Origin of the sequence: Pseudomonas sp. PGPR40 (assembly GCF_022014505.1) — a bacterium.
In the GTDB taxonomy this organism is placed as follows: Bacteria; Pseudomonadota; Gammaproteobacteria; order Pseudomonadales; family Pseudomonadaceae; genus Aquipseudomonas.
Map to the genome: position 1 here is coordinate 57,672 of NZ_JAKLSP010000011.1, position 56,998 is coordinate 114,669.

Sequence of the window (56,998 nt, forward strand, 5' to 3'; positions counted from 1 at the left end):
ACCTTCCTGGCTCGCATGCGCGAACAGCGCGAGGCGGTGGTCAAGTTGCTGATGTGGGAGATCGGCAAGAACCTCAAGGACTCGGAGAAAGAGTTCGACCGCACCTGCGATTACATCGTCGACACCATCAATGCCCTCAAGGAACTCGACCGTCGCTCCAGCCGCTTCGAACTGGAACAGGACACCCTCGGCCAGATCCGTCGCGTTCCGTTGGGCGTGGCGTTGTGCATGGGTCCTTACAATTACCCGCTGAACGAAACCTTCACCACACTGATTCCGGCGCTGATCATGGGCAACACCGTGGTGTTCAAGCCGGCCAAGCTTGGCGTGCTGTTGATTCGCCCGCTGCTCGAAGCGTTCCGCGACAGTTTTCCGGCCGGGGTGATCAATGTCATTTACGGCAGCGGCCGCGAAACCGTCAGTGCCCTGATGGCCAGCGGCAAGATCGACATCTTTGCGTTTATCGGCACCAACAAGGCCGCCAGTGACCTGAAAAAACTCCACCCAAGGCCTCATCGCTTGCGCGCGGCGCTGGGCCTTGATGCGAAGAACCCCGGTATTGTTTTGCCTGAGGTGGATCTGGACAACGCGGTCAGCGAAGCCGTCACTGGCTCCCTATCGTTTAACGGTCAGCGCTGCACCGCGCTGAAAATCCTCTTCGTCCACGAAGACGTGGTCGAGGCGTTCATCGAGAAATTCAACGCCAAACTCGCCGGCCTCAAACCCGGCATGCCGTGGGATAGCGGCGTGGCCCTGACGCCATTGCCGGAATCAGGCAAGGTCGATTACCTGCACACGCTGGTGGCAGATGCTGTCAGCAAAGGTGCGGCCGTGGTCAATCCCAATGGCGGTGAGTCTCGCGCATCATTCTTCTACCCGGCCGTGTTGTACCCGGTGACCCCGCAGATGCGCGTCTACCAGGAAGAACAGTTCGGCCCGGTCGTGCCGATCGTGCCTTACCGTCATCTGGACACCGTGATCGACTACGTCCTGGAATCCGACTTCGGCCAGCAACTGAGCATCTTCGGCACCAACCCGGTGGCAGTTGGCAGGCTGGTGGACACCTTCGCCAACCAGGTCGGCCGGATCAACCTCAACGCCCAATGCCAGCGCGGTCCGGACACGTATCCGTTCAATGGCCGCAAGAACTCCGCCGAGGGCACGTTGTCGGTGCACGATGCGCTGCGGGTGTTTTCGATTCGGACGTTGGTGGCGACCAAGTTCCAGGAAAGCAGCAAGGAGCTCCTCAGCGAAATCATCAGCGGACGAAACTCGAGCTTCCTGACCACCGACTATATTTTCTGAGGCCTTTACTGCGCCGCCACCCGCCGAAGCTTCAGGCCCCAACCCTGCTGCATCCCGGCGGCGGCCAACAGAATCGCGGCGACACCGATCCATTGCAGCGGCTCCAGGCGATGGCCGAAGGCGAACCAGTCAACGAAAATCGCCGCAATCGGGTAGATGAACGACAGCGCACCGGTGAGCGCTGTCGGCAGCTTTTGAATCGCGCCGTAGAGCAACACATACATCAGACCGGTATGCACGATGCCCAGGGTCACCAGGCTGGCCCAGGCACTGGGGGTTTGCGGTATCGCCGAGAAATGCGCAAAGGGCGCGAGCAACAGCACGCCGGTGCAGACCTGGATCAACGCGATCAGATGCGGTGGCGTGCCGGTCAGGCGCTTGATGATCAACGCGGCAATCGCATACAGAAAGGCAGCCCCCAACGCCAGACCAATCCCCATCAGGTAATCGTTGCCACCCTCACCCTGCTCACCATGTGCGCTGACAATCGCCAGCATCCCGAGAAACGAAATGCCCAGCCAGAACAGTTTCTGCAGGGTGATTTTCTCGTTGAGGAACAACGCGGCTAACCCCACCAGCATGAACGGCTGAACGTTATAGACCGCCGTACCAATGGCTATCGAAGCGCGGGAGTAAGAAGCAAACAACAGCACCCAGTTACCGACAATCGCCACACCGCTCAGCACGGCCAGCAAGAAGGTGGTGGTCGTCAAAATGCCAGGGCGCAGAAAACCGAACGCCGCACAAATCAACAATAAGGTGGCGGCACCGAATACGCAGCGCCAGAACACCACGTCCAGCACCGGTTGCCCGGACACCAGCACGAACCAGCCAATGGTCCCGGAAATCAGCATGGCGGCGGTCATTTCGTATGAGCCGCGACGTAGTGTTTTGTCCATCATCAACCTCCTGTGTTTGAGCCCAAAGTATGCTAATCCGTCGGGGGGTTCTCCAGCGCAAAAAGCAGGCTAAACTCGGCTTCTGCCTTTTTTATCAAGGCTTATTCAGCCGATTGCCTAACAGGGGATTCGCCATGACCGACGACATCGACCAAGTGCTGATCAGCGCATTGATGGAAGACTCACGCCGCTCGCTCAAAGCCTTGGCACAGATCAGCGGCTTGTCCTCGCCCAGCATCGCCGAGCGCCTGCGCCGCCTCGAAGAACGTGGCGTGCTCAAGGGTTACACCGTCGAGATCGACCCCAAATGCTTCGGCTATCAACTCCAGGCCATCGTCCGCATTCGCCCATTGCCCGGCCAGTTGCAGGAAGTGGAGCGACAGATTCAGGCCATCCCCGAATTTACCGAGTGCGACAAAGTCACCGGCGACGACTGCTTCATCGCCCGCCTGCATGTGCGCTCGATGGAACAACTGGACACCCTCCTCGACTGCCTCAACAGCCACGCCGAAACCAACACCGCCATCGTCAAGAAGACCCCGGTCAAGCGCCGGCTACCACCGATGGCGTGAGTGCTGTTTTGTTCGCAAAGGGGTAGATTGTTTTTTTCCGGCGAAGGATTGACGGCATGAAAACTCAAGTCATGTTACTGGCGGCGCTGATACTCACCGGTTGCGGAACGTTTCAGACGGTGGTGCGCAGTGACGAGGCAGCGGCAAAAAGTCTCAAGGAACAGAAAACCTACTGCGGTGCGGTTCCACGGATCTATAGCGGCGTGACTTATGACTTTTGCAGTCTGCATGCGCCCCCAGGCCCGGGCATCGATGAGTATCAATACAATAATGGCACGCCCTTTGTGTTGATCGACGTAGTCATTTCCGGCGTTCTCGACACCATGCTGTTGCCCTACACCATTTATCGGCAGCAGGCTGATGGCAGCATCATTGTGGCCGAATAAGGAACAGATGAATGTTGTCCCACTTTTTTATCGGCATCACCGACTTCGATCGGGCATTGGCGTTCTACCAACCGATCATGGATGCACTGAAGCTGCAGATGAAATTCTGCGATCCGGGCAAACCCTGGGCGGCGTGGATGAGCAAGGATGCACCACGTCCGCTGTTCGTCATCGGCACGGCGTTCGACGAACAGCCGGCCACACCGGGGAATGGGCAGATGATCGCCCTGCTTGCGCCAAGTCGCGAGATCGTCAACTGCTGTCATGCACTGGCCATGGCTCATGGTGGCTCCTGCGAGGGACCACCCGGCCTGCGTCCGCACTACCATCCCGACTACTTCGGCGCCTACATGCGCGACCCGGACGGCAACAAACTCTGCGTGTGTTGCCACGAACCTGGTTGAAACCAACGAGCTGAGCCAAATCACAGACAATAAAAAACCCGCCGAAGCGGGTTTTTTATTCAAGGCTGGCGATCAATCATCGCGGCTCATGATGCCAAACAGTTGCAGCAAGCTGACGAACAGGTTGTAGATCGATACATACAGGCTGATGGTCGCCATGATGTAGTTGCGCTCGCCGCCGTGAATGATGGCGCTGGTCTGGAACAGAATGCACACCGACGAGAACAGCACGAAACCTGCGCTGATCGCCAGTTGCAGACCGCTGATCTGGAAGAACAAGCTCGCCAGGGTCGCGCCCAGCAGCACAAAGAAACCGGCCGTGATGAAACCGCCGAGGAAGCTCATGTCCTTGCGAGTGATCAGCACATAAGCCGACAGGCCGCCGAACACCAGCGCGGTCATCGCGAAAGCCGAACTGACCACTTCCGCGCCGCCCTGCATGCCCAGGTAACGATTGAGGATCGGGCCGAGCAGGAAACCCATGAAACCGGTCAATGCGAATGCAGAAACCAGGCCCCACGCCGAGTCACGGAGTTTGTTGGTGAGAAAGAAAAGACCGTAGAAGCCGATCAGCACCACGAAGATGTTCGGGTAGCCGACACGCATCTGCTGCGCGACAAACGCCATCACGCCGCTGAATGCGAGGGTGAGAGCGAGTAAGCCGTAAGTGTTGCGCAGGACGCGGCTAACCTCTAGCTGCTCAGCCTGCACGCTGTTATTAACTGCGTAATCCTGTTCGCGCATGGCGACACTCCTGGTTGGTTTGAAACGTTCAGTCGCAAAGATCATAACAGACGCTCTGTAACAAGCCATGCAGAGAGTTTGACAGTGTGTTTCATTCAGGTATTATGGCGCCCGCAACACAAACGGAGGTGTGGCCGAGTGGTTTAAGGCAACGGTCTTGAAAACCGTCGACTGTAACAGGTCCATGAGTTCGAATCCCATCGCCTCCGCCATCTTTATACGACAAAGCCCTGATTTTTCAGGGCTTTGTCGTTTCTGGCTTTTGGAAAAATTTCCCAGCCCACACTTCAACTCATTCCCGGCCGACTGCGAGGCCGAACGAAGCCGAACGAAGCCGCATCCTTTCGCCGGCTGAACTGTTGGAACTGCATAACAGCTTCCAAAAAATGACCGCCGATTACAACGCTCTCCCCGCCGGGCAAAAGTACGAAGGCATTCGGCCGAAACTTTTTCCAGCGTACGCCGCCACTGGATCCCTGCTGCCTCAATCAGCTAGGCAGGTTTCTCGAAAGTATCAACGGAAAGCGGATGGAGGAACCTCAAGACCGTCAGCTCCCCTAGGAACCTTTTTTGTGGTGCGCCAGAGATTCGGCTTCCTCTGATTCAGGCCAGTTGCAGGGCCGTCCCTTGAGAAGTCCCTCCATCCCTGTAAATACTGCTTGAGGTACAAACGTAGCAGCTTTGACAGGGATGAGAGCTGGACGCGTACAACCGCGTCCAGCTAACCGACAAACGCCGCACAGTTTCTATGGACCATTTGAAAAAAAGCGCATCCGTGCTAAAACCAATGTATTCAATATTATATATTTTTGGATGCAATAATGCGCACGACTCAAGTAATCGGGTGGCGCAAACGGTCGCGAGGTGCCAGGCACTGGCTCATGGGCGCTATGCTCTTTTGCTCGCCATGTGTCAGACATTCACTAACGTGACCAATGCGCCAATTTCAGGAATGATAGCGAGCTTATATGCCCTCCAAAAAATCATCTTTAAGAATGAGCGGGCCTGGAGAAATTAGTACAAGCCCATTGCGTAGGTTCCCGGAGGTAGTTGACGCGATAGGAGGTTCCTCGCGAACCGTTTTCAAAGACGCTGGTATCAGCCTTGAGCAATTTGCAAATGAAGACAACCATCCCGCCTACGTGGATGTTGCCCGTCTGTTCAACACGGCATTCAAACACACTCAGTGCCTCCGGCAAATTCAATGTACGGCGAATCCACGCTTACACCATCTGCTTAAACTGGCTATTTCGACCGCCACGTCACCTTTGACGATTTCAGAACAAATAAAGAGTCAGGCATACGCTCTATTATTGAAAGGCCAGGCAAACTCCAAGCACATCGCCAGTCAATTTTCATTGAATGAAAGAACGTTGCGACGCCGGCTGGATGCGGAAGGTTCTCACCTTAAAGAACTGATCACCGACTCCAGAAGCAACTTCGCGCGGCGGCTCTTGAAAGATACGGATTTGCCGATATCCGCAATCTCTCAAACCCTTCAATACCAGGATCCAAACGCCTTCTCCCGTGCATTCAAAACGTGGACAAATACGTCGCCACAGCATTGGAGAAATGGTCTGGGGTAGCCCTCCATTGGGGGTTGATACAACAATTTCCATACCCCCGCGATACCGCGCGCACTGTCCGAAAATGCAAGGTGCCTTTCTGATGATTGCCGTACAGTGAACGCAACAACAGGCTGGTTGCATAGCTGATCTTCGGTTTTTTTGTGCTGTTCATGAGGCTGGCGATTAGTTGCACCTGCGGTTGGAGCTTCGGGCAGACACTCAAGAAAGCCGCACGAGTAAAAGACACGGCCCTGGCCTTGGGGCGATGCAAGCGACATAGATCTGATAGAGAGGGATTTCATGCTATTAAATAAAAGGGTGTTGTCGATTACGGTTCTTGGTGCGCTGACACTCTTGACCAGTGGCCGCAGTGTTGCCGGTGGCCTGATGTTGTACGAAATCGCCACCGACAACGTTGGACTGGCCAATGCCGGTGCAGCGGCCCGGGCACAAGGCCCTTCGACCATCGCCAGCAACCCCGCAGGCTTGAGTTACCTCAGCGGAACACAGATCTCCGCTGGTGCTCAGGTTCTTTTTGGTGACTTATCGTTCGATCGGGACAGTGAAACCAATACGCCGGGCACTGGCAGCGGTAACGCGCTCGATCCCATACCGGGTGGCAGTTTCTTCATCAGCCATCAACTGGATGATCGGTGGTCCGTCGGTTTCGGCTCTTATGGCGATTTCGGCCTCGCTGAAAACTACGACAATGACTGGTCCGGCCGTTATTTCGTGCAGAACGCGAGCATTGCGGGACTGTCACTGGTACCCAGTGTCGCCTATCGCTTCAACGATCAATGGTCCGTCGGCGTCGGACTCAAAGCCATGTACGGGATGCTGAAGAGCGAAGCCGCCATCGATCAGGCGCCGCTTGGACTGACACAACGGGGTGACGGCCAATACAAATACCGGGACAGCACATGGGGTTACGGCGCCAACGCAGGCGTGATCTATGCCCCAAAGCCCGGTACCCGGATTGGCCTGGCTTATACCAGTCAGGTTGACCTCGACTTCGAGGATCGCCTGGATGTGCAGAGCAGTGCTCCGTTGGTGAGCCGCCTCAACAGCCTCAACACCAAAATCGACCTGAAAGTGCCGCAAACGGCGACCCTCAGCCTGTACCAGCAACTGGATCCGCAATGGGCTTTTCTGGCTACAGTCAATTGGCAGGATTGGTCGAAATTCGGCGACATCGGCATTGACGTAGACACTTCCAGAACCGGTTCACGGTCCGCCTCAATCGATGCGCATTACAAAGACACGTATCAATTGGCGCTTGGCGCTCAATACCAGATGAACCAGGACTGGATCTGGGATTTCGGTATCGCCTATGACACGTCCGCGGTGTCCGACGGTAATCGTACGTTCACCGTGCCCATGGGCGCCGCCTGGCGCTTCGCCACAGGGTTTACTTATTCGCTGAATAAAGAGACAGACGTGAATTTCAGTTGGGTCACGGTGTGGATGGGGGACATGTCAGTCGATCAGCAAAAAACGCTGTCTGGCAATCGTGTATCAGGCGAGTTCGACAACGCCTGGATTCAAGCCCTGACCGCCAACATGACTTGGCGCTACTGAGAAAAATCCAAGAGTACTTCGAGTGTCATGCCTGGTATTTAACCTTGGACATGAACACTCACGACGCCAGCTTGCACAAAACCAACGAGGTGAAAATGAACAGGAAGTCTAACAGGGGCTGGACAATGGCTGCGGCGGTCGTCGTCGTGGGTTCAACGCTTTTCGCGGGGTGTGCGGGCAAGAACGATCCGATCGCGCAGGCAGACAAGGCGGATGTGGCCAAGGGTATTTCCGCGCCGAGTCTGGAGCAGACCAAGGCGATCGCCGAGGAAGGCTTTATCTACGGCTTGCCGCTGGTCATGAACTACGCCGTGATGAATGAATTCGCGGTGGACTCCAGGTCCAGCCAGTTCAAGGCCCCCTTCAACCAACTGTACAACGAGCATCGGGTTTCTACTCCCGCTGACACGGCCGTCATTACGCCCAACAGCGACACCCCATACTCGATACTCTGGGCCGACCTGCGCGCCGAGCCGCTGGTGATCACCGTGCCGGGGGTCTCCAAAAAACGTTACTACTCGGTGCAACTGATCGACGGCAACACCTATAACTACGGCTACATCGGCAGCCGGGCCACGGCCAGCGCGGCCGGGAGCTATCTGATTGCAGGCCCCGACTGGAAGGGTGCGACACCTCCAGGCATCGACAAGGTGTTCAGCTCCACGACGCCCTTTGCACTGACGCTGATCCGCACCCAGTTGTTCAATCCGGCCGACATGCCGAATGTCGAGAAGGTGCAGGCGGCTTACAAGGTCCAGCCGCTGTCCGCCTTCCTCCATCAACCCGCGCCGCCCGCTGCGCCGAAGATCGCTTTCGTGCCGGCCACCACGGAGGGCATCAAGGCCAACTTCTTCGAGTACCTGTCGGCCGCGTTGGAGTATGTACCAGCATCGGCTGAGGACAAGGCGATCCGGGCGAAGCTGGCCAGCATCGGCGTAGGCCCCGGTGGCAGCTTCGAATTCAAAGACCTCTCGCTCGAGCACAAGGCCGCGATCCTGCTCGGGATGAAGGCCGGCGACGAGAAGGTCGACAAGTTCCTCGCGAGCGGAATGAAGAACATCAACGGCTGGAACGTCGGCGCGTTCTTCGGCGACCAGGCGTTCTACAAAGGCGATTGGCTGATGCGGGCTGGCGCCGCGAAGGGCGGTCTGTACGGCAACGACGCCACCGAGGCGACGTACCCCTACACGCGCACCGACGGCACCGGCCAGACGCTCGATACCAGCAAGCGCAACTACACGCTGACCTTCCCGGCCGGCAAACTGCCGCCCGTCAATGCCTTCTGGTCGGTGACCATGTACGACGGCAAGAGCCAGCTGCTGATCAAGAACCCGCTCAACCGTTACCTGATCAATTCGCCGATGCTGTCGGCGATGAAGAAGAACGCGGATGGCTCGCTGACCCTGTACATCCAGAAGGATTCGCCGGGCAAGGCCAAGGAGGCCAATTGGTTGCCGGCGCCTGACGACACGGTCTATCTGGTGATGCGCCTCTATTGGCCGAAAACCACGGCGCCTTCGATTCTTCCCGCAGGCAGCGGCAGCTGGCAGCCGCCGGCAGTGGTGGCATCGAAGTAACGCGACACTGCGACTGCTTGCAGTTGGCAAGCAGTCGTTCGATTGCTCAGGCAGAGATCCAGCGGGCCTTATTGCCGAAAGGGCTGAGGCCACAGGGTCTGGCCTTGAATAAAAGACATTCAGGAACATATCCCTCAAGGAGTACCGCTATATGAACGTCTCGCACAAATGGATAACGGGTGCCGCACTGAGCAGCTTGTTATTAACCGGTTGCGTATCGAAAGTTACCGAGCAACAACAGTACTCCGGCTTTTTGAAGAGTTATGGCGGCCTGCAGGAAACTACCTCGCCAAGTGGCGTGGAAGTGCTGCGCTGGGTGGCGCCAGGATTCAAGCCTGCGGATTATTCCACGGTGGTTTTCGAGCGTTTGGAACTGTATCCGGCGCCCAAGCCGGATGAACGCGTGGACCTGAAAACATTACAGGAATTGCAGGCCTACACCACTGAAAGCGCCAAGCAGGCATTGTCCCAAAATTACCTGGTCGTTCCAGACTCCAGAGATGTTCGCAAAGGCGAGCGAGCGCTGATCCTGCAGGCGGCAATCACTGGCGTGACAGCCACCAACGAAGGCATGAAATGGTACGAAGTGGTGCCGGTCGCGGCAGTCATAGGTGCAACTCAGGCCGCCACGGGTCATCGCGACCAGAATACCGAGCTGTATATCGAGGCGGACTTGATCGACGCCAAAACTGGTGCACCGGTCGCAAAAGCCGTGCGTAAAGTGTTTGGCGAGAACCTGAAGAACGCCAGCCAGAAAATCACCGCGAATGACTTCAAAGCGGCCATCAAGGGAATGACCGGCGACATGCAGACGTTACTCAAGTAATCGTCACGGCAGCGGTAAAGTTTTACGACTCCTCGTGCCCGGTCTCGATAAGACTTGGTTACGGGGGGAAGTTGAACTTGAGAAGTCAGTAACCTCAGCATGAAGCAGGCATACCCACAACCGATCGGGTGCCTTTATCGTTTTTCGCTGAACTCGAGGTGCTCGAGCAGTTTCTGCCTATCGTTAGCGGGCGCTCCTTGATAGTCGAGGAGCCCGTGGCGATCCGCATTCAAGGATTTCAACATGTACAAGCGCATTGAACGGCTTTTGCTCTCACTTTCGGTTTTCGGTGTATCCGTTTCCAGTCAGGCTGACGAGCAGGCGGAACTGGCTAAACAGTCATTGAATCCAGTCGCGGCACTGTACAGCTTGCCCATCCAATACAACTGGAATCAGAAAATGGGGCCTTCCGGTGATGGAATCCAGAGCGTCACCAATATCCAGCCGGTTCTACCCTTCTCACTCAATGACGATTGGAATCTGATCTCTCGCACGATCCTCCCGGTCATTGATCAGCATGGACTGGCACCGAGGGGCATTGCCGATAAAAGCGGAGTGGGCGACACCACGCAAAGCTTCTTTTTCTCTCCCAAAAAGCCCACCGAGGACGGCTGGATCTGGGGCGCAGGTCCCGCGCTGCTGTTACCGACCGGTAGTGATGAGCTACTGAGTAGCGAACAATGGGGGATTGGACCGACAGCGGTGGCGTTGAAGCAGGCCAACGGTTGGACGACCGGTATTCTGGCGAACCACATCTGGTCGCTGGACAACAACCCGGCCAATGACAAGGAGAAGGTCAATCAGACGTATCTGCAACCCTTTCTGGTCTATACCACAGCGTCGTACACCAGTTTTGGCATTAATACAGAATCCACTTACGACTGGGAAGCCAGGGAATGGAATGTGCCGATCAACCTCTTCGTGACGCAATTATTCAAAGTCGGCAAGCAGCCCATGAGCCTTCAGGTGGGGCCGCGATACTGGGCGGACAGTCCTGAGGATGGTGCACACGGTTGGGGCTTTCGGGTGGCGTACACGCTACTCTTTCCCAAGTGAAACGATCTGTGAGATGTGCGTTTAGCGCTCGAATGATTAATCGCCTGCGATTCGGTGAGATTCGAGAAGTTGTGTCCTGGATGGACACAGATATGCATCAAGATCGTCAGGGGTTCCTGCCTTTGGGGAATATCGCCTGATTAGCAGTCAGCTGCCCCCCCGTCTAACACGAAAAATGGAGTTTCAGGTTCATGATAACCACATTACCGAGAACATTTGGCTGTGCAATGATATTGCTCGCGTCCTTTGGATTTACGCACGCCCAGGCCGCGGACATCACTCCCGCCGAGACGAAAGCCATCGCCGAGGAAGGCTACATCTACGGTCTCCCCATCGTGATGAACTACGCAACCCTGTACGACTATGCCGTGGACAATAACTCCGGCCAATACAAGGCGCCGTTCAACCACATTCACAGCATGCACAATGTCTTTAGCTACAAGGACACGGCCATCGTCTCGCCGAACAGCGATACGCCGTATTCCTTGATGTTCATGGACCTGCGTAGCGAGCCGGTCGTGCTATCGGTACCGACGGTGGAGAAACCGCGGTATTACTCGGTGCAGTTGATCGATAACAACACCAACAACTTCGGTTACATCGGCAGCCGAACCACCGGCAGCGAAGCCGGCGATTACCTGCTGGTCGGCCCAGACTGGAAGGGCGTGACCCCGCCGGGCATCAAGAAGGTGTTTCGTTCCGACACGCAACTCCTCTTCGTGATTTTTCGCACCCAGCTCTTCAATCCGGCGGACATGCCAAACGTCGAAAAGATCCAGTCCGGTTATGCGACCCAGCCGTTATCGGCTTATCTCAAGCAGCCCGCGCCGCCTGCCGCGCCTGCGATCAACTTTCCGAAGTTCGACAAGGCCCTGGCCAAGACCGACTTCTTCAAGTATCTGGGCTTTGCCTTGCAGTTTGCCCCGGCCACACCGGATGAAGTGGCGATCCGCGCGAAGCTGGCCCGTATGGGCATTGGCGCCGGCAAGGACTTCAACTTCCAGGATCTCTCCGCCGAGCAAAAGGCCGCTGTGGTCGAGGGCATGCAGGCCGGGCATGCGAAGGTCCAGAATGCAGTCAATCATCTCGGCACGCAGGTCAATGGCTGGAACATCGTGAGTTCCGGCGGTAATGCCGCGTTCTACAAGGGTGATTGGCTAAAGCGCGCCGCCATCGCACAAGCAGGCATCTATGCCAACGACGCCGAAGAGGCCACGTATCCGATGGCCAAGATCCTGTCCGACGGTACGCCGCTTGACGGCAGCAAACACAACTACAGCCTCACCTTTCCCGCTGGACAGCTCCCGCCGGTCAATGCCTTCTGGTCGGTGACGATGTACGACGGCAAGAGCCAACTGCTGATCAAGAATCCGATCAATCGCTACCTCATCAACTCGCCGATGCTACCTGACATGAAGAAAAATGCAGACGGCTCGCTGACGCTCTACATCCAGAAGGATTCGCCCGGCGCGGACAAGGAAAGCAACTGGCTGCCCGCACCGAATGATCTGATCTACATGGTGATGCGCCTGTATTGGCCGAAGACGGAAAACCCTTCCGTCCTGCCGCCTGGCAAAGGCACGTGGAGTCCGCCCGCGATCGTCAAGATCAATTGAGCACTTTGTTCTGGATAAGCAGGCTGTTCCCCAATAGCTATCCGGCATGACTCAAGCTGCTTGGCACTACCAAAAGGAAGGCCGCAAATGGCATGTTCGATTAATTTATCGGTGGTTATTGGTCTCAGTTGCCTCCTTCTAGGCGGCTGTGTGTCAAGGACGACCGATAAAGAACAGTATTCAGGTTATTTGGATCGATACGATGTACTTGAATCGACCCTTTCGCCAAGCGGCGCCCCCACCTTGCGGTGGGTTTCGCCAGCGTTCAGATCTAAAAATTACGACATGGTAATTTTTGACCCCCTCATCCTGTACCCAGCGCCGAAGGCTAACGACCGTGTCGACATGCAAACCTTTGAACGGTTGCGAAGGGCTGCCGACACGCGTGCTTATGAAGTGTTGTCCAAACGATATCGAGTAATTGGATCGCAGGATCCCATCCCATTCGCCTCAAGATATTTAGTGCTGCATACGGCGATCACTGGCGTCAGTGCATCTAATGAGGAGATGAGGTGGTATGAGCTGATTCCGGTAGCTGCGGTTATCGGTGGTGTCAATGTCGCTATTGGGCAGCGGGATCAGAACTCAGAGCTTTATGTCGAGGCCTTGCTGGTCAACGCCGCGAATGAGCCAATGATCAGGGTCGCACGCAAGGTGTTGGGCAAGACTTTGGACAATAATAAGATTCCGATCACCGCAGACGACTTCACTGAGGCGATCGAGACGCTTGTTGCTGATATGGGTGAACTTCTAAAGTAAAAGTTATGCGTGCGCGACTTCTTGTTCGGGGACGAGGCGTCGATTAGCTGCACCGAGTAGTAGCGTGTTGGAGACGGCCGACACCGGGATCACGAGCGGTTCGCTCCTGACCTCGCCGGATACTCTGTCAGGTAGATAAGGTCACTTCTTCCTGGGGTCATCCGCAGGATTGAGAAAATTGATACCCCACGGGCCGGTCCCATGGATCTGCACGACAGTTTCTTCTTGGGTGAATACATACATCGGCATACCGACAGGCATGATCGTGATACCGCCTGGCGTGTAGGCCCTGGCTTTGGCGGGATCAAATTTGTCGCCGACTCCCAAGTGAAAAGTGCCGGAGATTACCGTGACACGTTCCACTACCGGGTGAGTATGGACACCTATCTTAGAGTTGGCAGGTAGCTTGAGTCGAAAGGTAAATGGATCTGCAGTTTTCAGGTCGCCTTCAATAACTACTATTTGGGCGCCAGGCGCGACCGATGGCGCATCAGACCATTTCAGATCAGAGGGTAGAACTGATATGTGGCCCGCCATCGGTTGCTCAGCGCTCGACACGGGTAGCGTCATCAGTGCGGCGAGTGTGAACGCGCTTGACGCAATAAAGACTCTTAATCTGTACATTTTCTGCTCCTTTCGAACGGAACAAATGTTGCCCAAGGCTATCAACCTTTATTAAAGCTACCCCGGGGCCATAAGCAAGGTGGCCTATTGTTAAAGCCGGGGCCGGGCTATAGAAATCGGCGAGGTAATGACGCGGGTCGTTCAGATCGAGACACTGATCAATGCGAGCCGGCGACGCTTGGTAGTGCATATGGCGATTGGACTGACCGCTTCCGAAGCCCAATAAATAATCCGAAACACCAACACCCAAATTACTCGCTCACCTCTAAACGGACACTGAACTCCCCTTCCATCGCTGCAAGCTGCTCGATCCCTGAAATAAAACGGCCCAGGTGAACCAGATCTCGGGAGCTCTGAAAGCTTCGGTAGTACACCACCAAATTGCCCCATGGCGCATAGAGCGCAAAATCTCCCACGGATGGCTTTAGTCCGAACGGCGCCGCATCGGTTGAGACCTTACGAGGCGGATAAGCGATCTTCTCGACATTGTTGTGGTCACTGAACTTCAACGTGAGCGGCAACATGGACACAAGATCGCGGGTGGCCGGGTTGTCATTCAGCTCCACCACCGCCTCATGGCCTTCAAATTCGAGTCTGACCTTGGTCAGCGAGGTTGATCGGTTTGGTATGATAGGCACCTCTTTGCTCGTACCTTTCTGATCAGGGCTTTCGTGCAGCGATGAGCGCTCGGCCATGGCAGCAGGGCTTATCGATGCACAGATTAAAATCGTAGAGAGGCTCAGCCACACAGTGGATCGAGCGTTATTTTTTCTCATGTCCACCTCATGCGCTGAGCGTTTTCTGATCTCGTCAGGCTGTCGCGTTCGACTCGGGGAGATGAACTTCAGTGGCACTGCGACCAGCTAGCCAAGCGAGCACAGACGCGGCGACCAACACGGTTGCGCTCAGCTCGAACGTGGCTTTATAACCGCTCAGATCAAATGCCAGGCCGCCGATGACTGCCCCTCCTGCGATAGCCAGTTGGACAATAGCCACGAGCAAGCCTCCTCCGGCTTCAGCATCATCAGGGAGAGTTTGAGCCAGCCATGTCCACCATCCAACGGGCGCAGCAGTAGCGACCAGCCCCCATAGTCCGAGCAGCACTGCAGTCAGCAAAGGCGATGCGCCGAAGTCCACTAGAGCCAGCGCTATGACAGCCATTATCAGAGGTATAACCGTCAGCGTGCGGTAGAGCCAATTGCCAATGAATCTTTCGATCAGAAAGGTCCCGATGAAACCTGCAAGTCCCAGACCCAGCAACATGAAAGACAATGTTGAAACGCTGACGCCGGTGACGACCTCAAGAAATGGACGCAGGTACGTGAACAGCATGAACTGCCCCATAAAAAATACGCTGACGGCTACCATCCCCAATGCTACTGGCAACTGCTTCATCAGCCGCAGGGCGTTGCCGCTTCCTACGTGGCGCTCAGCCTTGAAGGATGGAAGACTTATCAGCAGCCACACGGCCGCCAGCGCTGCGACAGGAACAACACAGAAGAATGCGCCGCGCCACCCTATTAGCGAGCCAAGAAAGCTGCCCGCCGGAGCTGCGATTACCGTAGCGAGAGCGTTACCACCATTGACAATGGCCAGCGCTCGGGAAACTTGATCAGGCGGTACCAGACGCATTGCGGTCGCCGCCGACAATGACCAGAAACCGCCGATAGCTATGCCAATCAAGGCACGCCCAAGCATAAATGAGGGGTAGCCCGGCGCGAGCGCGACGACCGTACCTGACACGATCATCAGCAAGGTCAGACACAGGAGCAGCTTCTTGCGTTCGACGCGAGCGGCGATCGCTGCAATGACCAGGCTTGTGACCAGTGCGAATGCACCGGACACGGAAATACTCTGGCCTGCCTGGCCTTCCGTGATGTGCAGATCTGCCGCAATGGGAGTCAGCAGGCTGACGGGCATGAATTCTGAAGCGACCAAGGCGAATGCGGCCAACGACATGGCCAGCACGGCGCTCCAGCCGCGTTTTTCTGTAGAGCGAGAAGTCATTGGATCTACCTGTGGTGCGAAAAGCGTGTTGGTGTGATGCGCAGGCATTCAAGCAGTTTGTCGCCCGCATGCGCACTACCCCTGTAACAGTTCGACACATTCTCCCGGTCGATCCGCCTCTGCCCTAGTGCATTCCTCTTGAATGCTTGCCTGATCCTATGAGGATGCAGGGTGGTGGATAGGAAACGCCTGTTCAGCGGATTAGAGTTCGGTCAACAGGAGCGACCCGACATGATCAATACCACCCTGCGCCGTGAGTCACCTTTGGCGTTGAACATTGACCCGCGCGTGAGCGTACCGGGTGACTTCGCCACATCCATACCCGGCCTGTCGCTGTTTCGTCGCGACCAGCCGGCGCCCCCCGCCGTGTGCATGATTGAGCCGAGCCTGATTCTGGTGGGCCGTGGGGAAAAGCGGTTGTGGGTCGGTGGTGAGGGTTACAGCTACGATCATTCGCGGTTTCTGGTCACGTCACTGGATCTGCCAGCCAACTCCGAAGTGATTCTTGCCAGTCCCGAACAGCCCTGCGTCGGGCTGGTGCTGAAACTGGATGTCAGCATGCTCGCCGAGGTAATCACCAAGGGTGGCTTGCCTGCGAAGCGACATCAATCCATGGGTACAGGCGCCGGCATTGGCAACATGTCGTCCGCCCTGGAAGGCGCGCTCGATCGCCTGCTGGCATTACTCGATGAACCCGAGGCGATCCCGGTGCTGGCGCCGCTGATTCTGCGGGAAATCCACTATCGACTGCTCAATACCGATCAAGGGGCACGGCTGCGGCAGATCACTGCCGTCGATGGCCAGGGTTATCGCATCGCGAAAGCCATCGACTGGCTCAAGGTCAACTACACGGCTGCGCTGCGCATCGACGAGCTGGCGGCGCGGGTGCAGATGAGCGCACCTACCTTCCACCATCATTTTCGCCAGCTCACCGGCATGAGCCCGCTGCAGTACCAGAAGTGGCTGCGTTTGAACGAGGCCCGTCGGTTGATGTTGATGGAGCGTCTGGACGTCTCGCGGGCGGCGTTCGCCGTCGGGTATGAAAGTCCCTCGCAGTTCAGCCGCGAATATGGCCGCCTGTTCGGTACCGCGCCCAGTCGTGACATTGCGCTGCTGCGTGGACAGCCATTCGAGGCAGAAGCGCTCGGCAACGCGGCAAGTTGAGTGAAAGACAAGCTTTACCGGTGATGCGCCTCGCTGTGTGTCACAGCTTATAACAATGCACGTCAACCGATGATCAAGCGGGTGAGCCATGGAACTACGAATCAACCAGAAGACCTATCAGGTCGATGCCGACGCCGATACGCCCTTGCTGTGGGTGATCCGCGATGATCTGGGCATGACCGGTACCAAGTACGGCTGCGGACTGGCGCAGTGCGGCGCCTGCTCCGTGCTGGTGGACGGCAATGTGGTGCGCTCGTGCGTCACGCCGGTGGCCGGTGTGGTCGGCCGGGAGGTCACCACCATCGAGGCCATCGAGGCCGATGAAGTGGGCAAACGGGTCGTCTCGACCTGGGTCGATCTTCAGGTCGCCCAGTGCGGCTACTGCCAGTCCGGGCAGGTTATGGCAGCCACGGCGCTGCTCAAACAAAACCCCGAACCGAGTGACGCGCAGATCGAGGCCGCGATGGTCAATCTGTGCCGCTGCGGCACTTACAACGCCATTCATGCCGCCGTGCATGAGCTTGCCGGCAAGAGGGACGTGTGATGAACGTACGTATCGACCCTTCCCGGGAGGCATCAGCGCTTGCTCTGCACGATCCGGTCAATTTGTCGCGCAGACGTTTTCTGACCGGCACCGCCGTGGGCGCACTGGTGCTCGGCTTCGGCCTGCCGCTCGGTTCGACACGCGTGCAAGCTGCGGCTGCTGCGACCGCCGAGCGTGGCACGCAGGTCCCGGCGTTTCTGGAAATTCGCCCGGACAACCGCGTGCGTCTGCTGTGCCCGTTCATGGAAGGTGGGCAAGGTACGTTCACCGCGATGGCGCAGATCGTCGGTGAAGAACTGGATGCCGACCCGGCGACCTTCCTGGTCGAAGCCGCGCCGCCCGGCGAGGCCTATGTGGTCATGGACAACGGCATGCGCATCACCGGCGGCAGCATGTCGGTGCGCATGAGTTACCCGGTCATGCGCCGCCTCGGCGCGCTTGCCCGCGCCATGCTGCTGCAGGCGGGCGCAGAGAAGCTTGGGGTGCCGGTGGGCGAATTGACCACCGAACCTGGCAAAGTGGTGCATGCCGCGTCGGGCCGCTCGTTGGCGTACGGTGAATTGGCCGAGCGTGCGATGGATCTGCCGGTTCCCGATTCTGCCACCGTGCAACTGCGGGATCCGAGCCAGTTCCGCTGGATCGGCAAACCCGTTAAACGCGTCGATGCCTATGACAAGTCCACGGGCAAGGCGCTCTACAGCATCGATCTGAAGGTCGACGGCATGCTGCATGCCGCCGTTCAGCATGCCCCTCGCTTGGGTATGACGGTGGGCAACCTGCGCAACGAAGAGCAGGTCAAGGCTATGAAAGGCGTTCATTCCGTGCATCGTCTGCCTGGTGCCGTGGCGGTGGTCGCCGAGCGCTGGTGGCACGCAAAACGTGCCGTGGAGGCGATTCAGGTCGACTGGCAGGAGCCAACGCTCGACAGTAAAGTGCGGCCGATGCCCGCAGACTTTTCCAGCGATGACTGGCTCAAGCGACTCGCTAACGAAAAGGGGCCAGCCAGGGATGACCAAAACCAAGGGGACGTTGCTTCGATTCTTACTGATGCCAAGACCCGGATCGACGCCACTTACCACAACCAATACCTGAACCACGGGCAGTTGGAACCACCTTCTGCGCTGGCCAGATTTAATCCGGACGGTTCGCTGGAGGTCTGGCTGCCTAATCAGGCGCCGGACATGTTCCGTGCGGACATAGCCAAACGCACGGGTCTGGATCCGTCTCGCATCACATTGCATTCGCCACTGCTGGGTGGATTCTTCGGTCGGCATTTCCTCTACGACTCAGCCAGTCCCTATCCCCAGGCGATCGAGTTGTCCAAGGCGGTTGGCCGCCCGGTCAAACTGATCTGGAGTCGAGAGGAAGAGTTCCTGCGTGACGTGCTCCGTCCCGTTGCAGCGGTCAATTTCCGCGCCGCACTGGATAACGACGGCTGGCCACTGGCAATCGAAGCGATCAGTGCCACTGAAGGTCCTACTGAGGCCATCGCGGGCAAGCAGGGTGAAAAGCTCGACCCCACGGCGCTTGAAGGGTTGTCGGGCAAGTCCTACGCCATCCCCAACAAGCGGATCGCGCAGATCTACGTCAAAGGCCCGGCCATGTTGGGTTACTGGCGCTCGGTGGGCAATTCCCTCAACGACTTCTTCTATGAATCGTTCCTTGACGAACTGGCCGACAAGGGCGGCAAGGATCCGTTCGAACTGCGCCTGCATTTGCTTCGTGACAACAAGCGGCTGACCACACTGCTGCAGGCGGTGGGTGAGCTGTCGGGAGGCTGGAAACGCGGGCCGTTTACCGCCGAGGACGGCACCAGACGGGCGCGAGGCGTGGCGATGGCTTCGCCGTTCGGTACACAGACGGCCGTGATCGCCGAGGTGTCCATCGAGAACGGACAGGTCAAGGTGCACGATATCTGGCAGGCGATTGACCCCGGCAGCATCGTCAACCCGGCGATTGTCGAAGCTCAGGTCAATGGCGCCGTGGCGCTGGGGCTGTCTCAGACGCTGGTGGAGGAGTCGGTGTGGGTTGATGGCAAACCCCGGGCTCGCAACTACGACTTGTACCCGATCCTGCCGCCTGCGCGGATGGCACGGGTACACGTTCGTGTCGTCGAGAGCGGGGAAAAAATGGGCGGCATCGGTGAACCGCCGTTGCCCGCCGTCGCGCCAGCCGTCGCGAACGCGGTGGCTACGCTGACGGGGCAGCGGGTTCGAAGCCTGCCCATGAGCCGACACACCTTCACCTGATCAGCGCCGGAGCGTCCATGAATAACAGCCTGGCAGCGTGTCGTGGCTGCCGGTATGCATCATCCTGCACATGCGCTAGAGGAGAGCTTGATGGAAAGCATCGACTTGCTGGTACTGCGCACCGCGCGAGACTGGCTCGCCGCCGGAGAGCGTGTGCTGCTCGCCACGGTGGCGCGCACATGGGGCTCTTCACCGCGCCCGACAGGGTCGATGATGGCCTTGCGTAACGACGGTCGGATAGTGGGCAGCGTGTCCGGCGGCTGCATCGAGGACGACCTGATCCATCGCTATACCACGGCCCATGGTGGGAGTGGCTTGAGGGACAGCGCACCGGAAGTGGTGCGCTATGGCGTCAGCGCTGATGATGCGCATCGATTCGGCTTGCCCTGCGGCGGCACGCTTGAACTGATCCTCGAGTTCAGCCCGTCCTGGCATTTGCTGGATGAACTGCTGGTCCAGTTGGATGCCGGGCGGCTTGTTCGTCGCTGCTTGGCATTGGCGTCCAGTCAGGTCACGCTCGAACCCACTGCGACACCGGAGCAATTCAGTTTCGACGGCCAGCAGATGCTCAACACCCTGGGGCCAGGGTATCGGATGCTCATGATCGGTGCCGGCGCGCTGGCCGAGTATCTGGCCACCATGGCGTTGTTCAACGGTTTCAAGGTAGCGGTTTGCGATCCACGTCCGGAATACATCGAGACTTGGGCGGTGAATGGCGTGGAGCGAATCGTCGGCATGCCCGATGACGTGGTCCGCGACTTCGCGGTCGATCTGAGAACCTGCATCGTCGCCTTGAGTCATGATCCCAAACTCGACGATCTCGCACTGCTCGAAGCCCTCCACGGCCCGGCGTTTTACATCGGCGCCATCGGCTCGCGGCGCAACAGCCAGCTACGCCGCGAACGCCTGATTGAGCATTTTGGTGAGACCCAGGCGTCACTTGAGCGTCTGCACGGGCCGATCGGCATCTACATTGGCAGCAAGACGCCTGCGGAAATAGCCGTCAGCGTGATGGCCGAGATACTTGCAGCCAAGAACGGCGCCAGCTTGCCGAGTGAGTTCAGTGTCGCCCAAGCTAAACATTCCATTGAATCTGTAGCCTCATCATCGTAGGCCTGCGCCCGATCAATTGCCCTTCCTGTAACACCCGTCGAAATTGTCGTGCAGTTGCTCGATCTACTGACACCGATCAGGTTTACAGACCACTCAGCGTGAAGCCGAGCGTTGCCTTGCGGGTTAGATAACCTGATAGATCGCCCTGAAACTATTGTCTAAGCTCAAGGTTCAGCATGAGGACTCAGCCATGTGCGGACGACTTTCGCAGTATCGAGGTGTTCACGAGTTCGTGGCGGCGCTGAGCATGCCCAACGCCCTGATCAACAATGCTGGCGATCAGCCGTTAGCCCTCTACAACGCCGCGCCGTCCACTCAGCTCGCCCTCCTCCACGAGGAAAGCGGCGTGCTGCACGTGGACAGGGTTCGTTGGGGCTGGCGACCGCGCTGGGCCAGGGATCACGCGACTCCGATCAACGCCAGGGTTGAGAAAGTCGCCCATGACCCATTCTTCAAGTCGATATGGCCGCACCGGGCAATTATCGCCATCGACAACTGGTTTGAATGGGTTTACGAGGGCGGTCCGAAGAAACAGCCGTACCTGATTCGTCGCAAGGATCGGGCGCCGATCCTGTGCGCCGCGATTGGTCAGTATCCAAGGTACGAAAATGAACCGGACGAGCATGACGGCTTCGTGATCATCACTGCGGACAGCGAGGGCGGCATGGTGGACATTCACGACCGTCGGCCAGTGACGTTCAATCCTGAACTGGCGCGGGAATGGCTTGATCCGTACACACCCAAGGAGCGTGCCGAACAGATGCTCCTGCAGCAAGGCGAACCTTGCGATGCCTTCGAATGGTTCAAAGTGGACCTGGCTGTGGGCAATGTGAAGAACCAGGGCTCAGAACTGATAGAGCCTGTCGAGGACCCGCGCACATGCCCACCCAGTCCACCACGATAAAACAATCTGAACCCGCACTTCCCCTCCCAGTCGAAAAAATTGGCAGCCCTTAATCACTGAAGCATCACTTTAAAAGGAGTCTTTTCATGAAGATTTCGGAAGTCATGACGAAAGATGTTTTAACCGCCAAGCCAAACCAGACGATCCAGGAGGCCGCGAACATGATGGCCAGGATCGATAGCGGCGCCATTATGGTTGAGGAGCAAGAGCGTCTGATTGGCATGATCACGGACCGGGATATAGCCATTAGAGCCGTAGCCGAAGGACTCCCCGGCAAAACCCCTATCAGTAAAATAATGACCGGCGGCATCCGCTATTGCTTCGAGGATGAAGACATAGAGCATGTGGCTAAAAACATGGCGGACGTGCAACTGCGTCGCCTGCCCGTGCTCAATCGAGACAAGCGTCTGGTTGGCGTTGTGTCACTGGGAAACATTGCCAGCACTCGGTCTCAATCCGCCGCTGCTACTGTTTTGCGCGGAGTGGCGCAGGCCCATTGAACGGCTGTTTAAACGCTCCTCAGGAGTAGAGTCCCCATGGATCCGGCACGCTCGCCTGGCCTGGAATCCCGTTCGACACCAGGCTTTCGGGGTCAGGCGAGTCCTTCTGCACACATCAGTCCGGCTCGATGAGCAGGTCTTTGTCATCCGGACCGAGTGCCGGCTCCTGATCCTCCAACTTGCCGGTTTCACGCTTCTTTTTAAGCCGGGTTCGGGCACGCTCAGTGTCATAGGTCTTTCCTTCGGCCAAGGCGTTCAGGGTTGATGAAATCCGATAGAAACCACCACACGGCTCACAATGAATACGCAAGCCGCCCCCAAACGAAAGATCTTCCAGCGCACTGGTGTTTCCACACAGCGGACAGTTCATAGGCACCTCCTGACCATTCAGCTATGGCCGCTTTCAGCCCGCCAATACGCTGACAACCTGGATAGGTATGAGTGACGAATAGCGGGGACATGTTGATATCGACATGGACTATCCATGGAGGTTGCTTGTTTTTCGGTAGGAGCTGGCTTGCCGGCGAAAGCGGCCTCACGTCATGCACCGCCTATGAACACGCCTTCGCCGGCAAGCCGGCTCCTACGGGGGCTACGATCTTTTGATCTTATTTCAGCTTCGCCAACAACGCCTTGGCGGTTGCTTCAGACGAGGCCGGGTTCTGACCGGTCAACAACAAACCGTCCTCGATTACGTAACTCGCCCAATCATCGGCCTTGGAGTAAATCCCACCGCTGGCCTTGAGCATGTCCTCCACCAAGAATGGCACTACGTCCGTCAGCTGCACAGCGGCTTCTTCGGAATTGGCGAAGCCCGTCACGCGCTTGCCTTTGACCAAGGGCTGGCCATCCTCATCCTTGACGTGGCGCAACACCCCCGGCGCATGACAGACCGCCGCCACTGGTTTGCCCGCCTTGTAAAACGCTTCGATCAGCGCAATTGAAAAGGGGTCTTCAGTGAGATCCCACAGGGGGCCATGCCCGCCTGGATAGAAAACAGCGTCGTAGTCTTCAGACCTCACGGTGCTCAACAACCCGGTAGACGCTAATGCAGACTGGGCAGCGGAATCTTTTCGAAAGCGATCGGTAGCGGCGGTTTGCGCGTCTGGCTCATCGCTTTTAGGGTCCAAAGGTGGCTGGCCGCCCTTGGGTGAAACCAGGGTCAACTGCGCGCCAGCGTCCTTGAAGGTGTAATACGGTGCGGCGAATTCTTCGAGCCAGAAGCCGGTTTTCTTACCGGTGTTACCCAATTGATCGTGGGACGTTAAAACCATCAGGATTTTCATGTCGTTCTCCACTCGATTTCAGGATTGTTCAGTGACCTCGGCGCTGGATTTGACCTTCGGGTAGCGCTGTTCGTTGCGATGATTGCTCATGGCCTTGATGCGCAAGAAATTGCTCAGTCGCTCATCCCAAAAGCCCCCGCAACCAGGTTTAACAAGACCTCCCGCCGAGTACGCAAGAAGTTGCGCGGTGGTGCGCAGCTTCTTGCGCTCTTTTTCAGGTGTTCCTTGCCGAAAACCCTCTCGGCGCTTTAAAAAACGCTTCAACCATCTGATTTATATAGCTTTCAGTATTTCTGGCACGGTCCTTGAGAACAGTCAGGCACCCACCGGGCAATACTGCCTCCCGGGCACCTAACTTTCAGCAAGGAGCGCATCCATGGCTACACCAGCGTATATGTCCATTACTGGCGAGAAACAAGGCCTGATCACTGCCGGCGCGTTCACCGCCGACTCCATCGGCAACGCCTATCAGGAGGGTCATGAAGACCAGGTCATGGTTCAGGCTTTCAGCCACGACGTGATCATCCCGCGCGACCCACAGTCCGGCCAACCGACCGGTCAGCGCATACACATGCCAGTCGTGATCACCAAGGTCTATGACAAGTCTTCGCCATTGCTGCAAGCGGCGTTGACCTCCGGCGAGCGCATGAGCGAAATCGTTATCCAGTGGTATCGCACCTCGGCTCAAGGCACCCAGGAGCACTACTACACCACCAAACTGGAAGACGCGATCATCGTCGCCATCAACAACAAAATGCACAACTGCCAGGATCCGTCGAACTCGCACTTCACGCATCTGGAAGAAGTGCAGTTCACCTACCGCAAAATCACCTGGACCCACGAAGTATCCGGTACTTCGGGTTCCGATGACTGGCGCGTTCCGGTCGCCTGATCCAGGCCGACCGTCTCAAGCATCGGCCAGCTCTGCTGGTCGATGTTGTTTGGGTCACTCAAGAAGCATCTCAAATTGAAAATGGACTCAGGGCACAAACGCCATCACGGAAACAGGAGAACCGGATCCCTCTTTCAGTCGAAGCACGCCAATGACCAATGTCGTGCCTTTCGCGGGTAATTGATCGAGGTTAGTCAGGCACTCCAGGACAATGCCCTCTCTCGCCAGAATCTGGCTGTTGGTGGCGTAAGTCGTGTTCTGCCCTGGATCAGCTCCGTGCGTATCGATACCGACACCGGCTATCCGGCGTTCTTCAAGCAGAAACTTTGTCGTCGCGGCCCCCACACCGGGGAAGTGTGGCCCGCTTGCATCTTCATTGATAAAACGCTTGGGATTGTCCCACAAGGCTTGCCATCCCGTATAAAACAGCACAACAGAACCTTGGTCGATGCGCCCATGAGTCTGTTCCCATTGCTCGATGTCCTGGATGCCAATCACATAGTCCGGGTTGTTCCGGGACTGGGTTCGAATATCAATCACGACGGCCAGCCGCACCAGCGATTCTGGCTTATAGGCATCAATCCCAATGGCAGTGGGGTGAAAACTATTAGGCGCGTTCATATGGGTTGCACTGTGCTCACCCATGCTGAAACGCCGCAGGTAATAACCGTCTTTTTCCTGTGAGGCCACCACATCGAATGTCACCGGCGGGTCGTCAGGCCAAAGTGGAATGGACGGGCTGATGATATGGCTAAGGTCGATGACCTTTCGAAACTGAATACTCTGCATTCCTTTGACGTCCTTATTCTCTGCGAAACTTTTAGCGACGCCGACCGTTAGCAAAGCGGCCAGCAGCCTATGGATACCCGCTTAAGACAGCTCTGTTTTGCTTTGATATCGGAGAGTATCAATATTGATCGCTTCAATGCATCACCGTAACCGTCCGGGATCCAGACCGCGATCATCCATCGCTTTAAACCTATCCAATAAAAATGGGCGACCTCAAGGTCGCCCATTTTTATATCCGAAACTTTAAACATCACCTCCCGGAGAAGGTGTTCGCCCAGTGTAATGGCCTGGCAATCCATGCACCGGTAAAGAGCCCTGACACCGGGCGAACGGGAAAGATTTTAATGGAATTTGGCCGATATGTCCTAGTGTATAAACATGAAATTTATGCACATATTATTTCGTAAGATTTTGCTTACATAACCCATACAACCCTCTTAAAACTCACGAGCCAGGCCATTAAAACTGATTGTTCTTATACAACAATCTGCCCAAGAACAATCAATTCGTACAAGTAATGATCAGCTTGGGTGCTGAGTGGTCACTTTCAGCACATCGGTATAGGTCACTACCACGCTCTGCCCTACTTTCAGATCTTTCAATTTCGCTTGGACTTCAGGCCTTTCGACGTTGACGGTTTTGGTTTGGCCGGCCGGGTTCTGGAAGGTCACCTGGTTTTTCTTCAGGTCGATGTGAGTGATTTTCAGTTGGACCTGTACCTGACGGTAGGCTTCGCCGCCGGGGTTGGGATTGTCTTTGGTGGCGCGGATTTCGCCAGTGCGTTCGATGGAACCTGGCAGGCCTTTGTCGACGTCGGTGTCGAGGTAGGCCGCGACGGAGCGAATCACTTCGACGTTGACCTGATCGCCGACTTTCAGTTTGCCGAGGTTTTTGGCCTTGTCGCTGAGTTGTATATGAACCTGCCGACCTTCGGCACCTTCAAGGACGACCTGGTGTTTGGCGGCGTCGACTGCCAGGACTTTGGTGACGACCTGATCGGCTTCCACGGCGGCGGACAGCGGGATGTCGGCGGCGACGGCGCTGAGGCTGGCGGTGGACAGGAGCGTGGCGAGGGCGATGGCTTTGGTCAGTGCGTTGAGCTTCATAAGCGGTACATTCCCTGTGATGGATGGCAGCAGACGGCTTTAAAATCCGGGTTCGGCGCGTCCGTGCCGATGAGCATAGACGCTGTTCAGGGAGTGTTCGCAGTTTCTTGCGCGGTGGACTCTCCGCTGTCTGTGCCCTTACCGCTTTCCTTGCGCCGGGTCGGGTCGGTGGGGCGCAGGGCGTCGTTGTCGCGCTCGACTTCGCCTGGTGGCCGGGGTTCGTCGGGGTTTTCCGAGGGGGTGGTCGGTTTGCGATTCATGGGGTTTTCCTCAGGCTTCGGGATCATTGACTTCGTGGGCGACGTTCACGGCCGGCGAGTCTTTGTGGGATTGATCGGCCTTGGCTTTGAGGATCTGCCATTGATCGAGGTCGATGGCGCCCTGCCCCAGCAGATCGTCGGCGATGCGCAACAATTCGCTGTAATGCACGTCGGGAGATTGCTGCCAGTAGGCCTTGTCTTCGAACAGCCGCTGCCAGGTGGCAAGGGTGGGCGGTTTGAGGTCGTCGCTCATGGCGGGCTCCCGTGAAATGGGCTTCATTACGTAGGAAAACGGCGTGGCGCCGAGAGTTCCGGGTCAATACCCGGTCATTTCCAGATACCCCTGCCCGCCATGGCTGCCGCTGAGCCGCACCGGCCCTTCCCAATAGGGAATGCGCAAGTCCATCCAGGCCTTGGGGTTGAGGGCATCGATCGTGATATCGAGTTGCCTGGCGGGAATGTTGATCGACCAGCGTACAGGCATCGGACGCCCTGCCACGTTGGCGGTGTCTTGCGGTGTGAGGCGAATGTCATCGGCCTGCAACAACTGCGTCTGCCCTTGGGCATCGATCCAGGTGCCAGTGAGGTACGGCGCGCCGTCCTTTTGCCGCATGCGGTAGAGCATGACCTGTTCGCCGCTGTCCAGGTGCAGGGAGAACCAGTCCCAACCGGTTTGATTGGCGGTCAGGGGTTGGCTGCTCCATTCGCGGTCGAGCCAGGCCGGGCCGCTGACCGTGTAAGTTTTGCCGTCGATTTCCAACGTGCCGCTGGCCTGGAAAAACGGCTGGCTGTAATAGTACGACGCCTGTCCTTGTTCGGATTTCTGGCTGAAGCCTTTGTCGCCCTGAAGCACCAGTGGACGTGTGGAAGTCAGTCGCAATTGGTAGCCGAAGGACTTGTCGCGCGCGCTGAGTTGCAGGTCCGCCAGAGGATCTTCAGCGGTGGCCTGACTGCTGAAATGCCAATCATCGATCCATGCCTTGAACGGCGCCAGGCTCACGCCGGCCTGACCGACGCCGCCTCGGGCGTAGCGTTCGGCGGCATGGTGCACCGTGGCGGAAGTCACCGCCGCATGGCCCAGCCAGATAGTCTGATTGCTCCAGCCGGATTGTTCGGGAGTCGCTTTCAAGGCGCTGCGAAACAGCGTCCATTGCGCGCCGAATTCCTGGCCCTGATCGTCCTTGAGATTGGCCGTGACATACCACCATTCGATGCGAAAGCCATCGTGGGGGCCGTGGTCCGCCGGGAAATTGAACACTCGCCCAGGCACCACCGGGGTAAATGCCTCGGCCTGATGGCCGAGGCCGGCGAAGCCTTTTTCCGGCGCGGGCGTGTTGTCGCACCCACTCAGCAGCGCCATTAACAACACGCTGACCTTAATCTTCATGAGCAAACGTCCTCAGCAGATCCGCCGGTTGCGTGCGATACAGCGAGTACAACGGCCATGCTGAAGCGAGCAATGTTGCGAGCAACGCCAGGCCCATCAACTGCAACAATTGCAACGGAAACACCCGCAATGGCAAGCGCCAGCCGAAGGCCTGAACGTTGATTACCGTGTCCAGGCACCATGCCAATGCAATGCCCAACGGCAATGCCAGCACCAGCGTCAACACCGCCAGCAACCAGGTTTGCCCCAGGTTCAGCAGCATCAACTGGCGTCGCGTCACGCCCAGAGCCCATAGCGGTGCGAGTTGTCCGAGGCGGCTCTGGCTTTGGGTCAGCAGGCTGATAAACAACGCCACACCCGCGACGCAAAGCGTCAGGCTGTTGAGCGCGGCGGTGGCGGCGAAAGTGCGTTCGAACACTTGCGTGGACCAGCCCTTGAGCCGGGCCTGATCGACGATGCGGCTGTCGTCCAGGGCGAAGCGGGTTTGCAACGCGGTCAGGAATCCAGGAATCGATGCCGGGTCGATGCGCAGGTTGAATCGGTTGGGCGTCAATTGTGGCCAGCCGCGCAACAGATGATTGATGTTGACCAGCAAGTGCCCCTTGGGATTGCCATAGTCGGCATAAATCCCGACGATCCGTGGCGACCATGGGCCATTCGGTGTGGGGATCGTCAGGTGATCACCAAGGCGTACCTTCAGCCGCCGGGCCAGTTGCTCGCTGAGCATCAGTGCGTCGTCCTTGGCCAGTCGATCCCAAGGGTTGTCGCCCAAGGCTTCCAGCAGTGGCCAATGCTGACGATACGTCGGGTGATCGATCACGCCAAAGATGTCTGCCGGCCAACCCTGCAACTGGATCGACACTTGCCAGTTCGGCAGCACCGCGGTGACTTGGGGTTGTTGTTTGAGCCAGGTGTGCAGTTCTCGAGCCTGGGCGGGATTTTGCGGATTGAGGTACAACTCGGCGGTCAGGCGTTGTTCGAGCCAGTTGCTGAACGTCTGACGGAAACCGGCGGTCATGCTGCCGGCGCCGATGTTCGCCGCCAGCGCCAACAACAGCGCCATCAAGGCCAGGCTCAGGGCCGGCAGTTGTTGACGGCAGTCGGCGAGAAACCATTGGCCGAGCACCGAACGACTGCGCCCGAGCACCCAGTCGAGCACGCTGTTCAACACCACCGGCAAGGCCAGTGCGGCGCCGATCAACAAGGCGGCCATCAGCACGAAACCGCTGCTCAGGCTGTCGCCGAAGATCAACGCCAATAACGCGATCACCGCGGCCATCGCGGCGACCCAACCCTGGCGCCGCAACCAGCGCGCGTGAGCCTGATGCCAGGCCTGCGGCTCGGCCAACGCCAGCAACGGCAAACGCGCCGCCCGCAGCAAACTGTTGGCGCCGGCCAGCAAGGCGCCGAACAGGCTCAGGCCGATACCGCTGAGCCACCACAACGCACTGAGGTTCAACCGCCCCGGCACTTCGGCGCCGTACAAGCCGCGCAGGCTGGCGGCGACATCTGGCAACAACACACCCGCCAACAGGTAACCGCTGACGACGCCGGCGATACCACCGATCAGCGCCAGGCCACCCAGTTCGACGGCAAGGCAGGCAATCAGCATGCGGGCGCTGACCCCACAGGCGCGCAGAGTTCTGAGCAAGCTTCGGCGTTGCTCCAGCGCCAACCCGATCGCCGCGTGAACGATAAACAGGCCGACCACAAACGACAGAAAGCCCAAGGCATCGAGGTTCAGGTGAAAGCTCTCGGTCAGGCGCGCGAGATTGTTTTCTTCGCCGCTGCTTTTGAACTGAAGCTGACCCTTGAACTGATCAGGCAGGGTCGCGGTGAAGTCCTTGGGCAGCAGCAGCCGTGACAATTGATCCGGCAATTGCAGAATCTGCTGGGCGAAGCCGATGTCCACCAGCAACACGCCGGGCGCCATGTCGGTCTGGGCACGCAGCGGCGGCAAGGTGACTCCGCTCTGGGCCACCGGGGTTTGACCTTCATGCAAGCCCAACACCTGCAAAGTCTGCGGTGAAATCCAGGTGCTGCCCGGCGGGGTGAAAAACTCGACAACCTGTTCGATCGGCAACGACTGCCCGGCCACTGCGGAACCGGCCGGCAGCGACACCGGTTCAATCCCCATCAACTGCAAGCGCTGGTCTTCATGGCCCTTGAGCGTCACCCGGCCTTGCAACACAGGCGATACCGGCCAACCCCCACGACGCAGGTCGACAAACACTTGCTGGGAAAACACCCCACCGCCGAGTGCAGTGAGACTGGCTTGCGGTGCGCCGCCGATCAGCTGACTGGCCCTGGCGTAGCTTTCTCGCGCCTGGCTGTTCAGCGCTTGCACGCCAGTCAGCAGACTGGTGGCGAGCCAGAGCCCGGTCAGCACGCTGAAAAATTGCACCGGATGCTGCCGCCAATGACTGAGCAGTGCCCGCAACGTTTCGCGGAAAACCCGCACCTCAGCGCTCGTCCGCGCCAGCCAGACGGCCACCGTGCAGCACCACTTTGTCTGCCAACCGTGCGGCAACCCGTGGGCTGTGAGTGACCATCAACAACGTCGTCGGGCTGTCATCGAGCAGTTCCAGCAACAACTTCAACACCTCATCGCTGGTGGTTTCATCGAGGCTACCGGTGGGCTCGTCGGCCAACAGCAGTTTCGGTTGCGATGCCAAGGCGCGACCCAGAGCGACGCGCTGCTGTTGCCCGCCGGACAGTTGCTCCGGATAGCGCCGCAGCAAATCCTGCAACCCAAGACGTTGCACCAGATGCGCTTGCCAACGCGGATCGTGGCGCCCGGCCAGACGCGCCTGAAACGCCAGATTGTCTTCGACGCGCAAACTGCCGATCAGGTTGAACTGCTGGAACACCAGACCGATTTCGGTCCGCCGCCAGTTGGCCAGTTGGCTTTCGGTCATCTGCTCCAGCCGATGCTCGCCGCTGCGGATGCTGCCACGGTCGACCTTGTCCAGTCCGGCGATCAGGTGCAGCAAGGTGCTCTTGCCACTGCCCGACTCGCCCATCAGTGCCAGGCTGCTGCCGGGTTTCAACGTGAGGTCGACGCCTTGCAGCACGGGTAATGGGCCTTGGGGGGTAGCGTAGCTTTTGAAGACGCCCTGGACGTGAAGCATGAAGGGAAACTCTTTTGATGAGTGGGGGCAAGGGTAGAGAGTACACCCGATAATCTCGGGTTGAATGGTCTGACGTCTTCGCGGGCAAGCCTCGCTCCTACAGGTATGCGTCAGTGCAGGATATTGCGATCCGTAGGAGCGAGGCTTGCCCGCGAAGAGGCCCGCTCAATCGCTCAAAATCTCACTGCCCCACCGCCACGCTCGGCACCACCCGCCCCGGCGTCACGATGCTTTTCAGATCAATGTATTTCCACGCTGGCATTGCCCCCAACCGCGCATTGAACCGATAGTTAAACGTGAAATCGTCCGCCGTCGGCACACTCAACGGTTTGCCATACACCGCCTCGATCCCCGCCAGGTCATAGCCCATCAGCTGCAGCAAGGTCGGGAAGATGTTGTAGTGACTGGAGCGATCCTTGTTGGCCGGCAACTGCGCCTGCCAATCCAGGGTCTTCAAACCGCTGCCCGAAATCACCACCAACGGCACCAACCCCTCCTCTTCCACCGGATCATCACCGCAGTGCGTATTGAGCCCCGGGTTACCGCGCTCATGCAGATCCTGCCCATGATCCGAGGTGTAGATCAGCAGCGCATGACTCAAATCCGCTTGGGCAAAAACCCGTGCGAAGAACTCGCCGACATTCCACAACACGGTATTTTTGTAGGCATTGCGGTACAGCGACCAATCATCTGGCTGACCGTCGAAACCATCGCGTGTGCCCGTGTCCGCCACTTCGACAAACCGTCCACGGGGCAAGGTCGGGCGGTAAGCCATGAACGCGTCCGGGTACTTGTCATGCACCGGAAAATGCGCGCCGACCTTGTTGATCACCACCAGCTCAGGCTTACCGTCGTTGAGCAGTTCGATCAGCTTGGCCGCGGCTGCCATGTCGCGGTCGCGCACGCTGCTCCGGTCGAATTGCACGAACTCGTCGATGTCGTTCTTTTCGGCAGCGTTCATCAGGTTCTGCAGGTTGCCACCGGTGCGCTGGGAGTCGATGTAAACGGTGCGCAGCCCGGCCTTTTTTGCGTACTGCCAGATGGAAGGTAATGTGCTGTTGATCCGCATGTAGTCGCCGCGGGTGCCACCGTAGCGCAGGGTGACATTGGTGTCGGCGCTGCAATTGGCGATGGACGCCGCATAGCCGTAATTGAAAATGTCCACGCCTGGGTGCGGTTCCTTGAGGTTGCTGTGCACACCGAACGGCGTGTTGATATCCAGGTAATTGCCGGAAATGCTCTCGTCGATGATCAGCACGATGTCGTGCTCCACCGGCTGATCGATGCGCGTCAGGCTCACTGGTTCACGCGGGCCGACGGTGTTGTGCAGTGCTTCATAGGTGAACAGGTTCAAATAGGCCAACGGTGTGTACATGATCGGTAAGCCACGGGCGCCCTCGCCGGCCCGCACGAACAGTACGACGCTGAGCAGTAACACCCCGAGCACCGGTGCAGCCACCAACAGCGCACCCGGTAATGGCGCCCGTCGACGCGGCTTGAGCCCGATACCGAACAGCAACAACAACCCACTGACCGTCCCGCTGATGATTGCATCGCGGTACTGGTAAGCCGCTTCCTGGATGAACCCACCGGAATACACCAGTGACACAAAACTGCTGTAAGTCATGTAGCCGGCAGTCACTTGCGTATAGACATCAAAGAACACCGCCGAGCCAAACATCGCCAATGCGAACAGATGGCGGATCAGCGTCTGACGGATGTACGCAGTCATGAACAGCGCCACTGCCAGCACGACGAACATTGCGCCATATAGCAGCATCGGAAAACCAATGCCCAGCGCGTCAAGACGATCGAGGTAGTAGTCGTAATTCTTGAGCAGATACAGACCCAGCAGCAGTTCTTTGAAGTAACGGATCATGGTGTTTACAGCGCCTCCATGACCAATGGATTGTCGGCCACTTTCTGACACTAGCACCGAGCCATCGAAGCGCAAGAAATGCCGGTTTTTTGCCGAAAGCGTCAAAAAAATGTTGAATCAAATCTGACACAGCAAAATGCCTGTAACCCTTGTATTACAGGCCTTTCGACCGTTTATCGCATTCTTGAAAACCTTAAAAACAGCTCAAAACCGCGGTAAATCCAGCAGTGGCAAGCACTTGATGGCAAAGAGCCCGTGAAATCAGGGTTTCCTGCCCCGGTAACCCGTCATTTTGCTGACACGCTTTCCCACGGCTGGGCTATACCCCTTTTGACAGTCTCACTTCAGTTACATCCACCGTTTTACGAGGCACGCCAATTATGGACGTGAGCGTATTTGGTACGGGCTATGTCGGTCTGATTCAAGCTGCAGCATTGGCCGATGTCGGACATCGTGTGCTGTGCGTCGATATCGATCTCGACAAGATCAAGCAACTGCAGCTGGCCGTGCCTCCGATCAGCGAACCGGGACTGTCCAGCACACTGGAAGACAACATCAAGGCCGGTCGCCTGCTCTTCTCCACTCAGGCCAGTGACGCGGTCGAACACGCCGAGCTGATTTTCATCGCGGTGGGTACACCCGCCGATGAAGACGGTTCCGCCGACCTCAGCCATGTGCTGAATGTCGCTCGGCAGATCGCCAGTTTCATGGAGTCCGACCGCACCCTGATCATCAAGTCCACCGTGCCGGTAGGCACCGCGGACCAAGTGGCGAGCACCGCCAGCGAAGAGCTGCAACGCCGTGGCAAACAGGCGTTGAACGTGCGGGTGGTGTCCAACCCGGAATTTCTCAAGGAAGGCAGCGCCCTGGCCGATTGCATGCGCCCGGATCGAATCATCGTCGGCACCAATGACGATCAAGCGCGCAACCAATTGAGTGAACTCTACGCGCCGTTCTGCCGCAACCGCGAAAAGCTCATGTTCATGGACAACCGCAGCGCCGAGCTGACCAAGTACGCCGCTAACGCAATGCTCGCCACCCGCATCAGTTTCATGAACGAACTGGCCAACCTCACCGAGTTGCTGGGGGCCGACATCGAAGCGGTGCGCAAAGGCATCGGCTCGGACCCACGCATCGGTTACCACTTCATCTACCCCGGCTGTGGCTTCGGCGGCTCGTGCTTTCCCAAAGACCTGCGCGCCCTGCTGCATACCGCCGAACACCACGGCATGCCATTGCGTCTGCTGCGCAGCGTCACCGAGGTGAACGACAGCCAGCGGCACATTCTGTTCAGCAAACTGCAGGCGCTGTTTCCCGATGGCCTGGTGGGCAAATCCATCGCGATTTGGGGCCTGGCCTTCAAGCCCAATACCGATGACATGCGCGAAGCTCCCAGCCGTTATCTGATGGAGGCGCTGTGGACCGAAGGTGCGAGCGTGCAGGCTTACGATCCGGAAGCCATGTCCGAGTGCCGGCGCATCTACGGCTACCGCAATGACCTGCACCTGTGCGCTACCCGCGACGACACTCTGGAAGATGCCGACGCGCTGGTGATCTGCACCGAGTGGAAGAATTTCCGTGTGGTCAATTTCGACCTGCTGGCGAGCAAACTGCGCGCGCGGGTGATCGTCGACGGGCGCAACCTCTACAACCCGGAACAGGTGGCGGCGGCTGGTTTGCACTACAGCGGCATCGGGCTTCGGCACATCGTTCCCGAGGTGCCACGGCCATGAACATACTCGTCACCGGCGCGGCCGGTTTCATTGGCGCCCATTGCGTGTTGCGGTTGATACGTGACGGGCATCAGGTGTGCGGGCTGGATAATTTCAACGATTTCTACGACCCGCAACTCAAACACGACCGCGTGGATTGGGTACGTGGGCACGTCGGTGATTTCCCGCTGGCGACCATCGATCTGGCCGACGCCACGGCCCTCGACGCCTTGTTTGTGTGTGAACAACCGGAGGTGGTGATTCACCTCGCGGCCCAGGCCGGGGTGCGTTATTCCCTGGAAAATCCGCGGGCTTACGTCGACAGCAATCTGAGCGGGTTCCTGAACATCCTCGAAAGCTGCCGCCACCACCCGGTCAAGCACTTGATCTACGCCTCGTCCAGTTCGGTGTACGGCGCCAACCAGCACACGCCTTACTCGGTCAAGGACGGCGTCGACCATCCGTTGTCACTGTACGCCGCAACCAAAAAAGCCAATGAGCTGATGGCCCACTGCTACAGCCATCTGTTCGGCATTCCCTGCACCGGTTTGCGTTTTTTCACCGTGTACGGGCCTTGGGGCCGGCCAGACATGTCGCCGATCCAGTTCGCCCGGGCGATTGCCGAAGGCCAGCCGCTGAAGCTGTTCAACTACGGCCAGCACCAGCGGGATTTCACCTACATCGACGACATCATCGAGAGCATCGCTCGTTTGCTCGACCGCGCGCCCCAAGCGGCACCGCACTGGAACCGCGAACAACCGGACCCGGCCAGCAGCATGGCGCCGTGGCGCATTTACAACATTGGTGGACAACAACCGGTGGAGCTCAAGGACTACCTGGCGCTGCTGGAAAAACACCTCGGACAAAAAGCCCTCGTCGAGTTGCTGCCCCTGCAACCGGGCGATGTGCTCAACACCTGCGCCGATGCCAGCGATCTGGCGCAGGCCACCGGTTTCCAGCCACGGATCGAGCTGGATGAAGGACTCGGACGATTCATCGTTTGGTTCCGTGACTACTACCCACTGCGCATCGCCCACTCGCCGCTCGCGTCCGGGCTTCAGCGGAGGCCCCTATGACTGGACAAGAAAAAGGCATGTTGCTCAATCACATGCAGCGTGACAAACGCCTGGATCCCGAACACCGAATGCGCCTGGACACGGCGATCCACATGCAGGGGCGCGGCTGGTTGACTGGCCGCTACGGTGGTCGCCCCTGGACCCTGTCGCGAACCAACCGGGTGGTCGCATGCCTCGGCGCGCTGGTGATTTTGTTGCTGATCTCCCCTGTGCTGCTAGGCCTGGCGCTAGTGATCAAGTTCAGCAGCCCGGGACCGGTGATGTTCGTGCAGAAGCGCACTGGCTACCGCGGCCGCCTGTTCGGCATGTACAAGTTTCGCACCATGGTGAGCAACGCCGAGGAGCTCAAGGAGTCTTTGCGGCACCTGAACAAGCACGGTGCCGACGCCATCGATTTCAAGATCGACAACGACCCACGGATCACCCTTATCGGCGGCTTCCTGCGGCGCAGCAGCCTCGATGAACTGCCGAATCTGATCAATGTGGTCAGCGGCGACATGCGTTTGGTCGGTCCGCGACCGACTTCATTCAACGCCTATCGCTACAAGGACAGTCACCTTGCACGCCTGAGCATCTACCCCGGCATGACCGGCCTGTGGCAGATCTCCGGGCGCAGCAATATCAACTTCGACCAGCGCGTTGAGTTGGATCTCAACTACATCGCCGAGCAGAGCCTCTTGCTTGATCTGAAGATCCTGTTGAAAACCCCCTTCAAAGTATTCAGCGGCCACGGAGCGAGTTAAATGGACGGTTCATCGAACAAAAGCCTGACCATCGCCAGCCCGAGCGAGTCCAACCTGACCTCGACCGTGCTCGACCTGGATCTGCGGATCCTCTTCCTGACCGCTGCCAATGCAGGCACCGGCACCACCACCAGCGCCCTGGCGCTGGCCAGTCAACTGGCGTCAATGAGCAGCGGCCAAGTGCTGCTGGTCGACGCCAGCCAGTCGGAGGGCAACCTCACGCAGCAACTGGGGCTGACCAAAGAACGCGGCTTTCGCGACCTGCTGTTCAACGACTCCCCGCCGCTGCTGCAGGACTGCCTGGTGAACGTCTCCAGCCTGCCCTTTCACATCCTGCCGAACGGGCGGCACACCCGCGGCGCCGAGCACCTGACGACCGAGCAATTAGCCCCGTTGCTCGATCAACTGGGCGATCGGTATCGCTTCGTGGTGATCGACGGCGACGCGGTGTATTCGGCCGCAGACACGCTGGTCATCAGCACCCTGGTGGACGGCGTGATCATGGTGGTGCGCGCCGAAGACACGCGTTGGGAAGTGGCCCAGGCCGCGGTCCAGCGCCTGACCCAGGCCGGCGCAAAACTGGTGGGCAGCGTCTTCAACCGGCGCAAGTACTACATGCCCAAATGGCTTTACAAAAACCTGTAAGCAACCGCAGAAAGGATGACGCCATGAACGCCAAAATGCTTGTCCTGCTGTTGCTGCCGCTTGCAGGTTGCTCCAGCACAAGTGAAACCCAGAACATGCCGGTGCAGATCCTCACGGCCGAGCCGGCCAATGCCCAGGCCACCGACATGCCCAGGGTCGAACAGACCTTGCGGCCCAAGGATGTGCTGGATGTGATCTATCACATCAGCACCAGTAGCTCGGGTGCTTACCGCATTCAGCCCGGTGATCAGGTCGCCCTGAACTTCACCGCCGCCAGTCAGCTCAACGGCACTCAGCTGGTGCTGCCCGACGGCACCATCGAACTGCCGGGGGCTAACACCGCGGTGAAAATCGGCGGGCTGACGGCCGTCGAAGCGCGGCAGGAGATCCAGCGCGCCTATGAGCGCAAATCCCTGTTTCAGCCCAATCGCAATCAGGTGACGGTGCTGGTCACCAGCCCGCTGAGCAACGAGCTAAACCTCAAGAGCAACCTGAGCCAGCCCGGTAGCGGTATGACCCGGGAGATCACCGTGGGCAACGACGGCTATGCGAGCTTTCCGGAAATCGGCTCCGTACCGCTGCAAGGCATGACGGTCAACCAACTGGAAACCTTCCTCAATCAGCGCTACGCACAATTGCCGGGGCGGATGAAGGTCGACGTCATGCTCAAGTCCACCTCGGGCAACGAAATCTATGTGCTCGGTGAAGTCGCGCAACCGGGTTCCTACCCGATTCGCCGGCCGGTCTCGGTCCTTGAAGCGCTGACCCTGGCCCGGGGCACCAACGTCAAGGCGCGGCTCGATTCGGTGGTGATCATGCGCCGCACCGGCAACCATGTGCAGGCCGTGCATTACGACGTGGAAAAAGCCTTGTCCGGTGACGCGTCGCAGATTGCTTACCTGCAACCGGACGACATGCTCTACGTGCCCAAGACCAAACTGGCCAGCGCCGGTGAGCTCGCGCGGCAACTGGCGGACGTGGTGTTGTTCCAGGGGGTGGGCTTCGGTTTCGCCTACCGCGTCGATAACAAAGACAGCGACAACTAACGCTCAGGTGACCGACCATGAACCCAAAGGAAAACTACCTGCATGAGTTCTTCAGGATTTTCTTCGCCAACAAGCAGTTGGTGAAACGCGTCTTCCTGATCTTTGCAGTGATCGCCCTGATCTTGCCGCTGATGCTCAAACAGAGCTTCGACATTACCGCGCAGGTGATCGTGCAGTCCAAAAAACTCTCCCAGGGAGACGCCACCACGTCCCTGACCCAAAGTGACGCCTCATTCATTCCGCCGTCACTGGCAGACATGGAAACCGAGAGCAATATCCTGCGTTCGCCGGCCCTGATCCGTCAGACCATCAGCGACCTGCGGGACAAAGGCGAGTACGCGCCCAACCCCGGGATCTTCAGCAGACTGGTGACCGAACCGATCACACGTTTTGTGACCACCCCCTTGCGTGAATACATGGTCAATCCGGTGCGCGATGCATTCGGGCTTGAAATCGATCCGGTTCGGGACACCGCCCTGGATACCTACACCCAAGAGGCCGTCGATAACCTGAAAATCGAAACCCTGCCGGGTTCCAACGTGATCTCGATTGTCTACAGCTTTGGCGATCCCGCCCAAGGCACCCGGTTTGTCGCCGCGCTGCTGCAAAACTACCTGGCTAGCCGCCAGGAGCTGCAATCGATCGACCTGCCGCAGAGCTTCTACGAAACCAAGAAGAAGCAATATCAGGTGCGTCTCGATGGCCTTGAAGGTACGCGACTGGCGTTGCTCGAAGGCGTGGCTTCATCCGATCCGAAGGAAGAAATCACCTTCCGCCTCAATGCCATCAACACCGAGGAACAGGCCCTGAACCTGTATCAGGATCGGCTGTTGCAAAGCCAGCGCTGGCTCGACTACCTGAAAACCGCCCTGACGTCAGCCACCAATACGTCCCGGCTCAGCGATTACACCTTCCCCTTCACCTTCACCACCACGGTGGACAACATCGCGTTCGAAGACCGGGAGATCAGGCAGCTCGGTGAACAACTGACCACTCAGGTCAGCCGCTACATGAACGACCTGGCGGTCTTCCAGCCGGGCAGTGAACCGATGCTGTTGACCCGCGAGCAGATTTCCCGCACCCGTCAACAGTTCCTGAAAATCGTCAGCAACCGGATTCAGGAGCGGACCAACGACCTGGCGATTGTCACCTCGGTGATCAAGCAGAAAACCGCGCGCATCGCCCAGTTCAAGGACCGCATCCATCAGTTGCAAGTGGCTCAAAGCAAGTTGCAGCAGATGGACACCGAGATCAATGCCTTGCACGCGGCGTTCTCCACCTACGCCCAACGCTTTGCCGAAAGCAGTTCCGCCGGTTTGCTGGACAACGATATGTCCAACGCCCGGGTACTCAGCCCGCCGTACGAACCAACCGAAGCAGCGTTTCCCAAACCGCTGCTGATCATTCCGTTCGGGATGCTGACCGGTCTGCTGCTGGCGATTGCCTTCGTCTACGTGCGTGAGTTCTTCGATCATCGCTTCAAGCATCCAGCGCAAATCACCCATGAACTGGGCTTGCCGGTGCTGTTGGTGATCAACGAGCAAGACGTCATGCCGAACAATCCGCACAAAAACTGGACCGTGGATAGCTTCGTGCATTGGGTGCGCCATTGAACGGGCCGCTCAGCGCCAGCGCTCTGCCGATCATGCATTTGATCAGCAGCGGCGGCTTCTATGGCGCTGAGCGGATGTTGCTGGACCATTGCCTGGCGACGCCGGGGCAGCACCAGGTGCTGTTTCTCGATGCGCCGCCCGTGCTGATCGCGCGATTTCGCGAGGCAGGGGTCGACTGCCGCAGCTTTACGGGTTTGAGGGAATTGCTGCGTCATCTACGTCAGCGGCGAGCTGAACAGCCACTGATCAATACGCACAATTTCAAGGGTTTGTTATTTGGCTGGGTGAGTGCGACGTTGCTGGGCTTGCCGTTGGTGATTACCCAACATGGTTTCACCCCGCGCAGTCGCAAGCAACGCCTCTACGGCTGGCTGAGTTTGCAACTGTGCCGCACGGCGTCGGTGCATCGCGTGGTTTGCGTGGCTGAAAGCATCGCCGTACTGCACCGCAAGGCCAGTGTCCGGACGGAGAAACTGCAAGTGATTCCCAATGGTCTGCCAACAGCCAGCAACCTGCTGTCCAACAACGTCAAACACCCGCGCTGGCTGGCGGGTTACGTCGGCCGGTTGAGCAATGAAAAAGGCCCGGACCTGTTTCTCGATGCCCTAATTCCGCTGTGCCGGCAACACCAGCAACTGGACGCGGTGATGCTCGGCGACGGCCCGGAACAGCAAACCTTACTGGCGCGGATTGCCGCCGCCGGTTTGCACAAACGCATCACCTTGCCGGGTTATCAGACCGACATGAACCGGTGGTGGCCGCAACTCGATGCGCTGGTGATCAGCTCGCGCACCGAGGGCACGCCGATGATTTTGCTGGAGGCGATGCAGGCCGGAGTGCCGGTGGTGGCGTTCAGCGTCGGCGGGATTCCCGATGTGCTGGAGGATCGGCACAACGGCTTGCTGGCGACACCCACCGACAGCACCGCCCTCGCCCTGCAGATCGATACGCTGCTGAACGAGCCGGCACTGGTTCGCGAACTGATCGATAACGCAAGACGTACGCAATTGGACCGTTACGACCTGAAGGCTTTGGCCGAACGCTGGTCGCAGCTTTATATCCGTACTGCACGGGAGGCACGCGCGTGATCTTTCCGCTCTCGATCGTCAGTCTGCTCGCCCTGGTCTGCCTTGGTTTGCTGGCCAGTCCTTATCCCTATCTGGCACCAGGCGCAGTCCTCGGTCTGGTCGCCATCGCGGTGCTGTACCGCAAACCCGCCTGGGGTTTATTGGGCATCGCGGCGCTGGTCCCATTCGAAGGTTTCTTCAAGGGCAATGCGCTGTCGGGCACCAAATTCATCGGTGCTTCGCTGGCGCTGATCGTGATGTTGCAACTGGCTATCCACCAGATTCCGTCCGAGCGCCTGCGCAGCAACATCTGGCGCTACCTGATCTGGTTCATGGTGTTGTACCTGTTGAGCATGATCAATACCGACAACCTGGACATGTCCCAGAGTCATCTGCGGGATCTGAGCGTCGGCCTGGTGCTGTTTGTGATCACCTTGCTGATCGGCCGTGATTTGAACCTCGATCTGTTCGCCCGGCTGGTGACCCTCAGCGTCAGCGCGACCTGCGCACTGGCCATGTTCTCGGTCAAGTATCAGGATCAGGGCCGCGCCGCCGGACTGCTGGAAGACCCGAACTCGTTTGCCCTGCTGATCGCCTTCGCCGTGCCATTGGCTCTGCTACTGGTGATTCGCAGCCCTAACCTGTTGCACCGATTGTTCTGGGGCGCCTGCTGCATTTTGCTGCTGGGCGGCATGACCAGGACCGATTCCCGTTCCGGGCTGGTGGTACTGTTCCTCAGCTTGATGATGGGCGCATGGCACTACCGCGCTCAACTGCCACGCATCCGTCCACGCCATCTGGGCTTTGCCATGCTCGGCCTTGCGATTGTGATTCCGCTGGCGATTTATTCGATGCCAGCCGGTTACATCGCGCGCATCCAGTCCTTGAGCATCTTGAAGGCCGGTGCCAAGAGCCAGGACGAATCCCTCGGCCGCCGGACGTCGTACATCCTGGTCGGCAGCCAGATCATTCGCGAGCATCCACTACTCGGTTCCGGCCCCGGCACTTTCCCGCTGCATTACGCCACCACCGGTTACTCCAAGATATTTTCTGCTAATCGCAAACCCGGCGACCTGTACCGCCGCGCTCACAACACTTACCTGGAAATCTTCAGCGAAGTGGGGATTCCCGCCGGGCTATTGTTCATCGGCATGCTCGGCCTTGGGATGTACAACCTGGTCCGCGCCCGTCATGCCTGGTTGTTGCGAAGGGATTGGGAACAGGCCGACCTGATCACGCACCTGGGCATGAGCTACTTGTCGTTGATGCTGTTTTTGATGTTCCTCAGTGCACCGAATCATAAATACCTGTGGATCATGCTCGCCTTGACTTGCGTGTTGCGCCTCAAGGCTGAAGAACAGCCGCCAACGGAAGCCAGGGTATGAACCGCATCAGCCTCGTCATCCCGATGTACAACGAAGCCCGACACATCGGTCGTACGTTGCTCGCGGCGAAAAAAGCCGCCGAGGCTGCCGGGCTGGAATGCGAGTTGATCGTGGTCGATAACGGTTCCAAGGATCAAGGGCCGCACATGGCGCGGCAAATGGGCGCGCAAGTGCTGGTTCTGCCGGGCCTGCCGATAGGTGCGCTGCGCAATCGCGGCGCCGCCGTTGCCACAGGCGAATGGCTGGCCTTCATTGATGCCGACATCGAAGTGCCCGAGGACTGGCTCACGTTGTTGTTGAGCATCCAATCCGCCGTTCAGGTCGACGTCCTGGGACTGGACCTGCACACCCCGGCCGAAGCCCCATGGTATGCCAGTGCCTGGCAACGCCGCACGTTGCGACCGAACGATGAAACGGTGAAAACAGTGCGATGGTTGCCCAGTTCCAACCTGTTGATGCGTCGTCCATGGTTCGACAAGGTCCGCGGCTTCAACGAAAACCTGCACACCGGCGAAGACAAGGATTTCACCATGCGCCTTTCCCACTCTGGTGCACGCCTGCTGTCCGTCAACCAGAGCGTTGCCCTGCATTGGGGTTACGAGAGCAGTTGGCGCGAATGGATGGGCAAGGAATTCTGGCGTCAGGGAAGTCACCTGCAGTTACTGCGCAGCCACGGCATGAATCTGCGTTTACTGCGTTTCCCGATGCTGTCGATCATCGCCTGGGTGTTGGATTTCATGGCGATATCCGCCCTGCTCAATGGTTTGCCCCAACAGGCGTTATTCATGCTGTTCGTCACCACACTGCCCGCGCTCGCCCAGAGCCTGCGCCAAAGCCTGAAACACCATGACCTTGGCCTGATGCTGCAACTGTGGGGCCTGCACTGGGTGCGCCTGCACCTGGCCGGTGCCGCGCTCCTCCTGAGCCTTTGTCATTGGAATGTCAGGAGGCCGGCCCGTGGCTGAATTCATTTTCTGGTTGTGCCTGTTATTGCCGGTGTATGCCTGGCTCGGCTACCCGCTATTGCTGACGCTGCTCGCGCCGTTGTTCCGCGTGCGGCGTCATGCGCCAGCACAACCGATGAATGTCAGCATCATCATTGCCGCGCACAACGAGGCCCGGCATGTCGAAGAGAAGTTGCGCACCCTGCTCACCCAGGATTATCAGGCGCGCTCGCTACACATCATTCTGGCCAGCGACGGCTCCACCGATGACACCGTGGCCTGCGCCCGCAAGGTCATCGACCCGCGCATCAGCGTGCTCGACCTGCCCCGTCAGGGCAAGGCAGCCACCTTGAATGCCGCCGTTGCCCTGAGCATGGGCGAGGTTCTGGTGTTCACCGATGCCGACAACCAATGGTCGACCGACACCCTCGGCCAGTTGCTCGCGCCCCTGGCCGATCCAGAAGTCGGAGTCTGTGCCGGGCACATGCTGATCCCGGTAGCGGGCACAGGCCTGAGCCTGGGCGACAGCCTTTATCGTCATTACGAAGGCTGGTTGCGCACGATGGAAAATCGCACCGGCTGCATGGTCTCCGCCGACGGCGCCCTGCTCGCCCTGCGCCGCGAGTTGTTCCAGCACGTGCCAGCGGAGGTCAACGATGATTTCTTTATCAGCACCTGCGCGCCGGTGGCGTTCAAACGTATCGTCTATGTGCCCGAAGCACACGTGAGCGACCAGGGCGTCGATGAAATCGCCAAGCAATGGCGCCGTCGTCAGCGCGTCACCGTCGGCGGCCTGCAAAGCCTGGCCCGGCGCCGGGAGCTGCTGAACCCTTGGCGCCATGGCTTGTATGCGGTTGCACTGATCAGCCACAAGCTGATTCGACGCCTGGCACCGATTCTGTTGCTGCCATTGCTGCTGAGCAATTTCTGGCTGTGGAATGTACATGACTTCTATCGCCTGAGCCTGATCGCGCAATTGCTCGGTTACGCGATGGCGATCGTCGGCCTGCTGGATGTGCAACACCGTTTGCCCAAACCTTTTCGCCTCGCCGCATTTGTTCTGGTGACTCTTGCCGGGATGAGTGTCGGTCTGTGGCAGTTCCTGCGCGGCCAGCGGTACGCGCAGTGGAACCCCGAGCAAAATCGTTGAAAGGACCGCGCCATGGCGATCAAACAACTATTGAAACGCACCAGCGGCTGGCTTTATCTCAACTCGCCGGTAGGCCGTCACCAATTGCACGGCGCCGGGGTGATCCTGATGCTGCACCGGGTGCTGGCCAATGACCGCGCCGCCGACCTTCCCCATCGCAATGAACTGTGTGTCGGGCCGAAGGCCTTTGGACACTTGCTGCTCTGGTTGAAAAAACACTTCGACTGCGTGCCGCTGATGGAGATCTTGCAACCCGGCGCCATCAGAACCGGGCGACCAAAAATCGCGCTGACCTTCGACGACGGCTGGCGCGACAACGCCCTGAATGCCTTCCCGTTGCTGAAAAGACATCAGGTGCCGGCGAGCATTTTTCTCTCCACCGATTTCATTGGCAGCCGGCAACGCTTCTGGTGGGAAAGCCTGGGGGAAACCCTGTGGCACAGCCACGGTGAGAAAGCCCGGACACATTTGATTGAATGCCTGCAACGGCTTGGGCGACCGCTACCGGTGCTGCTCGATGATCTGGATGTGCAGCGCCGTAGCCTGGCGCTTTTGCATTTTCTGCAAAGCTTGAAAACCCTGTCCCCGGCTGAACTGGACCGGCTCACCGATCAATGCCCGGAGGAGTCGTTGCCCCAGGCTCTGGACTGGCATCAAGTACGCGCGCTGGAAGCCAGCGGGTTGATCCGCTTCGGCCCCCACGGCGCCAGCCACGCGATTTTCACCGACCTTGACGATCAACGCCTGGATGAGGAATTGAGCCGCAGCCGCAATGCCCTTATGAACAGTTGCAACCAGCCGCTGCCAGTCTACTGCTACCCCAATGGCGATCATGACGCGCGGGTGCGCGAACACGTGGCCGACCACGACTTCCCGTTTGCCCTGGGCACCGTCGGCGGGATTTATCGTGGTATCAGCGATCCATTGGCCTTGCCGCGGATTGGCATCAGCCAGCGCACGGCGCGCAATCCGGAGTTGCTGTCCTGGCGCATCTACCGCGGAGCCAGGCCATGAGTCGCAGCCACTACCTCAAACACCTGGCCCTGAGCATGGGCACCAAATTGGCGATGATCGGCTTGCGACTTTTGCGCAACGTATTGCTGGCGCGGATTCTGGGTCCCAGCGAACGCGGACTGTTTGCGTTGCTCAGTACCCTGCCCGACTTGATCAGCGCCGCCACCAGCGGCGGGTTGAATTCGGCGGTGGGGTATCAGGCGGCGAAGCAACGGCCCATGGGATTGTTGCTAAGCCAGGTGCTGGTGTTCGGTTGCCTGTTGGCGGGTTTGCTGACGTTGTTGGTGGTGGCGCTGGTGCGGGAGTTCGGCAGCGAACTCGACATCACCACACAACTGGGATTGCTCGCCTGGCTGTTGCTGCTGGCGGTACCGCTGACCGTGCTCAAGAGTGGCCTGCTGACCTTGCACAATGCGTCGGGTGGTGTGGTGGCGTTCAATGTCTTGCGGCTGGTGGAATCCCTGGCGCCGCTGTTGCTGTTTCTGGCGTTGTTCTGGATGTGGAAAGACGCGGCGCTGGAAGCGGCGCTGATCAGTTGGCTGGCCGGCATCAGCCTGGTGGTACTGGCCGGGTGGTTCTGGCTCAGGCGCGCCCAGCCCTTGAAGTTGCAATGGGACCGCGCCAGCCAGAATGAACTGTGGCGCTACAGCGCTCGCAGCCATCCGGACTTGCTGTTCCAACAAGTGATTCTGCGCTCCGACTACCTGTTCATCGGCGCCCTGCTCGGCAGCACGGCACTGGGTCATTACGCCATGGCCAGCGCCGCCGCCGAGTTGCTGCTGATCGTCCCGGAAGCGGTGACCACGCCGCTGATGAAACGCCTGCTGCAACAGGACGAAGGCATGGATCGCCTGACACCGTTGGCCCTGCGCCTGACCGCCACGGTGATGCTTGGCGCCTGCCTGAGCATGGCGGTGATCGGTGAATGGCTGATCATCACGCTGTTCGGCATTGCCTATCAGCCGGCCTACCCGGCATTGCTGGCGCTACTGCCGGGGCTGCTCGGTCTGTGCTATGCGAGCATCCTGCGCCTGGACTTGCTGGGCAAAAATCGCCCCGGCACGATTTCGCTGTTGATGGGCCTCGGCGCGTTGCTGAACCTGGCCCTGAACCTGTTGCTGATTCCGATTTACGGCATTGTCGGCGCCGCCACGGCATCGTCCATCGCCTACCTGACGGTCACCCTCGCGCTGCTGGTGATGTATTGCCGGCTGAGCGGCGTGCCGGTCTGGCAAACCCTGATCATCCTGCCCAGCGATGTGGCCCCGATGCTTCAGATACTGCAACGGAAATCGGCATGAAACGCCTCGTGCTGCTGTTGAGCCTGGGCCTCGGTTTGAGCGCTCAGGCGGCGCCCATGCGCTGGTCTGATATTCGCGATGGCAGCCTGTACCTGCAAACGGATCGCCCCGACACGCTGACTGTTCGCTGGGTTCCGGCGTGGCAGGCCGATGCCAACGAAGAACGCCTGTATCTACTCGATGGCAACGGCAACCTGAAGGACGAACGCCTGATTGCCGCCAGTGAAACCCGAGGCAAGCAGAGCTGGCCGCTGGCGCCGAGTGCCGCCAGTTATCGACTGGAAATTCCGGGCTACAGCTTCCGCCGCTACACGATCGAACACGACGAACGCACCGTGGCGTTATTTGCCCCGGCCAAGGTGCATTTCAGCGCCGAAACCCGCGGCGGCGATGAGCTGTATTTCAAGGTCGCGCCGGGGGAACACGCCGTACTGGCCGGCAAGTTTCACGGTGGGATCAATGCCCTGCAGGCCCAGCGCGTGAGCGACAACAAACAGTTGTCCCTGGCGCTGAAACCCCATCGCGCCTATTGGCAGTTCGATCAGCTGGCATTGCCCGTTACCCAGGACGAACAGGTCTGGCGCCTGCGTCTGCAAGGCAGCGGCAAGGTCGCGTTCTGGCTCGATGGCACGGCGAACCTGTTCGCCCAGAACCCGCAGCAACTCAAACCGTTGCGCGAGGACGATGGCCAGACCCGCTTGACCCTGCACAAAGAGATGCTCGGCCCCACCCCGAACCTGGGCATTTACTTGCCCTACGTGCTGCCCCCTCAATCCAGTTTCGCAGCGCTCGATGCACTCAAGCCCCAGGCGGGCACCTATTACAGTTTCGTTGATGTCACCGCGCAAAATCCGCACCACGAAGATGCGTTCCGCCAGCTCTATCAGAACCGCTTCGGCATTACGCAGGACCTCACGCTATTAGCCGGCAGCCAGCGTCAGGCCGATCTGCGGGCCGACACCCAAAGCAATGCCGGCCTCGACGCCTGGCTCGCCGCCACTCGCGCCCTCGGTGGCAGCGGTACGCACTACATCGCGTTCGCCGACGAGCCGAACCTCAATTACCCGAGCTACGCCGACTACCAGGCGATCTTCAACAGCATGGCCCGGCAAGTGCGCAGCGATCCGGCCAACGCCAGGGCCGGTGTGCGCATCGCCATGCCCGCCACTTCGCGCTTCGTCAACGGCCCGTTCGCCGACAACGCCGCCGACAAGCGCGGTATCGATTGGGCACGGCGCCTGCTGACCGAATCCAGCGAACAGATCGACGCCCTCGCCTGGCACGAATGGATGATTCGCGACCTGCTGGCGACTCGGGTCTACCGCGACAGCGTGCGCCGCGCCGCCGAACTGGTAGGCCTCGATGCCAAGGGCCGGCCACGCAAGGCCTTGTTGCTGGATCAGACCAACCTGTCCAGCGGTTCGAGCCTGAGCCCTTACGATCAGGAAACCCATTTCGCTTCGCTATGGTGGACCTCGGTGGTCATCAACTCGTCGCAGGACGGGTTACTGGACATGCTCAACTGGTTCCAGGCCGCCGACGAGCCGACCTACCCCAAAGGCATGGTGCGGGTATTGGGCAGCGACCGTTTCGAACTCAAACCGGTAGGCCTGGCCCAGCAATTCATCCAGCAGCATTGGCTGAAAAACGTCATGCGCCTGGACAACGACGCCTTCGAGGTCGATGTGCTGGCGATGGCCACCGACCGCCAGCGCAGCCTGTTAGGGGTCAATAAAGGGGTGCGCTTGCAGCGTGTCGATCTGGGCGGGGCAGCGTGCCCACTAGCCAAGGGCGCGCTGGTGTACTTCGGTGCCGACAGCCGCAGTCGTAGCGTTCAATTCAACTGTCACGACGGTCGCGTCAGCTTCGACCTGCCGGGCGAAACCCTGTTCGCCTTGAGCTGGAGCGCCTCATGAACGCCATCCACTTGCATCACCACGACCGCGCCGCGCTCTACTGCGCGTTGCAGCACGTCATCCGCGACCGGTCCCTGTCAGGAGGCAATGACATGAATGCCTTAGGGAAACTTCGCCAACACATCAAGCGAAAAGGCCTGCGTGCAACGATCAGGGTCGTGTGGAGGCGCTACGTGTTCGCTCACTGGGGGTTGTTATGGATGAAGCGTGATCTGGTCAGCCCGGTGCCCCCCCATCAGCTCAAGCCTTACAAACCGCTGCAGTTGAAGACCATTACCGTGCACAACACCGCAGCCTTCGCCCGTCACTTTGGCGACCGCGTTCACACCATGAAGGAACTGGCCACCGAGGGTTACACCGGGCACATGTATCTGGACGGCCAGGGCGACGCGGTGGCCTTCATCTGGGGCAGCACCCGGGAGTACCACGACCGGCATTACTACGGCTGCAAGTTCCCGGTAAAGAAAGGCGAATTCTTTGAGTTCGGCGGCGAACTGGCTCGCGCCTATTGGGGTACCACGCTCTCGGTGGACCTGCAACTGCAACTCTGGAAAGCCATGCAGGCCCAAGGCTGCGACACGGTGGTGGATGTCTGCGACGCCCACAATATACCGGCGCTGAAACTGCACATTCGCATGGGCTATCAAGAGCAAGGACGCCTCCTGCACGTCTACCGATTATTCGGTCGCTGGCGCTTCTTTCGTGAGACCCGTTACAGCGGCTCACGCCTGGATGCGCTACGTAAACCGTCCCGTTCACCTGTTCCTGAGGCGGTGGCGTGAACCTATGATGGCTCGATTCGAATGGCGCACATCGATGTGCGCCCCGGACTTTCCGGCAGCTGCCTATGAGGGGTTGCGTCTGCGCGTGACCGATCACACGCCGTTCAATACCCTGGCCTGGCTGCGCGCGTCGGAACAGGCATTGACCGCCGGGACAGGCTTGCACGTTCTGCTGGGCTGGCAAGGCGATGAATTGGCTTTGTGTTTGCCGCTGGTGGCGTCCATGGAGCGTTTTGGAAGGTTGCCATTTCGGGTCCTGCGTCACCTCGGTTATCCCCTCACCGATCGCCTGGCCCTGCTCACCTGCCTCGATGCCGACAGCATGCGCAAGGCGCTGGTGATCATCCGCCGTCGCTTGCCCCATGCGATGCTGCAACTCAATGAATTGTCCGAACCCATCGGCGAAGAAAGCGCGCTGACCGCATGGATGGCCCACAGCTCGAGCGGTGAGCGCCGTCTCAGTTGCCGGGTGCCGGTGCATTTGATCAATGAGACCGACCGCCAGGAAGTCTCCGGCGATCCGCGCTACAAACTGCGCCGGGCGCGTAAACGTATCTTGGCCTATGGCGCCCAAGTCCGACGCGTCATCCCTGACGCAGCGACCATCGGGCCGTTGTTGCAGACCCTCGGCGAAGTCGAAGCGCAGAGCTGGAAAGGCATTCAAGGCGTGGGGATTTTCACCAACGAGCGCAGTCGACAATGGATGGAACGTGCCTTCACCGCCCTCGCCGAACAGGGGTTGATGCGAGTGGTGGTGATGGAACTGGATGGACGTTGCATCAGCTATCGGCTTGGCTTGCTGGAACAGGGCCGGTTGTACGACTACAACCTGGCGTTCCTGCCGCAATACGCCGACCTGGGCAGCGGTCGTGTGCTGCTCGAAGAGTGGATTCGCTGGGGCATTGACGATAACTGGCACTGGATCGACGCCTCGCGCGTCAGCCTGACGAACTCCAGCCATCAACTCCAGGAGCGCATGACCGGGCAACTGGAACACTGGCGCTGGAGCTTCTACTCCTGGCGCCCGAGTGGCCTCGCCCTGGGGCTGACCATGCGACTCTGGCATCAATTCAAGCCCTGGTTGAAAAAGTGGCGAGCCTGGCGTGCATCAGCTATTCCTGCATCCCCTCCGACACCGGCTTGTAAAGGCCCTGCGCCCACCGAAAAAACAATGGAGGGCAAACATGCCTCGCCAAGTCATAATCAACGCTGACGATTTCGGCCTCAGCCCGAGTGACAACGCCGTGATCCTCGGCGCCTTCCAGGCCGGGGTCATCAGCTCCGCAACCGCCATGGCCAACATGCCGGCATTCGAGGAGGCCTGCGCCCTGGCCCGGCAGCCGTTGCTCCATGGGCGAATCGGGTTGCATTTCAACCTCACCTTCGGCCGGCCGTTGAGCCCCTCGATTCTCATGCGTTCAACGTTCTGTAACAGCCAGGGCATGTTCGACCTCGATCTGCCTCGCCACAGTCTCTGGCTCAACCGCCTGGATCGCGAAGCGGTGCTGGAGGAACTCCAAGCCCAATGGCAACGCTGCCTGGACAACGGCCTGCAGCCCAGCCACATCGACTCCCATCAGCACGTGCACAACATCTGGCCCATCGGCGAAATCGTCGCGCGTTTCGCCGCTCGCCAAGGGGTGCCCGTGCGACTGGCGCGCCATTTGGGCAATAACCTGAGTGTGCCCAAGCGGGTGTTCAAGACGTTGTTCAATCATCGATTGAACCGTCTGGCCGGGGCGACTGCCAAGTATGTATGCACCCCGGTCGACCTGCGCAACGTGGCAATGCCGATTGACGGCTTGCTGGAAATCGTCGTCCACCCGACCCACCTCGGCGCCGATTTTGGCGATGTCTATTTAAACCCCGGAGAGTCTCTGGCTCACATCCTGGAGCAACGTCTTGGGGGCGTTCCGAGAGTGTCCTATGCCGATGTGCCAACGACATTCAAAGAAGAGCCGCGGTACTCGATTGAGCTGGACCCGTTGCAACCTTGAATTATCGCCATTGAAAACGTTCCCCACCCAACCCTGGCTTCAGCCACGGAGGACTTCATGAGCGCCATCGACAAGCTTCGCGAACGCATCAAACAAAAAGGCCTGCTTCACACGCTGCAGACGCTCTGGAACCGCTATGTGTACTTGCACCGAGAGCTGCTGTGGTTGGGACGCGATCTGGTCACCCCAATAGCGCCGCACAAACTACGGCCTTACACGGGCTTGCGTCTGGTGCTCATTACCCAGGAAAACGCCACGGCTTTCACCAAGTATTACGGTAACCGCGTCAAAGCCATGGCCCAGATCGCCTCCGAAGGTCACACCGGGCACATGTACGTGGACGAGGCAGGTGATGCGATCGGATTCATCTGGGGCAGCCTCAGTGACTACTTTGACCAGCACTATTACGGCTGCTGGTTCCGGGTCAAACCCGGTGAGTTTTTTCAGTTCGGCGGTGAAATGATCCCTCTCTACTTCGGTTCCAGTCTGTCGGTGGACGCCCAGTACAATATCTGGGGTGCGATGCGGGACCAAGGTTGCAACAAGGTCATGGACGTCTGCGACGCCCGCAACATCCAGGGCATGAAAATGCACCTGCGCATGGACTACCAGGAGCAGGGGCGCATCACCCACGTCTACGACCTGTTCGGCCGCTGGCGCTTCTTCCGCGAAACCTGTTACAGCGGTTCGCGGCTGACTGCATTGCGCAAACCGGCGCAGCCGGCAGTGACTGCGGCGCAGGCGTGATTGGCCGAATCGGATCGCTGTCCGCACAGGGAAAAATGACGGTGCACACAAATGGGTAGGAGCTGGCTTGCCAGCGAAGACGGCCTCACGCCCTGCAGCGTTCATGGCAACGCCTTCGCCGGCAAGCCGGCTCCTACGGGTTTGGTGGTGTTCATACGATGACGGTGTGCACACACATGGCGGTAATCATCGGTGGTGCGAACCCTCTTCGCGTTGATTCAACCGCTCACGCAAGAATTCGATCAGCGCCTGCACAGGTCGCGAACTCTGGCGATGCTGCGGGTAAACTGCCGACAAAATCAGCGGTTCGGGGCGCAAATTATCCAGCACCGGCACGAGTCGGCCCTCCTCCAGGGCCGAACCGACGATGAAGGTCGGCAGATACGTGATCCCCATGCCGGCGACGGCCGCATCCTTGAGCAGTTCACCATTGTTGACCCGCATCCGTCCGGTGACGTTGACCGTTAGCGGCTTGCCCTGCCCGTCGAAACGCCACTGCACCTGACGACCGTGGCCGTAAGGCAAGCAATCGTGGGTGTGCAGATCCTCCGGTTTAAGCGGCGTGCCACGCTCGGCCAGATACGCCGGGCTCGCGCAATACACTCGCTCGATGGAGGCGAGGCGTCGAGCGATCAGTGTCGAGTCTTCCAGCACGCCGATGCGCAATGCCAGATCGTAGCCTTCGCCAAGCAAGTCCACTGGCCGATCACTCAGGTCGACTTCCACGGTGACATCGCGATAACGCTGCAAAAACGCCGGCAACAGACAACCCAGATGTGCCACGGCAAACGACAACGGTGCGCTCAGGCGAATAGTGCCGCGAGGCTCGGTGGTCTGGCCGGCGATGCCCTGCTCAACTTGCTCGACTTCACTGAGCAAGCGCAGGGCCGATTCGTAATAACTCTGCCCCAGCGGCGTGACGTCCAGCCGCCGGGTCGAACGGTTGAGCAGGCGCACGCCGAGGCGCTCTTCCAGTTGCATCAAACGGCGGCTGACGAACTGCTTGGACAACCCTAATTGATCGGCTGCCGCGGTGAAACTGCCAGAGTCCATGACCTGGCAAAAAATACGCATGTCTTCGAACGGGTTCATTGTCGCGCTCTGATTGACAGTCAAACGCTTTATAGCTGCTTTTTTCCTCTTCTGGCACGCCAAATCCAAAAGAACAAAAGATCGCAGCCTTCGCCACGCCTGTGTAAGCGCTGGCGAAGCCTGCGATCTTTTAAGCTGCCGACCGAGACCGGCAGCTGTACCCCTTACTTCGCGGTGAACGTCGTGTAGCTGTTGATCAGGTTGCGGTAGTTCGGAATGCGCTGCGATAACAGGTTGGCCAGGCCTTCCATGTCGTTACGCCAGTCGCCCTGCAGCTCGCAAGCCACCGAAAACCAGTTCACCAGTTGTGCACCGGCCGCCGCCATGCGCGCCCAGGAGGCTTGTTGCACGGTGGTGTTGAAAGTGCCGGAAGCGTCGGTCACCACGAACACTTCAAAACCTTCAGCCAGCGCCGACAGCGTCGGGAACGCCACACACACGTCAGTCACTACACCGGCGATGATCAGTTGCTTGCGGCCGGTGGCCTTCACGGCTTTGACGAAGTCTTCGTTGTCCCAGGCGTTGATTTGGCCCGGGCGCGCGATAAATGGAGCGTCCGGGAACTGTTCCTTGAGCTCTGGCACGATCGGGCCGTTCGGACCGCTGTCGAAACTGGTGGTGAGGATGGTCGGCAGGTTGAAGAACTTCGCGATGTCACCCAAGGCCAGCACATTGTTCTTGAATTCGTTGGGCGAGAAATCCTGCACCAGCGAGATCAGGCCGGTCTGGTGGTCGACCAGCAATACAACGGCGTCATCTTTGTTCAGACGTTTGTAAGGAACGTTGCTCATGTGAAACTCCTCGGATGATGATGAGGTGAAGCGTCGACCACGATGGCCGACGCTTTGTTGCAAAACTCAGAACGCGAAGCAGGAACAGCCGAAGGCGCCCCAGAAACCGGCGAAGTCACTCACCGGTACATTCGACATACGGGCCTTCTCATGGCTGTGGGTGTGCACGGCGCATGGGCCACTGCACTGGTGAACCTGCGCCTGCATCGGCGCGTTCGGCCGCCAGTGTCCCGGAACCTTCGCCACCGGCGACCAGTCCGGCAGCACCGGCACGCTGGCGGGCCCAAGTTTTTCGAAGTCGCCGGCGGCGTACACCACCTTGCCGCCGACCACGGTCAACACCGACTCGATCCACTTGATGGCTTCTTCCTCGACGCTGAAGAAGTCCGCGCTCAAGGCCGCCAGATCCGCCAGTTGCCCGACCTTGATCTGGCCTTTCTTGCCCTGTTCCGACGAGAACCAGGCGCTGCCATGGGTGAACAGTTCCAGCGCGGTCTGCCGGGGCAAGCCTTCCTCGTACAGCGCCAGGCCACCGACGGTGCGGCCACTGACCATCCAGTACAGCGAGGTCCACGGGTTGTAGCTGGACACCCGAGTGGCATCGGTGCCGGCGCCAACCGGTACACCTTCTGCCAACATGCGCTTGATCGGCGGCGTGGCTTCGGCCGCTTTGGCGCCATAACGGTCAACGAAATATTCACCTTGGAACGCCATGCGGTCCTGAATCGCAATGCCACCACCCAACGCCCTCACCCGCTCGATGTTCTGCGGGGTGATGGTTTCAGCGTGGTCGAAGAACCATGGCAAACCATTGAAGGGAATGTCGCGGTTGACCTTCTCGAACACATCCAGCATGCGGCTGATGGATTCGTTGTAGGTCGCATGCAAACGGAACGGCCAGCGCTGTTCGACGAGGTGCCGGACCACCGGCTCCAGCTCCTGCTCCATGGTTTGCGGCAAATCCGGACGGGGTTCGAGGAAGTCTTCGAAGTCGGCAGCCGAGAACACCAGCATTTCCCCGGCACCGTTGTGCCGCAAAAAGTCGTCGCCCTGATGCAGGGTGACGCTGCCGGTCCAGTTCTGGAAATCGGTCAGTTCTTCCTTGGGCTTCTGCGTGAACAGGTTGTAGGCGATGCGGATCGTCAGTTGCTGGTCCTTGGCCAACTGTTCGATCACCTGATAATCGTCCGGGTAGTTCTGGAAACCGCCGCCGGCATCGATCGCACTGGTCAGGCCGAGGCGATTGAGTTCGCGCATGAACTGGCGGGTCGAGTTGACTTGATACTCCAGCGGCAACTTCGGGCCCTTGGCCAAGGTCGAGTACAGAATCATCGCGTTCGGCCGCGCCACCAGCATCCCGGTCGGGTTGCCGTTGGCATCACGCACAATCTCGCCACCCGGCGGATTCGGCGTGTCACGGGTGTAACCGGCGACGCGCAATGCGGCGCGGTTGAGCAACGCACGGTCATACAAGTGCAGTACGAACACCGGGGTGTCCGGTGCCGCCTGATTGAGTTCTTCGAGGGTCGGCATGCGTTTCTCGGCGAACTGGAATTCGTTCCAGCCACCCACCACCCGCACCCATTGTGGCGTCGGCGTGCGGTCGGCCTGTTCCTTGAGCATGCGCAGCGCATCGGCCAGCGACGGCACGCCTTCCCAGCGCAGTTCGAGGTTGTAGTTCAAGCCGCCACGGATCAGGTGCAGGTGCGAGTCGTTGAGGCCGGGGATGACGCAGCGGCCTTTGAGGTCGATGACCTGGGTGCCCGAACCGCGCAGGGCCATGGCTTCGGCATCGTTGCCGACTGCGACGAAGCGGCCGTCGCTGATCGCCACGGCACTGGCGAGGGGCTTTTCGCGGTCAACGGTATGGAATTGGCCATTGAACAGAATCAGATCGGCGTTCATCGCGTTTCCTTAAGGCTGTGTGGAATGGGACTGGCCGGCTTCCAGCCACGGCGCGAACAGGCGCGTGGCCAGCGGCATAAAGACGTACACCACCGACAACACAATGGTCAGGGTGATCAAGAACGTGGCGACCACGTAATTGGAAAGAAAGGCATTGAGCTGCAGCAACGGTCCCCAGAGCAGCGGCACCAGCAAGGTGTGCGGCAAAATCACCAGCAACGTCACCACAGACTGCTTCCAGCGTGGCGGTGGCGAACCGGCATCCGCCAGCGGTGAGAACCAGAATTCGTTGACCGGGTTGACCTCGGTCTGGTCGCCGTCGGCCAGCATCGGCGCGGCTTCATCGACCAGTGCCTGGCGTTGCGGCGAATCGAGCCAGCGCTGCATCGCCTCGGTGGAGCAAAACCGCAGCACGCAGGTGAACATATCCAGGCCACCGTTCTTGCCGCGGATCACGTCCACGCCCAGATGTCCTTCCGTGCGCCCTGCGACGCTGACGATGTTGCGCAACCAGGCTTCATACGCGGCTTCGAAACCGCCCTTGACCCGGTGCTTGACGATCAGCGTCACGATCTCATCAGACCCCGGCGCTTTTTGAGTTCGGGCTTCATGCATAACGGAGCACTCCGGGCAAACGGACATTGAGCGCCAGCCGTCCCGGCCCGGCGATAAACACACTGGTGAAGAGGATCAACAGCAGCCAGCCGAACTGCCCTTCGGCCACACTCCATTGCGGGTGCACGACCAGCAGCGCCACCAGCAGCACGAACAGAACAGGCAAGCACGCCAGGCGCACCAGCACCCCGGCGACAATAAGCAGCGGGCACAGCACTTCGGCGAAAATCGCCAGGATTAGCGTAAGTTGGGCGCCGAGGTGGAAAGGGTCTTCGATGCGTTGCAGTTCGGCGCTGTAATCGAGCAATTTCGGCAAGCCATGTACGCCCAGC

Annotated in this window: 56 protein-coding genes and 1 tRNA gene (2 of these 57 only partly in view); 36 read left to right on the plus strand and 21 right to left on the minus strand. The window is 58.9% G+C overall.

The window, feature by feature from the left end:
* On the plus strand, positions 1-1,305 hold the 3' portion of the coding sequence (locus tag MEB48_RS11595) for an NADP-dependent glyceraldehyde-3-phosphate dehydrogenase (protein WP_237884375.1). 321 nt of this gene lie to the left of the window's left edge; only the last 1,305 of its 1,626 coding nucleotides appear in the window; the start codon falls outside the window, past its left edge; it ends in the stop codon at positions 1,303-1,305.
* Between the two features lie 5 nt (positions 1,306-1,310).
* Here the strand turns inward: MEB48_RS11595 and MEB48_RS11600 are convergent, their stop codons facing one another.
* The gene (locus tag MEB48_RS11600; protein ID WP_237884376.1) at positions 1,311-2,204 is read right to left on the minus strand and encodes a DMT family transporter; all 894 of its coding nucleotides are present in this window, start codon (positions 2,202-2,204) and stop codon (positions 1,311-1,313) included.
* A 134-nt stretch (positions 2,205-2,338) separates the two neighbouring features.
* Between MEB48_RS11600 and MEB48_RS11605 the strand changes: the two genes are divergently transcribed.
* Genes MEB48_RS11605 through MEB48_RS11615 form a run of 3 tightly spaced genes read left to right on the plus strand, consistent with a single transcriptional unit; the run spans position 2,339 to position 3,566 of the window.
* Positions 2,339-2,776 (plus strand): Lrp/AsnC family transcriptional regulator, encoded by a 438-nt coding sequence (locus MEB48_RS11605; protein ID WP_237884377.1) that lies wholly within the window; start codon positions 2,339-2,341, stop codon positions 2,774-2,776.
* Between the two features lie 56 nt (positions 2,777-2,832).
* Positions 2,833-3,162, plus strand: coding sequence for a YceK/YidQ family lipoprotein (locus tag MEB48_RS11610; protein ID WP_237884378.1), 330 nt, complete (start codon positions 2,833-2,835; stop codon positions 3,160-3,162).
* An 11-nt stretch (positions 3,163-3,173) separates the two neighbouring features.
* Positions 3,174-3,566: a VOC family protein gene (locus tag MEB48_RS11615; protein ID WP_237884379.1), complete on the plus strand. Its 393-nt coding sequence runs from the start codon at positions 3,174-3,176 to the stop codon at positions 3,564-3,566.
* Between the two features lie 72 nt (positions 3,567-3,638).
* On the opposite strand, the gene MEB48_RS11620 is transcribed toward MEB48_RS11615, so the two are convergent.
* Positions 3,639-4,310 carry a Bax inhibitor-1/YccA family protein gene (locus tag MEB48_RS11620; protein ID WP_007898177.1) on the minus strand — a complete coding sequence of 224 codons (672 nt, stop codon included), beginning with the start codon at positions 4,308-4,310 and terminating at the stop codon, positions 3,639-3,641.
* Positions 4,311-4,434: 124 nt separating this feature from the next.
* On the opposite strand from MEB48_RS11620, the gene MEB48_RS11625 reads away from it, so the two are divergent.
* The 8 genes from MEB48_RS11625 to MEB48_RS11660 all read left to right on the plus strand — a co-directional run bounded on the left by MEB48_RS11625 (position 4,435) and on the right by MEB48_RS11660 (position 13,290).
* Positions 4,435-4,522, plus strand: a tRNA-Ser gene (locus tag MEB48_RS11625).
* 756 nt (positions 4,523-5,278) lie between these two features.
* Positions 5,279-5,896 carry a helix-turn-helix transcriptional regulator gene (locus MEB48_RS11630; protein ID WP_237884380.1) on the plus strand — a complete coding sequence of 206 codons (618 nt, stop codon included), beginning with the start codon at positions 5,279-5,281 and terminating at the stop codon, positions 5,894-5,896.
* A gap of 282 nt (positions 5,897-6,178) precedes the next feature.
* Positions 6,179-7,456, plus strand: a complete 1,278-nt coding sequence (locus MEB48_RS11635) for an OmpP1/FadL family transporter (RefSeq protein WP_269137464.1) — start codon at positions 6,179-6,181, stop codon at positions 7,454-7,456.
* Positions 7,457-7,581: 125 nt separating this feature from the next.
* On the plus strand, positions 7,582-9,033 hold the full coding sequence (locus MEB48_RS11640; RefSeq protein WP_237884381.1) for a DUF1254 domain-containing protein: 1,452 nt from the start codon (positions 7,582-7,584) through the stop codon (positions 9,031-9,033).
* 151 nt (positions 9,034-9,184) lie between these two features.
* Complete coding sequence (locus tag MEB48_RS11645) at positions 9,185-9,859, plus strand: DUF3313 domain-containing protein (protein WP_237884382.1); 675 nt, start codon at positions 9,185-9,187, stop codon at positions 9,857-9,859.
* A gap of 243 nt (positions 9,860-10,102) precedes the next feature.
* On the plus strand, positions 10,103-10,915 hold the full coding sequence (locus tag MEB48_RS11650) for a transporter (RefSeq protein WP_237884383.1): 813 nt from the start codon (positions 10,103-10,105) through the stop codon (positions 10,913-10,915).
* 227 nt (positions 10,916-11,142) lie between these two features.
* On the plus strand, positions 11,143-12,531 hold the full coding sequence (locus tag MEB48_RS11655; RefSeq protein WP_442969088.1) for a DUF1254 domain-containing protein: 1,389 nt from the start codon (positions 11,143-11,145) through the stop codon (positions 12,529-12,531).
* A gap of 87 nt (positions 12,532-12,618) precedes the next feature.
* A complete protein-coding gene (locus MEB48_RS11660) occupies positions 12,619-13,290 on the plus strand; it encodes a DUF3313 domain-containing protein (protein ID WP_237884385.1) in 672 nt (223 codons plus the stop codon).
* A 141-nt stretch (positions 13,291-13,431) separates the two neighbouring features.
* Here MEB48_RS11660 and MEB48_RS11665 read toward each other — a convergent pair whose 3' ends face one another.
* The 3 genes from MEB48_RS11665 to MEB48_RS11675 all read right to left on the minus strand — a co-directional run bounded on the left by MEB48_RS11665 (position 13,432) and on the right by MEB48_RS11675 (position 15,921).
* Positions 13,432-13,914: a cupin domain-containing protein gene (locus tag MEB48_RS11665; protein WP_442969087.1), complete on the minus strand. Its 483-nt coding sequence runs from the start codon at positions 13,912-13,914 to the stop codon at positions 13,432-13,434.
* A 251-nt stretch (positions 13,915-14,165) separates the two neighbouring features.
* A complete protein-coding gene (locus tag MEB48_RS11670) occupies positions 14,166-14,690 on the minus strand; it encodes a cyclophilin-like fold protein (protein WP_237884386.1) in 525 nt (174 codons plus the stop codon).
* Between the two features lie 34 nt (positions 14,691-14,724).
* Complete coding sequence (locus tag MEB48_RS11675; RefSeq protein WP_237884387.1) at positions 14,725-15,921, minus strand: MFS transporter; 1,197 nt, start codon at positions 15,919-15,921, stop codon at positions 14,725-14,727.
* A gap of 231 nt (positions 15,922-16,152) precedes the next feature.
* On the opposite strand from MEB48_RS11675, the gene MEB48_RS11680 reads away from it, so the two are divergent.
* From MEB48_RS11680 to MEB48_RS11705, 6 genes are all read left to right on the plus strand, one after another.
* Positions 16,153-17,085, plus strand: coding sequence for an AraC family transcriptional regulator (locus tag MEB48_RS11680; RefSeq protein WP_237884388.1), 933 nt, complete (start codon positions 16,153-16,155; stop codon positions 17,083-17,085).
* Positions 17,086-17,173: 88 nt separating this feature from the next.
* Complete coding sequence (locus tag MEB48_RS11685; protein WP_237884389.1) at positions 17,174-17,629, plus strand: (2Fe-2S)-binding protein; 456 nt, start codon at positions 17,174-17,176, stop codon at positions 17,627-17,629.
* Positions 17,629-19,878, plus strand: a complete 2,250-nt coding sequence (locus MEB48_RS11690) for a xanthine dehydrogenase family protein molybdopterin-binding subunit (RefSeq protein ID WP_237884390.1) — start codon at positions 17,629-17,631, stop codon at positions 19,876-19,878. Before MEB48_RS11685 ends, MEB48_RS11690 begins: the two co-directional genes overlap by 1 nt.
* Before the next feature lie 90 nt (positions 19,879-19,968).
* Entirely contained in the window at positions 19,969-20,991 is a 1,023-nt protein-coding gene (locus MEB48_RS11695; RefSeq protein WP_237884391.1) for an XdhC family protein, read from the plus strand.
* Positions 20,992-21,181: 190 nt separating this feature from the next.
* Positions 21,182-21,895, plus strand: a complete 714-nt coding sequence (locus MEB48_RS11700) for an SOS response-associated peptidase family protein (RefSeq protein WP_237884392.1) — start codon at positions 21,182-21,184, stop codon at positions 21,893-21,895.
* Positions 21,896-21,981: 86 nt separating this feature from the next.
* Complete coding sequence (locus tag MEB48_RS11705) at positions 21,982-22,395, plus strand: CBS domain-containing protein (protein ID WP_237884393.1); 414 nt, start codon at positions 21,982-21,984, stop codon at positions 22,393-22,395.
* 115 nt (positions 22,396-22,510) lie between these two features.
* On the opposite strand, the gene MEB48_RS11710 is transcribed toward MEB48_RS11705, so the two are convergent.
* From MEB48_RS11710 to MEB48_RS11720, 3 genes are all read right to left on the minus strand, one after another.
* The gene (locus MEB48_RS11710; RefSeq protein ID WP_237884394.1) at positions 22,511-22,765 is read right to left on the minus strand and encodes a hypothetical protein; all 255 of its coding nucleotides are present in this window, start codon (positions 22,763-22,765) and stop codon (positions 22,511-22,513) included.
* 238 nt (positions 22,766-23,003) lie between these two features.
* Positions 23,004-23,681 (minus strand): type 1 glutamine amidotransferase domain-containing protein, encoded by a 678-nt coding sequence (locus MEB48_RS11715; protein WP_237884395.1) that lies wholly within the window; start codon positions 23,679-23,681, stop codon positions 23,004-23,006.
* 18 nt (positions 23,682-23,699) lie between these two features.
* Positions 23,700-23,945, minus strand: a complete 246-nt coding sequence (locus MEB48_RS11720) for a hypothetical protein (protein ID WP_237884396.1) — start codon at positions 23,943-23,945, stop codon at positions 23,700-23,702.
* A gap of 112 nt (positions 23,946-24,057) precedes the next feature.
* Between MEB48_RS11720 and MEB48_RS11725 the strand changes: the two genes are divergently transcribed.
* Positions 24,058-24,573 (plus strand): Hcp family type VI secretion system effector, encoded by a 516-nt coding sequence (locus MEB48_RS11725; RefSeq protein ID WP_237884397.1) that lies wholly within the window; start codon positions 24,058-24,060, stop codon positions 24,571-24,573.
* A gap of 87 nt (positions 24,574-24,660) precedes the next feature.
* Here the strand turns inward: MEB48_RS11725 and MEB48_RS11730 are convergent, their stop codons facing one another.
* The 8 genes from MEB48_RS11730 to MEB48_RS11765 form a co-directional block, all read right to left on the minus strand.
* Positions 24,661-25,362: a cyclase family protein gene (locus MEB48_RS11730; RefSeq protein WP_237884398.1), complete on the minus strand. Its 702-nt coding sequence runs from the start codon at positions 25,360-25,362 to the stop codon at positions 24,661-24,663.
* Between the two features lie 521 nt (positions 25,363-25,883).
* Positions 25,884-26,468, minus strand: a complete 585-nt coding sequence (locus MEB48_RS11735; protein WP_237884399.1) for a hypothetical protein — start codon at positions 26,466-26,468, stop codon at positions 25,884-25,886.
* An 86-nt stretch (positions 26,469-26,554) separates the two neighbouring features.
* Positions 26,555-26,728, minus strand: a complete 174-nt coding sequence (locus MEB48_RS11740; RefSeq protein WP_185022158.1) for a hypothetical protein — start codon at positions 26,726-26,728, stop codon at positions 26,555-26,557.
* A 10-nt stretch (positions 26,729-26,738) separates the two neighbouring features.
* Positions 26,739-26,981, minus strand: a complete 243-nt coding sequence (locus MEB48_RS11745; RefSeq protein ID WP_237884400.1) for a hypothetical protein — start codon at positions 26,979-26,981, stop codon at positions 26,739-26,741.
* A 63-nt stretch (positions 26,982-27,044) separates the two neighbouring features.
* The gene (locus tag MEB48_RS11750; RefSeq protein ID WP_237884401.1) at positions 27,045-28,115 is read right to left on the minus strand and encodes a lipocalin-like domain-containing protein; all 1,071 of its coding nucleotides are present in this window, start codon (positions 28,113-28,115) and stop codon (positions 27,045-27,047) included.
* Positions 28,105-30,576 (minus strand): ABC transporter permease, encoded by a 2,472-nt coding sequence (locus MEB48_RS11755; protein ID WP_237884469.1) that lies wholly within the window; start codon positions 30,574-30,576, stop codon positions 28,105-28,107. The genes MEB48_RS11750 and MEB48_RS11755 overlap by 11 nt, the downstream gene beginning before the upstream one ends.
* Position 30,577: 1 nt before the next feature.
* Positions 30,578-31,246, minus strand: a complete 669-nt coding sequence (locus MEB48_RS11760) for an ABC transporter ATP-binding protein (RefSeq protein ID WP_095053535.1) — start codon at positions 31,244-31,246, stop codon at positions 30,578-30,580.
* Between the two features lie 181 nt (positions 31,247-31,427).
* Entirely contained in the window at positions 31,428-33,125 is a 1,698-nt protein-coding gene (locus tag MEB48_RS11765; RefSeq protein ID WP_237884402.1) for a sulfatase-like hydrolase/transferase, read from the minus strand.
* Positions 33,126-33,505: 380 nt separating this feature from the next.
* On the opposite strand from MEB48_RS11765, the gene MEB48_RS11770 reads away from it, so the two are divergent.
* The 17 genes from MEB48_RS11770 (at position 33,506) to MEB48_RS11850 (ending at position 52,263) form a co-directional block, all read left to right on the plus strand.
* The gene (locus MEB48_RS11770) at positions 33,506-34,858 is read left to right on the plus strand and encodes a UDP-glucose dehydrogenase family protein (RefSeq protein WP_237884403.1); all 1,353 of its coding nucleotides are present in this window, start codon (positions 33,506-33,508) and stop codon (positions 34,856-34,858) included.
* Positions 34,855-35,913 carry an NAD-dependent epimerase gene (locus MEB48_RS11775; protein ID WP_237884404.1) on the plus strand — a complete coding sequence of 353 codons (1,059 nt, stop codon included), beginning with the start codon at positions 34,855-34,857 and terminating at the stop codon, positions 35,911-35,913. The genes MEB48_RS11770 and MEB48_RS11775 overlap by 4 nt, the downstream gene beginning before the upstream one ends.
* A complete protein-coding gene (locus MEB48_RS11780; protein WP_237884405.1) occupies positions 35,910-36,656 on the plus strand; it encodes a sugar transferase in 747 nt (248 codons plus the stop codon). Before MEB48_RS11775 ends, MEB48_RS11780 begins: the two co-directional genes overlap by 4 nt.
* A complete protein-coding gene (locus MEB48_RS11785) occupies positions 36,657-37,301 on the plus strand; it encodes a CpsD/CapB family tyrosine-protein kinase (protein WP_237884406.1) in 645 nt (214 codons plus the stop codon).
* A gap of 23 nt (positions 37,302-37,324) precedes the next feature.
* Positions 37,325-38,347 (plus strand): polysaccharide biosynthesis/export family protein, encoded by a 1,023-nt coding sequence (locus tag MEB48_RS11790; protein ID WP_237884407.1) that lies wholly within the window; start codon positions 37,325-37,327, stop codon positions 38,345-38,347.
* A gap of 17 nt (positions 38,348-38,364) precedes the next feature.
* On the plus strand, positions 38,365-39,960 hold the full coding sequence (locus MEB48_RS11795; protein ID WP_237884408.1) for a GumC family protein: 1,596 nt from the start codon (positions 38,365-38,367) through the stop codon (positions 39,958-39,960).
* A 32-nt stretch (positions 39,961-39,992) separates the two neighbouring features.
* The gene (locus tag MEB48_RS11800) at positions 39,993-41,048 is read left to right on the plus strand and encodes a glycosyltransferase family 4 protein (protein ID WP_442969089.1); all 1,056 of its coding nucleotides are present in this window, start codon (positions 39,993-39,995) and stop codon (positions 41,046-41,048) included.
* A complete protein-coding gene (locus tag MEB48_RS11805; protein ID WP_237884410.1) occupies positions 41,045-42,412 on the plus strand; it encodes an O-antigen ligase family protein in 1,368 nt (455 codons plus the stop codon). Before MEB48_RS11800 ends, MEB48_RS11805 begins: the two co-directional genes overlap by 4 nt.
* Positions 42,409-43,377: a glycosyltransferase gene (locus MEB48_RS11810; protein WP_237884411.1), complete on the plus strand. Its 969-nt coding sequence runs from the start codon at positions 42,409-42,411 to the stop codon at positions 43,375-43,377. Before MEB48_RS11805 ends, MEB48_RS11810 begins: the two co-directional genes overlap by 4 nt.
* The gene (locus MEB48_RS11815; protein WP_237884412.1) at positions 43,370-44,506 is read left to right on the plus strand and encodes a glycosyltransferase; all 1,137 of its coding nucleotides are present in this window, start codon (positions 43,370-43,372) and stop codon (positions 44,504-44,506) included. Before MEB48_RS11810 ends, MEB48_RS11815 begins: the two co-directional genes overlap by 8 nt.
* Positions 44,507-44,518: 12 nt before the next feature.
* A complete protein-coding gene (locus MEB48_RS11820) occupies positions 44,519-45,520 on the plus strand; it encodes a polysaccharide deacetylase family protein (RefSeq protein WP_237884413.1) in 1,002 nt (333 codons plus the stop codon).
* The gene (locus MEB48_RS11825; protein WP_237884414.1) at positions 45,517-46,821 is read left to right on the plus strand and encodes a lipopolysaccharide biosynthesis protein; all 1,305 of its coding nucleotides are present in this window, start codon (positions 45,517-45,519) and stop codon (positions 46,819-46,821) included. The genes MEB48_RS11820 and MEB48_RS11825 overlap by 4 nt, the downstream gene beginning before the upstream one ends.
* Positions 46,818-48,737: a hypothetical protein gene (locus MEB48_RS11830; protein ID WP_237884415.1), complete on the plus strand. Its 1,920-nt coding sequence runs from the start codon at positions 46,818-46,820 to the stop codon at positions 48,735-48,737. The genes MEB48_RS11825 and MEB48_RS11830 overlap by 4 nt, the downstream gene beginning before the upstream one ends.
* A 92-nt stretch (positions 48,738-48,829) precedes the next feature.
* Positions 48,830-49,519: a GNAT family N-acetyltransferase gene (locus MEB48_RS11835; RefSeq protein ID WP_237884470.1), complete on the plus strand. Its 690-nt coding sequence runs from the start codon at positions 48,830-48,832 to the stop codon at positions 49,517-49,519.
* 4 nt (positions 49,520-49,523) lie between these two features.
* Positions 49,524-50,732: a GNAT family N-acetyltransferase gene (locus tag MEB48_RS11840; RefSeq protein ID WP_237884416.1), complete on the plus strand. Its 1,209-nt coding sequence runs from the start codon at positions 49,524-49,526 to the stop codon at positions 50,730-50,732.
* Positions 50,704-51,516, plus strand: a complete 813-nt coding sequence (locus MEB48_RS11845) for a ChbG/HpnK family deacetylase (protein WP_237884417.1) — start codon at positions 50,704-50,706, stop codon at positions 51,514-51,516. The genes MEB48_RS11840 and MEB48_RS11845 overlap by 29 nt, the downstream gene beginning before the upstream one ends.
* Before the next feature lie 57 nt (positions 51,517-51,573).
* Positions 51,574-52,263 (plus strand): N-acetyltransferase, encoded by a 690-nt coding sequence (locus MEB48_RS11850; protein WP_237884418.1) that lies wholly within the window; start codon positions 51,574-51,576, stop codon positions 52,261-52,263.
* Positions 52,264-52,449: 186 nt separating this feature from the next.
* Here the strand turns inward: MEB48_RS11850 and MEB48_RS11855 are convergent, their stop codons facing one another.
* The 5 genes from MEB48_RS11855 to MEB48_RS11875 form a co-directional block, all read right to left on the minus strand.
* Positions 52,450-53,355 (minus strand): LysR family transcriptional regulator, encoded by a 906-nt coding sequence (locus MEB48_RS11855; protein ID WP_237884419.1) that lies wholly within the window; start codon positions 53,353-53,355, stop codon positions 52,450-52,452.
* Between the two features lie 164 nt (positions 53,356-53,519).
* Positions 53,520-54,146 (minus strand): isochorismate family cysteine hydrolase YcaC, encoded by a 627-nt coding sequence (ycaC, locus tag MEB48_RS11860; RefSeq protein ID WP_237884420.1) that lies wholly within the window; start codon positions 54,144-54,146, stop codon positions 53,520-53,522.
* A gap of 66 nt (positions 54,147-54,212) precedes the next feature.
* Entirely contained in the window at positions 54,213-56,051 is a 1,839-nt protein-coding gene (locus MEB48_RS11865; protein ID WP_237884421.1) for an amidohydrolase, read from the minus strand.
* Between the two features lie 9 nt (positions 56,052-56,060).
* A complete protein-coding gene (locus MEB48_RS11870) occupies positions 56,061-56,666 on the minus strand; it encodes an antibiotic biosynthesis monooxygenase (RefSeq protein ID WP_237884422.1) in 606 nt (201 codons plus the stop codon).
* A protein-coding gene (locus MEB48_RS11875; protein ID WP_237884423.1) for a DoxX family protein crosses the window boundary here: on the minus strand, positions 56,659-56,998 show its 3' portion. It continues 77 nt past the right edge of the window; only the last 340 of its 417 coding nucleotides appear in the window; the start codon falls outside the window, past its right edge; the stop codon is at positions 56,659-56,661. Before MEB48_RS11875 ends, MEB48_RS11870 begins: the two co-directional genes overlap by 8 nt.

Coding starts and splice junctions, on each gene's coding strand:
- MEB48_RS11795 (WP_237884408.1), top strand. CDS start 38,365: ATGAACCCAAAGGAAAACTACCTGCATGAGTTCTTCAGGATTTTCTTC.
- MEB48_RS11730 (WP_237884398.1), bottom strand. CDS start 25,362: ATGCAGAGTATTCAGTTTCGAAAGGTCATCGACCTTAGCCATATCATC.
- MEB48_RS11635 (WP_269137464.1), top strand. CDS start 6,179: ATGCTATTAAATAAAAGGGTGTTGTCGATTACGGTTCTTGGTGCGCTG.
- MEB48_RS11695 (WP_237884391.1), top strand. CDS start 19,969: ATGGAAAGCATCGACTTGCTGGTACTGCGCACCGCGCGAGACTGGCTC.
- MEB48_RS11605 (WP_237884377.1), top strand. CDS start 2,339: ATGACCGACGACATCGACCAAGTGCTGATCAGCGCATTGATGGAAGAC.
- MEB48_RS11735 (WP_237884399.1), bottom strand. CDS start 26,468: ATGAAGCTCAACGCACTGACCAAAGCCATCGCCCTCGCCACGCTCCTG.
- MEB48_RS11800 (WP_442969089.1), top strand. CDS start 39,993: ATGCATTTGATCAGCAGCGGCGGCTTCTATGGCGCTGAGCGGATGTTG.
- MEB48_RS11715 (WP_237884395.1), bottom strand. CDS start 23,681: ATGAAAATCCTGATGGTTTTAACGTCCCACGATCAATTGGGTAACACC.
- MEB48_RS11760 (WP_095053535.1), bottom strand. CDS start 31,246: ATGCTTCACGTCCAGGGCGTCTTCAAAAGCTACGCTACCCCCCAAGGC.
- MEB48_RS11630 (WP_237884380.1), top strand. CDS start 5,279: ATGCCCTCCAAAAAATCATCTTTAAGAATGAGCGGGCCTGGAGAAATT.
- MEB48_RS11845 (WP_237884417.1), top strand. CDS start 50,704: ATGCCTCGCCAAGTCATAATCAACGCTGACGATTTCGGCCTCAGCCCG.
- MEB48_RS11705 (WP_237884393.1), top strand. CDS start 21,982: ATGAAGATTTCGGAAGTCATGACGAAAGATGTTTTAACCGCCAAGCCA.
- MEB48_RS11665 (WP_442969087.1), bottom strand. CDS start 13,914: ATGTACAGATTAAGAGTCTTTATTGCGTCAAGCGCGTTCACACTCGCC.
- MEB48_RS11610 (WP_237884378.1), top strand. CDS start 2,833: ATGAAAACTCAAGTCATGTTACTGGCGGCGCTGATACTCACCGGTTGC.
- MEB48_RS11645 (WP_237884382.1), top strand. CDS start 9,185: ATGAACGTCTCGCACAAATGGATAACGGGTGCCGCACTGAGCAGCTTG.
- MEB48_RS11765 (WP_237884402.1), bottom strand. CDS start 33,125: ATGATCCGTTACTTCAAAGAACTGCTGCTGGGTCTGTATCTGCTCAAG.
- MEB48_RS11700 (WP_237884392.1), top strand. CDS start 21,182: ATGTGCGGACGACTTTCGCAGTATCGAGGTGTTCACGAGTTCGTGGCG.
- MEB48_RS11655 (WP_442969088.1), top strand. CDS start 11,143: ATGATATTGCTCGCGTCCTTTGGATTTACGCACGCCCAGGCCGCGGAC.
- MEB48_RS11850 (WP_237884418.1), top strand. CDS start 51,574: ATGAGCGCCATCGACAAGCTTCGCGAACGCATCAAACAAAAAGGCCTG.
- MEB48_RS11685 (WP_237884389.1), top strand. CDS start 17,174: ATGGAACTACGAATCAACCAGAAGACCTATCAGGTCGATGCCGACGCC.
- MEB48_RS11790 (WP_237884407.1), top strand. CDS start 37,325: ATGAACGCCAAAATGCTTGTCCTGCTGTTGCTGCCGCTTGCAGGTTGC.
- MEB48_RS11840 (WP_237884416.1), top strand. CDS start 49,524: ATGATGGCTCGATTCGAATGGCGCACATCGATGTGCGCCCCGGACTTT.
- MEB48_RS11740 (WP_185022158.1), bottom strand. CDS start 26,728: ATGAATCGCAAACCGACCACCCCCTCGGAAAACCCCGACGAACCCCGG.
- MEB48_RS11870 (WP_237884422.1), bottom strand. CDS start 56,666: ATGCATGAAGCCCGAACTCAAAAAGCGCCGGGGTCTGATGAGATCGTG.
- MEB48_RS11750 (WP_237884401.1), bottom strand. CDS start 28,115: ATGAAGATTAAGGTCAGCGTGTTGTTAATGGCGCTGCTGAGTGGGTGC.
- ycaC (WP_237884420.1), bottom strand. CDS start 54,146: ATGAGCAACGTTCCTTACAAACGTCTGAACAAAGATGACGCCGTTGTA.
- MEB48_RS11710 (WP_237884394.1), bottom strand. CDS start 22,765: ATGAACTGTCCGCTGTGTGGAAACACCAGTGCGCTGGAAGATCTTTCG.
- MEB48_RS11775 (WP_237884404.1), top strand. CDS start 34,855: ATGAACATACTCGTCACCGGCGCGGCCGGTTTCATTGGCGCCCATTGC.
- MEB48_RS11615 (WP_237884379.1), top strand. CDS start 3,174: ATGTTGTCCCACTTTTTTATCGGCATCACCGACTTCGATCGGGCATTG.
- MEB48_RS11620 (WP_007898177.1), bottom strand. CDS start 4,310: ATGCGCGAACAGGATTACGCAGTTAATAACAGCGTGCAGGCTGAGCAG.
- MEB48_RS11770 (WP_237884403.1), top strand. CDS start 33,506: ATGGACGTGAGCGTATTTGGTACGGGCTATGTCGGTCTGATTCAAGCT.
- MEB48_RS11680 (WP_237884388.1), top strand. CDS start 16,153: ATGATCAATACCACCCTGCGCCGTGAGTCACCTTTGGCGTTGAACATT.
- MEB48_RS11865 (WP_237884421.1), bottom strand. CDS start 56,051: ATGAACGCCGATCTGATTCTGTTCAATGGCCAATTCCATACCGTTGAC.
- MEB48_RS11835 (WP_237884470.1), top strand. CDS start 48,830: ATGAATGCCTTAGGGAAACTTCGCCAACACATCAAGCGAAAAGGCCTG.
- MEB48_RS11675 (WP_237884387.1), bottom strand. CDS start 15,921: ATGACTTCTCGCTCTACAGAAAAACGCGGCTGGAGCGCCGTGCTGGCC.
- MEB48_RS11825 (WP_237884414.1), top strand. CDS start 45,517: ATGAGTCGCAGCCACTACCTCAAACACCTGGCCCTGAGCATGGGCACC.
- MEB48_RS11785 (WP_237884406.1), top strand. CDS start 36,657: ATGGACGGTTCATCGAACAAAAGCCTGACCATCGCCAGCCCGAGCGAG.
- MEB48_RS11640 (WP_237884381.1), top strand. CDS start 7,582: ATGGCTGCGGCGGTCGTCGTCGTGGGTTCAACGCTTTTCGCGGGGTGT.
- MEB48_RS11745 (WP_237884400.1), bottom strand. CDS start 26,981: ATGAGCGACGACCTCAAACCGCCCACCCTTGCCACCTGGCAGCGGCTG.
- MEB48_RS11830 (WP_237884415.1), top strand. CDS start 46,818: ATGAAACGCCTCGTGCTGCTGTTGAGCCTGGGCCTCGGTTTGAGCGCT.
- MEB48_RS11660 (WP_237884385.1), top strand. CDS start 12,619: ATGGCATGTTCGATTAATTTATCGGTGGTTATTGGTCTCAGTTGCCTC.
- MEB48_RS11810 (WP_237884411.1), top strand. CDS start 42,409: ATGAACCGCATCAGCCTCGTCATCCCGATGTACAACGAAGCCCGACAC.
- MEB48_RS11780 (WP_237884405.1), top strand. CDS start 35,910: ATGACTGGACAAGAAAAAGGCATGTTGCTCAATCACATGCAGCGTGAC.
- MEB48_RS11725 (WP_237884397.1), top strand. CDS start 24,058: ATGGCTACACCAGCGTATATGTCCATTACTGGCGAGAAACAAGGCCTG.
- MEB48_RS11600 (WP_237884376.1), bottom strand. CDS start 2,204: ATGGACAAAACACTACGTCGCGGCTCATACGAAATGACCGCCGCCATG.
- MEB48_RS11855 (WP_237884419.1), bottom strand. CDS start 53,355: ATGAACCCGTTCGAAGACATGCGTATTTTTTGCCAGGTCATGGACTCT.
- MEB48_RS11650 (WP_237884383.1), top strand. CDS start 10,103: ATGTACAAGCGCATTGAACGGCTTTTGCTCTCACTTTCGGTTTTCGGT.
- MEB48_RS11690 (WP_237884390.1), top strand. CDS start 17,629: ATGAACGTACGTATCGACCCTTCCCGGGAGGCATCAGCGCTTGCTCTG.
- MEB48_RS11670 (WP_237884386.1), bottom strand. CDS start 14,690: ATGAGAAAAAATAACGCTCGATCCACTGTGTGGCTGAGCCTCTCTACG.
- MEB48_RS11820 (WP_237884413.1), top strand. CDS start 44,519: ATGGCGATCAAACAACTATTGAAACGCACCAGCGGCTGGCTTTATCTC.